The 55097-nt window shown below is 71.6% G+C and carries 53 protein-coding genes and 4 tRNA genes (1 of these 57 running past the window's edge); 32 read left to right on the forward strand and 25 right to left on the reverse strand.

The annotated features are described in order from the left end of the window. A partial coding sequence (locus tag QSJ97_RS17895) for a calcium-binding protein (protein WP_434220932.1) occupies positions 1 to 1840 on the forward strand: 1840 nt, incomplete at its 5' end. A 167-nt stretch (positions 1841 to 2007) separates the two neighbouring features. Here QSJ97_RS17895 and QSJ97_RS17900 read toward each other — a convergent pair. Further along, positions 2008 to 2082 (reverse strand) — tRNA-Gln (locus QSJ97_RS17900). Positions 2083 to 2176: 94 nt separating this feature from the next. Here QSJ97_RS17900 and QSJ97_RS17905 point away from each other — a divergent pair. The 3 genes from QSJ97_RS17905 to QSJ97_RS17915 all read left to right on the forward strand — a co-directional run bounded on the left by QSJ97_RS17905 (position 2177) and on the right by QSJ97_RS17915 (position 3805). Continuing rightward, positions 2177 to 2253, forward strand: a tRNA-Pro gene (locus QSJ97_RS17905). A gap of 76 nt (positions 2254 to 2329) precedes the next feature. Continuing rightward, positions 2330 to 2404 (forward strand) — tRNA-Gly (locus QSJ97_RS17910). A 48-nt stretch (positions 2405 to 2452) separates the two neighbouring features. After that, complete coding sequence (locus QSJ97_RS17915) at positions 2453 to 3805, forward strand: lipopolysaccharide biosynthesis protein (protein ID WP_285673418.1); 1353 nt, start codon at positions 2453 to 2455, stop codon at positions 3803 to 3805. On the opposite strand, the gene QSJ97_RS17920 is transcribed toward QSJ97_RS17915, so the two are convergent. The 7 genes from QSJ97_RS17920 to lipB all read right to left on the reverse strand — a co-directional run bounded on the left by QSJ97_RS17920 (position 3802) and on the right by lipB (position 11084). Continuing rightward, positions 3802 to 5058, reverse strand: a complete 1257-nt coding sequence (locus QSJ97_RS17920; protein WP_285673419.1) for a vWA domain-containing protein — start codon at positions 5056 to 5058, stop codon at positions 3802 to 3804. The genes QSJ97_RS17915 and QSJ97_RS17920 overlap by 4 nt on opposite strands. Continuing rightward, positions 5055 to 5969: an AAA family ATPase gene (locus tag QSJ97_RS17925; RefSeq protein ID WP_285673421.1), complete on the reverse strand. Its 915-nt coding sequence runs from the start codon at positions 5967 to 5969 to the stop codon at positions 5055 to 5057. Before QSJ97_RS17925 ends, QSJ97_RS17920 begins: the two co-directional genes overlap by 4 nt. Positions 5970 to 6044: 75 nt before the next feature. Continuing rightward, a complete protein-coding gene (gene mgtE, locus QSJ97_RS17930) occupies positions 6045 to 7442 on the reverse strand; it encodes a magnesium transporter (protein ID WP_285673422.1) in 1398 nt (465 codons plus the stop codon). Between the two features lie 80 nt (positions 7443 to 7522). Then, positions 7523 to 8074: a DUF2244 domain-containing protein gene (locus tag QSJ97_RS17935; RefSeq protein WP_285673424.1), complete on the reverse strand. Its 552-nt coding sequence runs from the start codon at positions 8072 to 8074 to the stop codon at positions 7523 to 7525. A gap of 11 nt (positions 8075 to 8085) precedes the next feature. Continuing rightward, a complete protein-coding gene (gene ctaD / locus QSJ97_RS17940; protein WP_285673425.1) occupies positions 8086 to 9732 on the reverse strand; it encodes a cytochrome c oxidase subunit I in 1647 nt (548 codons plus the stop codon). 211 nt (positions 9733 to 9943) lie between these two features. Beyond that, on the reverse strand, positions 9944 to 10321 hold the full coding sequence (locus tag QSJ97_RS17945) for a c-type cytochrome (protein ID WP_285673426.1): 378 nt from the start codon (positions 10319 to 10321) through the stop codon (positions 9944 to 9946). Between the two features lie 85 nt (positions 10322 to 10406). Then, positions 10407 to 11084: a lipoyl(octanoyl) transferase LipB gene (gene lipB / locus QSJ97_RS17950; RefSeq protein ID WP_285673427.1), complete on the reverse strand. Its 678-nt coding sequence runs from the start codon at positions 11082 to 11084 to the stop codon at positions 10407 to 10409. A 106-nt stretch (positions 11085 to 11190) separates the two neighbouring features. Between lipB and QSJ97_RS17955 the strand changes: the two genes are divergently transcribed. Together QSJ97_RS17955 and QSJ97_RS17960 are read left to right on the forward strand one after the other, a co-directional pair. Continuing rightward, positions 11191 to 11277: transfer RNA gene (locus QSJ97_RS17955), tRNA-Leu, on the forward strand. Between the two features lie 210 nt (positions 11278 to 11487). Continuing rightward, the gene (locus QSJ97_RS17960; RefSeq protein ID WP_285673429.1) at positions 11488 to 12171 is read left to right on the forward strand and encodes a Crp/Fnr family transcriptional regulator; all 684 of its coding nucleotides are present in this window, start codon (positions 11488 to 11490) and stop codon (positions 12169 to 12171) included. 11 nt (positions 12172 to 12182) lie between these two features. Here QSJ97_RS17960 and QSJ97_RS17965 read toward each other — a convergent pair whose 3' ends face one another. The 7 genes from QSJ97_RS17965 to QSJ97_RS17995 all read right to left on the reverse strand — a co-directional run bounded on the left by QSJ97_RS17965 (position 12183) and on the right by QSJ97_RS17995 (position 18873). Next, a complete protein-coding gene (locus QSJ97_RS17965) occupies positions 12183 to 12455 on the reverse strand; it encodes a nitric oxide reductase F protein (RefSeq protein ID WP_285673430.1) in 273 nt (90 codons plus the stop codon). A gap of 8 nt (positions 12456 to 12463) precedes the next feature. After that, positions 12464 to 13024, reverse strand: coding sequence for a cytochrome c oxidase subunit 3 family protein (locus QSJ97_RS17970; RefSeq protein ID WP_285673432.1), 561 nt, complete (start codon positions 13022 to 13024; stop codon positions 12464 to 12466). Continuing rightward, entirely contained in the window at positions 13021 to 14952 is a 1932-nt protein-coding gene (locus tag QSJ97_RS17975; protein WP_285673433.1) for a nitric oxide reductase activation protein NorD, read from the reverse strand. The genes QSJ97_RS17970 and QSJ97_RS17975 overlap by 4 nt, the downstream gene beginning before the upstream one ends. Before the next feature lie 6 nt (positions 14953 to 14958). Next, positions 14959 to 15762: a CbbQ/NirQ/NorQ/GpvN family protein gene (locus tag QSJ97_RS17980; protein WP_285673434.1), complete on the reverse strand. Its 804-nt coding sequence runs from the start codon at positions 15760 to 15762 to the stop codon at positions 14959 to 14961. Between the two features lie 5 nt (positions 15763 to 15767). Continuing rightward, positions 15768 to 17135, reverse strand: coding sequence for a cbb3-type cytochrome c oxidase subunit I (locus tag QSJ97_RS17985; RefSeq protein WP_285673435.1), 1368 nt, complete (start codon positions 17133 to 17135; stop codon positions 15768 to 15770). A 12-nt stretch (positions 17136 to 17147) separates the two neighbouring features. Beyond that, positions 17148 to 17600 (reverse strand): c-type cytochrome, encoded by a 453-nt coding sequence (locus QSJ97_RS17990; protein ID WP_285673437.1) that lies wholly within the window; start codon positions 17598 to 17600, stop codon positions 17148 to 17150. A gap of 73 nt (positions 17601 to 17673) precedes the next feature. Beyond that, positions 17674 to 18873 carry an NnrS family protein gene (locus tag QSJ97_RS17995; protein WP_285673438.1) on the reverse strand — a complete coding sequence of 400 codons (1200 nt, stop codon included), beginning with the start codon at positions 18871 to 18873 and terminating at the stop codon, positions 17674 to 17676. 182 nt (positions 18874 to 19055) lie between these two features. Here QSJ97_RS17995 and QSJ97_RS18000 point away from each other — a divergent pair, with 182 nt between their 5' ends. The 10 genes from QSJ97_RS18000 to QSJ97_RS18045 all read left to right on the forward strand — a co-directional run bounded on the left by QSJ97_RS18000 (position 19056) and on the right by QSJ97_RS18045 (position 28080). Continuing rightward, entirely contained in the window at positions 19056 to 20804 is a 1749-nt protein-coding gene (locus QSJ97_RS18000) for a nitrite reductase (RefSeq protein WP_285673440.1), read from the forward strand. A gap of 68 nt (positions 20805 to 20872) precedes the next feature. Next, on the forward strand, positions 20873 to 21673 hold the full coding sequence (cobA, locus tag QSJ97_RS18005) for a uroporphyrinogen-III C-methyltransferase (RefSeq protein ID WP_285673441.1): 801 nt from the start codon (positions 20873 to 20875) through the stop codon (positions 21671 to 21673). Continuing rightward, positions 21666 to 21977, forward strand: coding sequence for a c-type cytochrome (locus QSJ97_RS18010; protein WP_285673442.1), 312 nt, complete (start codon positions 21666 to 21668; stop codon positions 21975 to 21977). Before cobA ends, QSJ97_RS18010 begins: the two co-directional genes overlap by 8 nt. Continuing rightward, complete coding sequence (locus QSJ97_RS18015; RefSeq protein WP_285673443.1) at positions 21974 to 23143, forward strand: cytochrome D1 domain-containing protein; 1170 nt, start codon at positions 21974 to 21976, stop codon at positions 23141 to 23143. Before QSJ97_RS18010 ends, QSJ97_RS18015 begins: the two co-directional genes overlap by 4 nt. A gap of 3 nt (positions 23144 to 23146) precedes the next feature. After that, entirely contained in the window at positions 23147 to 24145 is a 999-nt protein-coding gene (gene ahbB, locus QSJ97_RS18020) for a siroheme decarboxylase subunit beta (RefSeq protein ID WP_285673444.1), read from the forward strand. Beyond that, positions 24142 to 24609 (forward strand): Lrp/AsnC family transcriptional regulator, encoded by a 468-nt coding sequence (locus QSJ97_RS18025; protein ID WP_285673445.1) that lies wholly within the window; start codon positions 24142 to 24144, stop codon positions 24607 to 24609. The genes ahbB (QSJ97_RS18020) and QSJ97_RS18025 overlap by 4 nt, the downstream gene beginning before the upstream one ends. After that, positions 24606 to 25109, forward strand: a complete 504-nt coding sequence (ahbB, locus tag QSJ97_RS18030; protein ID WP_285673446.1) for a siroheme decarboxylase subunit beta — start codon at positions 24606 to 24608, stop codon at positions 25107 to 25109. The genes QSJ97_RS18025 and ahbB (QSJ97_RS18030) overlap by 4 nt, the downstream gene beginning before the upstream one ends. Further along, positions 25109 to 26323: a heme d1 biosynthesis radical SAM protein NirJ gene (gene nirJ, locus QSJ97_RS18035; protein WP_285673447.1), complete on the forward strand. Its 1215-nt coding sequence runs from the start codon at positions 25109 to 25111 to the stop codon at positions 26321 to 26323. The genes ahbB (QSJ97_RS18030) and nirJ overlap by 1 nt, the downstream gene beginning before the upstream one ends. Then, complete coding sequence (locus QSJ97_RS18040; RefSeq protein ID WP_285673448.1) at positions 26298 to 27857, forward strand: cytochrome D1 domain-containing protein; 1560 nt, start codon at positions 26298 to 26300, stop codon at positions 27855 to 27857. The genes nirJ and QSJ97_RS18040 overlap by 26 nt, the downstream gene beginning before the upstream one ends. A 1-nt stretch (position 27858) precedes the next feature. Beyond that, positions 27859 to 28080: a hypothetical protein gene (locus tag QSJ97_RS18045; protein ID WP_285673449.1), complete on the forward strand. Its 222-nt coding sequence runs from the start codon at positions 27859 to 27861 to the stop codon at positions 28078 to 28080. Positions 28081 to 28085: 5 nt separating this feature from the next. On the opposite strand, the gene QSJ97_RS18050 is transcribed toward QSJ97_RS18045, so the two are convergent. The 5 genes from QSJ97_RS18050 to QSJ97_RS18070 are packed head-to-tail and all read right to left on the reverse strand — an operon-like array spanning position 28086 to position 33379. Next, a complete protein-coding gene (locus QSJ97_RS18050) occupies positions 28086 to 29432 on the reverse strand; it encodes an NAD(P)/FAD-dependent oxidoreductase (RefSeq protein WP_285673450.1) in 1347 nt (448 codons plus the stop codon). Then, the gene (locus QSJ97_RS18055; protein ID WP_285673451.1) at positions 29429 to 30190 is read right to left on the reverse strand and encodes an NAD(P)-binding domain-containing protein; all 762 of its coding nucleotides are present in this window, start codon (positions 30188 to 30190) and stop codon (positions 29429 to 29431) included. Before QSJ97_RS18055 ends, QSJ97_RS18050 begins: the two co-directional genes overlap by 4 nt. Continuing rightward, positions 30190 to 31695 carry an aldehyde dehydrogenase gene (locus tag QSJ97_RS18060; RefSeq protein ID WP_285673452.1) on the reverse strand — a complete coding sequence of 502 codons (1506 nt, stop codon included), beginning with the start codon at positions 31693 to 31695 and terminating at the stop codon, positions 30190 to 30192. Before QSJ97_RS18060 ends, QSJ97_RS18055 begins: the two co-directional genes overlap by 1 nt. Beyond that, entirely contained in the window at positions 31692 to 32663 is a 972-nt protein-coding gene (locus QSJ97_RS18065) for a dihydrodipicolinate synthase family protein (RefSeq protein ID WP_285673453.1), read from the reverse strand. Before QSJ97_RS18065 ends, QSJ97_RS18060 begins: the two co-directional genes overlap by 4 nt. Further along, on the reverse strand, positions 32660 to 33379 hold the full coding sequence (locus QSJ97_RS18070; RefSeq protein WP_285673454.1) for a GntR family transcriptional regulator: 720 nt from the start codon (positions 33377 to 33379) through the stop codon (positions 32660 to 32662). Before QSJ97_RS18070 ends, QSJ97_RS18065 begins: the two co-directional genes overlap by 4 nt. A 338-nt stretch (positions 33380 to 33717) precedes the next feature. Between QSJ97_RS18070 and QSJ97_RS18075 the strand changes: the two genes are divergently transcribed. The 4 genes from QSJ97_RS18075 to QSJ97_RS18090 all read left to right on the forward strand — a co-directional run bounded on the left by QSJ97_RS18075 (position 33718) and on the right by QSJ97_RS18090 (position 39190). Then, on the forward strand, positions 33718 to 35328 hold the full coding sequence (locus tag QSJ97_RS18075; RefSeq protein WP_285673455.1) for an ABC transporter substrate-binding protein: 1611 nt from the start codon (positions 33718 to 33720) through the stop codon (positions 35326 to 35328). A gap of 170 nt (positions 35329 to 35498) precedes the next feature. After that, on the forward strand, positions 35499 to 36455 hold the full coding sequence (locus tag QSJ97_RS18080) for an ABC transporter permease (protein ID WP_285673456.1): 957 nt from the start codon (positions 35499 to 35501) through the stop codon (positions 36453 to 36455). Between the two features lie 13 nt (positions 36456 to 36468). Next, positions 36469 to 37530, forward strand: a complete 1062-nt coding sequence (locus QSJ97_RS18085) for an ABC transporter permease (RefSeq protein WP_285673457.1) — start codon at positions 36469 to 36471, stop codon at positions 37528 to 37530. A 13-nt stretch (positions 37531 to 37543) separates the two neighbouring features. Then, positions 37544 to 39190: an ABC transporter ATP-binding protein gene (locus tag QSJ97_RS18090; RefSeq protein ID WP_285673458.1), complete on the forward strand. Its 1647-nt coding sequence runs from the start codon at positions 37544 to 37546 to the stop codon at positions 39188 to 39190. A 495-nt stretch (positions 39191 to 39685) separates the two neighbouring features. On the opposite strand, the gene preA is transcribed toward QSJ97_RS18090, so the two are convergent. From preA to QSJ97_RS18110, 4 genes are all read right to left on the reverse strand, one after another. Next, on the reverse strand, positions 39686 to 40987 hold the full coding sequence (gene preA / locus QSJ97_RS18095; RefSeq protein WP_285673459.1) for an NAD-dependent dihydropyrimidine dehydrogenase subunit PreA: 1302 nt from the start codon (positions 40985 to 40987) through the stop codon (positions 39686 to 39688). Positions 40988 to 41067: 80 nt separating this feature from the next. Next, positions 41068 to 41589: a hypothetical protein gene (locus QSJ97_RS18100; RefSeq protein ID WP_285673460.1), complete on the reverse strand. Its 522-nt coding sequence runs from the start codon at positions 41587 to 41589 to the stop codon at positions 41068 to 41070. 12 nt (positions 41590 to 41601) lie between these two features. Then, positions 41602 to 42432 (reverse strand): class I SAM-dependent methyltransferase, encoded by an 831-nt coding sequence (locus QSJ97_RS18105; protein WP_285673461.1) that lies wholly within the window; start codon positions 42430 to 42432, stop codon positions 41602 to 41604. 102 nt (positions 42433 to 42534) lie between these two features. Beyond that, complete coding sequence (locus QSJ97_RS18110) at positions 42535 to 43926, reverse strand: NAD(P)-dependent oxidoreductase (protein ID WP_285673462.1); 1392 nt, start codon at positions 43924 to 43926, stop codon at positions 42535 to 42537. Between the two features lie 184 nt (positions 43927 to 44110). Between QSJ97_RS18110 and QSJ97_RS18115 the strand changes: the two genes are divergently transcribed. From QSJ97_RS18115 to QSJ97_RS18140, 6 genes are all read left to right on the forward strand, one after another. Further along, on the forward strand, positions 44111 to 45358 hold the full coding sequence (locus tag QSJ97_RS18115; protein WP_285673463.1) for a Zn-dependent hydrolase: 1248 nt from the start codon (positions 44111 to 44113) through the stop codon (positions 45356 to 45358). Positions 45359 to 45573: 215 nt separating this feature from the next. Then, the gene (locus QSJ97_RS18120; protein WP_285673464.1) at positions 45574 to 45972 is read left to right on the forward strand and encodes a hypothetical protein; all 399 of its coding nucleotides are present in this window, start codon (positions 45574 to 45576) and stop codon (positions 45970 to 45972) included. 32 nt (positions 45973 to 46004) lie between these two features. After that, entirely contained in the window at positions 46005 to 47465 is a 1461-nt protein-coding gene (gene hydA, locus QSJ97_RS18125) for a dihydropyrimidinase (protein ID WP_285673465.1), read from the forward strand. Positions 47466 to 48694: 1229 nt separating this feature from the next. Further along, positions 48695 to 49780: a nitronate monooxygenase gene (locus QSJ97_RS18130; RefSeq protein WP_285673467.1), complete on the forward strand. Its 1086-nt coding sequence runs from the start codon at positions 48695 to 48697 to the stop codon at positions 49778 to 49780. 3 nt (positions 49781 to 49783) lie between these two features. Beyond that, positions 49784 to 50395: a hypothetical protein gene (locus QSJ97_RS18135; RefSeq protein ID WP_285673468.1), complete on the forward strand. Its 612-nt coding sequence runs from the start codon at positions 49784 to 49786 to the stop codon at positions 50393 to 50395. 47 nt (positions 50396 to 50442) lie between these two features. After that, complete coding sequence (locus tag QSJ97_RS18140) at positions 50443 to 50991, forward strand: hypothetical protein (RefSeq protein ID WP_285673469.1); 549 nt, start codon at positions 50443 to 50445, stop codon at positions 50989 to 50991. Between the two features lie 14 nt (positions 50992 to 51005). Here QSJ97_RS18140 and QSJ97_RS18145 read toward each other — a convergent pair whose 3' ends face one another. Further along, entirely contained in the window at positions 51006 to 51452 is a 447-nt protein-coding gene (locus QSJ97_RS18145) for a cupin domain-containing protein (RefSeq protein ID WP_285673470.1), read from the reverse strand. A gap of 43 nt (positions 51453 to 51495) precedes the next feature. Between QSJ97_RS18145 and QSJ97_RS18150 the strand changes: the two genes are divergently transcribed. From QSJ97_RS18150 to QSJ97_RS18175, 6 genes are all read left to right on the forward strand, one after another. Beyond that, entirely contained in the window at positions 51496 to 52326 is an 831-nt protein-coding gene (locus tag QSJ97_RS18150) for an ABC transporter ATP-binding protein (protein WP_285673472.1), read from the forward strand. Positions 52327 to 52342: 16 nt separating this feature from the next. After that, on the forward strand, positions 52343 to 52627 hold the full coding sequence (locus tag QSJ97_RS18155; RefSeq protein WP_285673473.1) for a hypothetical protein: 285 nt from the start codon (positions 52343 to 52345) through the stop codon (positions 52625 to 52627). Next, positions 52624 to 53103 (forward strand): GNAT family N-acetyltransferase, encoded by a 480-nt coding sequence (locus QSJ97_RS18160; RefSeq protein WP_285673474.1) that lies wholly within the window; start codon positions 52624 to 52626, stop codon positions 53101 to 53103. The genes QSJ97_RS18155 and QSJ97_RS18160 overlap by 4 nt, the downstream gene beginning before the upstream one ends. Next, positions 53100 to 53984, forward strand: coding sequence for an ABC transporter permease (locus QSJ97_RS18165; RefSeq protein ID WP_285673475.1), 885 nt, complete (start codon positions 53100 to 53102; stop codon positions 53982 to 53984). Before QSJ97_RS18160 ends, QSJ97_RS18165 begins: the two co-directional genes overlap by 4 nt. Further along, positions 53972 to 54811 (forward strand): ABC transporter permease, encoded by an 840-nt coding sequence (locus tag QSJ97_RS18170; RefSeq protein WP_285673476.1) that lies wholly within the window; start codon positions 53972 to 53974, stop codon positions 54809 to 54811. Before QSJ97_RS18165 ends, QSJ97_RS18170 begins: the two co-directional genes overlap by 13 nt. A 62-nt stretch (positions 54812 to 54873) precedes the next feature. Continuing rightward, positions 54874 to 55097 carry the 5' portion of a hypothetical protein gene (locus tag QSJ97_RS18175; protein WP_285673477.1) on the forward strand. 64 nt of this gene lie beyond the right edge of the window, so only the first 224 of its 288 coding nucleotides appear in the window; it begins with the start codon at positions 54874 to 54876; its stop codon lies off the right edge, out of view.

Here is a 55097-nt window from a genome sequence, read left to right on the forward strand (position 1 = left end):
CGAGGACGGCGACACCGACATCGACGACGTGATCACCGATGCGGCGGGCGGCTTCGTGCTCAACGTCACCGATCTCGACGATGTTCTCGAAGGCGACGGCGTCACCATCACCTTCCAGGCCGATGGCGACAACGGCGACGAGGAGGACGAGGACGGCGACGACGAGAACGAGGGCTTCGTCTTCGACTTCCTGATCAAGGGCAAGAACGTCACCGAGACCATCATCGTCGGCGACGTTGCCGATGCCACCGATGACATCGAGGTCACCAATGCCGTCGAGGATGCCCTCGAGGCGCGCGGCTACGACGTGGTCCGCATCGACGAGAACTCGATCCGCATCGACGGCATGGACGGCATGGATGTCTGGGTGAACGACATCAACACCGTCGGCACCATCGACGACGACTTCAAGGTGCCGGAGGGCCTGGCGGCCTGGACCGACCAGGGCGAGGATCAGGACCTCGACCTGCGCAACGCGGTCATGCTCGGCGTCACCAAGGTCAACCTCAACGGTGGCAACATCTCCATCTCCAACGGCACCTTCGACTACGACAATCTCATCATCTCCGGCGTGGGCAGCGTGGATATCGACGCCCAGGGCGACGATGGCGAGCTGGTCGAGAACATGCTGAGCCGTGACAACCTCGACGTGTCGGCCTTCGATCTGCTGACCGAAGGCGGCTTCGAGGTCGACATGGACGGCGGCGACGGCGACGACACGCTGATCGGCAACGACGAGTTCGGCGAGGACATCGACGGCGGCGACGGCGACGACCTGATCTTCGGCGGCGGCCAGGACGACGACATCGAGGGTGACGACGGCAACGACACCATCTTCGGTGGCGACGGCGACGACGACACCGACGAGCTGGCCGACGAGGAGTGCGACAGCGACGACGACGAGATCGACGGCCGTGCCGGCGACGACGTCATCGACGGCGAGCTGGGCGACGACACGCTCGAAGGCGACGAGGGTGACGACCTGATCTTCGGCGGCGAGGGCGACGACTCGATCCACGGCGACGATTTCGACAACCCGGCCGACACCGGCAACGACACCGTCTTCGGCGAGGACGGCGACGATCTCATCCGCGGCGGCAGCGGCGAGGATGAGCTCGACGGCGGCGACGGCGACGACGATATCGGCGGCGGCGACGACGACGACACCATCGATGGCGGCGACGGCGATGACCTGATCACCGGCGACGACGGCAACGACGTGATCGACGGCGGCGACGGCGACGACATCATCGAGGGCGGTCTGGGTGCCGATACCATCGACGGCGGCGACGGCGACGACATCTACGTCATCGGCGCCTACGACGAGAGCCGTCCGACCGAGGGCGGCCCGGACACCTATGTCAGCTTCGTCCACGGCGAGGATCTCTTCGATATCCGCGGGCTCGGCAGCGCGTGGCAGGAGTTCCCGGCCATCCAGGGCCTGGCAAACCCGGCCAACGAGCTCGATGTCGAGGCGATCTTCGGCTCGATCTCGCAGAACATCGAGGAGAACTTCGGTCTCACCGGCGGCGACAACCCGAACTGGGATGTGCTGGTGGTCGAGGACGGCGCCGATGCCCTGGTGATCATCGATGTCGGCACCGAGGACGATGTCTTCGATCAGGGTGACATCGCCTTCTTCGTGACCGACGGTTCCGGCATCGGCAACGATGGTGAGTTCACCTTCACCAACGCGTCCGAGGGCGGTGCGGAGTTCCCGCAGTACGAGAACCCGGGCTACGACGAGTACGATGCCGGCGACGGCGACTCGCAGGGCGACAATGTCTGGGACGAGGCCTTCATCTTCACGATCGACGGCTTCGGGGACATCTTCCCCTGATCGCGATCCCGGGCGAGGTGCAGGCCTTGCCCGCCATATCACGGAGAAGGGCGCCCGCCGCGGCGCCCTTTCTCATGTCCGGCCGAGGGACTCGCCTCCGGGCGCGGGAATCGCGCCGGCCGGGCCGGCGCCAGGAACGCGGTCTGCGAGACGGCAGGAATGGGAGATGGCTGGGGCGGCTGGATTCGAACCAGCGCATGGCGGTACCAAAAACCGCTGCCTTACCGCTTGGCTACGCCCCAACGTCGGCGCAGATTAGTCAGGCCATCAGATCGCCGCAAGAGGCGCAGACCCCCTTGCGCAACCGGCCGGCGGAAATTATAGGGGGGCACGGCACGGAGTGTAGCTCAGCTTGGTAGAGCACTGTCTTCGGGAGGCAGGGGCCGGAGGTTCGAATCCTCTCACTCCGACCAAACAGCGCAGGGGCCGCGCAAAATTCTCTCTTGCAAGGCCCCGGGATATCTGCGATATCCCTCCGCGCTGAAGCATGCGGGCGTAGCTCAGGGGTAGAGCGCAACCTTGCCAAGGTTGAAGTCGTGAGTTCGAATCTCATCGCCCGCTCCAGATTTCCAGGATGATCACACAGCGATCCGGATTGCCAGGGCGGCGGTTGTGAACCGCCGCCCTTGGCTTTCGGCCCTGTCGCCGGGCACCGGCACCGGGCGCCATCTGGTGATGGCGGTCGGCGTCAGCGGAATGCTCTATGCCGCGCATCTGGTGCTCCTGCTGGCGGTCGCTGTGGTGCTGGCCCGCGTGCTCGGGCCGGACCAGCTCGGCGTCTATGCCTACACGCTGGCAATCCTCAACATCCTTTCGGTCTTCGTGCGGCTCGGGCTCTCGGTGCTGCTGATGCGCGAGACCGCGCGGGCGCAGAGCCGCGGCGACTGGGCGCTGATGCGCGGGCTCTGGTCCTGGGCGGCCCGGATCGCGCTGGTTGCCGGGCTGCTGCTGACGCTGGCCACCATCGGCGCGGCGGAGCTGGCCGGCGAGGCGCTGTCGGCGGAGCGCCGGCACACGCTCTATGCCGGGCTGGCGATCGCCTCTCTGGTGGCCTTCGGACATCTGCTCAACGGCACGCTGCGCGGCCTGCAGAAGGTGGTGGCGGCGCTGACGCCCGAGCTGGTGGTGCGGCCGGCGCTGCAGCTCGGGCTGCTCCTCGGGGCGCTCTGGCTCGCCGGTTCGGTGCCGCTGGATGCCCCCGGCGCGATGCTGCTCAACACCGCGGCCACGGCGGTGAGCGTGGCGGCCGGCCTGGCGATCCTGTGGCGGCTGGCGCCGGCCGAGGTGAAGGCGCCCGGGCCGATGCGGCGCGAGGTGCCGGTCTGGGTGCGGGCGGCGATGCCGATGGCGGCCTCGATCGCGCTCTTCCAGGTCTATGACCAGACGGCGATGCTGGTGCTCGGCAATCTCGGCACCGACCGCGAGACCGGGCTCTTCCGGGTGGTGCTGCAGGTCGCGCTGCTGGGCAACTATGCCTCGCTGCCCTTCGCGATGGTGGCGACGCCGATGTTCTCCAAGCTCCATGCCGAGGGCGACACCCCGGGCCTGCAGCGGATCGTCACGGCCACCGTGCGCGGGGCGAGCGGGCTGATCCTGGTGCTCTTCATCGGCGCCTGCTTCCTCGGCGAGTGGTTCCTCGGGCGGGTGTTCGGCGCGGCCTATGCCGCGGGTTTCCCGGAGCTTATCGTGCTCGGCATCGGCTATCTGCTCGCCTCGCTCTGCGGGCCGGCGCCGGACCTGATGAACATGACCGGCTTCGAGCGGCTGCACATGCGCTGGATGGCGGTGAGCGCCGCCGCCAACATCACCCTCTGCACGGCGCTGGTGCCGAGCCTCGGCGGCATGGGCGCGGCCATCGGCCTCGCGGTCTCGATGGTGGGCTATCGCGCCGCGATGATGCTGGCGGCGCGGGCGCGGCTCGGCATCGACACCACGCCGCTGGGGCGCCCGCCGAGGCCGGGCTAGGCGCCGGCGGCGCGCAGCAGCCGGGCCTTCTCGCCGCTGTCGTCCGGGCGTGTCAGCGCCTCGGAGAGCGCCTCGAGGCTGGCGATGGAATGCGCGGCGCGGAAGCTGTCGACATGCGGCAGCAGCGCGCGGATGCCCGCCGCCTTGGCCTCGAACCCGTCCCAGCGCAGCAGCGGGTTGAGCCAGATCAGCCGGCGGCAGGAGAGGTGCAGGCGCTCGGCCGCGGCGGCCAGCCGGCCCGGGTCGTCGCGGTCGAGCCCGTCGGTGATCAGCAGCACCACGGCGCCCTGGGCCAGCACGCGGCGAGACCAGTCGCGGTTGAACTCCTCGAGGCAGCCGCCGATCCGCGTGCCGCCCTCCCAGTCCAGCACCTCGGCGCCGCTGCGCGCCAGCGCCTCGTCGACATCGCGGTGCGCCATGTGCCGGGAGATGTTGGTCAGCCGGGTGCCGAAGGTGAAGGCATGGACACGGCTCCAGCCGGCCTGCCTGGCATTGGCGGCGGCATGGAGGAAATGCAGCAGCATCCGGCTGTAGGAGGCCATCGAGCCCGAGATGTCGCAGAGCGCGACGAGCGCCGGCCAGCGCTGGCGCCGGCCGCGGCGGGCCAGGCCGTGCATCTCGCCGCCGCGGCGCATCGCGTCCCGCATCGTCGCGCGCCAGTCGGGCAGGGCGCCATGCGGCTCGGGCCGGGTGCGCCGCGTCGCGATCGGGCGGACGGGCAGCGAGAGGCGGGCGATGGCGCGGCGGGCGGCGGCCTCCTCGGCGGCGGTCATCTGCTCGAAGTCGCGCCCGCGCAGGCGCTCGGCATCGGAGAACGAGAGCGAGGCGTCGAACTCGATCTCCTCGCCCTCGGGCTCGGCCCTGGGCGGCGCGGCGCTGCTGCCGGCGGTGAGGGCCTGCGCGGCGCGCGCCTCGGCCGCCTTCTTCTCGCGCTCGTGGGCCGGCGCCCTGATCTCCGGCAGCAGCAGCCCCATCGCCTGTTCGAGGATCTTCGGGTCGCGCCAGAACATGTGGAAGCACTGGTCGAACAGCGAGCGGTGCTCGCGCCGGCTCAGCAGGCAGGCGGCGAGGGTGTGGTAGAGATCCTCGCGCCGCTCGAGCCCGCCGGCCTCCACCGCGCGGATCGCCTCGACGATGCGGGACGGGCCGACCGGCAGGCCGGCGGCGCGCAGCGCCCGCCCGAAATGCACGATGTTGGTCGCCAGCCGGCCGTGCTCGGGGACGGCGATCGACGCCCCCGGCGCCCGGCTCACGCGGCGCTCCCGATGCCCGCCTGCACCTGCTCGAGCACGCGGCGTGCCTCGGAGCCCTGGAAGCGGGCGATGTCGTCCTGGTATTTCAGCAGCGCGCCCAGCGTGTTGGTGATGGTCTCGGGATCGAGCTGCACGGCGTCGAGGGCGACGAGGCAGCGCGCCCAGTCGATGGTCTCGGCGACGCCCGGGCGCTTGAACAGATCCTCGGTGCGCAGGCGCTGCACGAAGGCCACCACCTGCTCCGACAGCGTCCTGGAGACCTCCGGCGCGCGGGTCCGGAGGATCGCCAACTCGCGCTCCATGTCGGGATAGTCGACCCAGTGGTAGAGGCAGCGGCGCTTCAGCGCGTCATGCACCTCGCGGGTCCGGTTCGAGGTGAGGATGACGATCGGCGGCTCGGCGGCGCGAATCGTGCCGAGCTCGGGGATGGTGACCTGGAAATCCGAGAGCGCCTCGAGCAGGAAGGCCTCGAAGGGCTCATCGGTGCGGTCGAGCTCGTCGATCAGCAGCACCGGCGCGCCGCCGGGCTGCGGGCTCATCGCCTCGAGCAGCGGCCGGCGGGTGAGGAAGCGCTCCGAGAAGAGATCCCCGGTCAGCTTCTCGCGGTCGCGGTCGCCGGAGATCTCGGCGAGGCGGATCTCGATCATCTGCGCCGGGTAGTTCCACTCGTAGACCGCAGAGGCGGCGTCGAGCCCCTCGTAGCATTGCAGGCGGATGACCCGCCTGCCGAGCGCCTGCGCCAGCGCCTTAGCGATCTCGGTCTTGCCGACGCCTGCCTCGCCCTCGAGAAACAGCGGCCGGCCGAGCTTCAGGCCGAGGAAGGTCACCGTCGCCAGCCCGCGGCCGCAGATATAGCCGGTGCGGGCAAGGAGCTCCTGGGTCTCGTCGATGCTCTGGGGGATCGCGTGCATGGGGCCTCCTGTTGCTTCGCCGTGCTATGGAAGGCGCCTGGCGCCTCGGTCAAGTCCGCGGGTCGGGGGAGAGGGTCAGAGCAGCAGGAGCGCCGCCAGCCCGAGGAAGGTGAAGAAGCCGACGACATCCGTCACCGTGGTGACGAAGGTGCCCGAGGCGAGCGCCGGATCGGCGCCGATCCGCTCCAGCCCGATGGGAATCAGGATCCCCGCCAGCCCGGCCACCAGCATGTTGACCACCATCGCCGCCGCGATCACCGCGCCGAGCATCGGGTTGCCATAGAGCGCCCATGTCGCCGCGCCGATCACGAGCGCGAAGAGCAGCCCGTTGAGCAGGCCCACCAGCGTCTCGCGGCCGACGGTGCGCATCATGTTGGAGGGCGTGAGGTCGCGCGTGGCGAGCGCGCGCACGGCAACCGTGAGGGTCTGGGTGCCGGCATTGCCGCCCATCGAGGCGACGATCGGCATCAGGATCGCGAGGGCGACCAGCTTGCCGATCACGTCGTCGAAGATCGCGATCACCGCCGAGGCGAGGATCGCCGTGGCGAGGTTCGCGGCGAGCCAGGGAAAGCGGCGGCGGGTGATCGCCCAGACCCGGTCGGTGATCTCCTCGTCGCCGACGCCGCCGAGGCGCTTGATGTCCTCCTCCGCCTCGTCCTCCAGGACCTCCATGGCGTCGTCGATGGTGATCACGCCGACCACGCGGCCGTCGTCGTCGACCACCGGGCAGGACACCAGGTGATACTGGTTGAAGGCATAGGCCACGTCTTCCTGGGCATCCTCCACGTGCAGCGTGCGGATGTGCTCGTCCATCAGGCTCTCGAGGATCACCGGGCGCGGCGAGCCGAGGATGCGCGCCAGCGAGATCTTGCCGAGCGGCCGCATCGCCGGATCGACCAGCACGACATCGTAGAACTGCTCGGGCAGGTGCTCGGAGTTGCGCATCTCGTCGATCATCTGGCCGACCGTCCAGAACGGCGGGGCCTTGACGAATTCCGACTGCATCAGCCGGCCGGCGGAGTAGTCGGGATAGGTCAGCGACTTGGAGATCATCGCCCGGTCGGAGGGCTCGAGCGCCTCGACCACGGCTTCCTGCGCCTCGTCCTCGAGGCCCTCGAGCACATAGACCGCGTCGTCGGTGTCGAGCTCGCGCAGCGCCTCGGCGACGAGGGTCGGGTCGAGCTCCGGCAGCAGCTCGTCGCGGACATTCTCCTGCAGCTCGGCGAGGACGTCCTTGTCGATCACCGGCCAGGTCAGCGTCAGGAAGGCGATGCGCTGGTCGAACTTGAGCTGCTCGACGAGGTCGGCGAGATCGGCGACGTGCAGATCGGCGATCAGCGTGGCAAGCGCGCCCGCATCCTGCGCCTCGACCGCCTCGACCACGGCCTCGAAGAGCTCGCTGTCGAGCAGGTATTCGTCTTCAGCCCGCTCGGGAACGCGCTCGGTGCCGGGGTCGCCCTGCTCGTCGGTCATGCTTGCCTCGCCTGTCCTGTCGGCACCTGACTAGCCGGGATCGCAGGCTGCGGAAACCGGTCGGTTCAAGAATGACAGGCCTAGCGGAGCGCGGCCAGCGCCGCATCGATCTCGGCCTTCAGCGCGATGCGCTCGGGCGCCGTGAGGGCGCGCCCGAGCTCGATCTCGCGGCCGCCGCCGGTCAGGGTGAGATAGGGTTTCACCGGCCCCCGGGGGTGCAGATGGGCATGGACGAAGCCGGGAAAGGCGCGCCAGCGCAGCACCCGGCCGGTGGGCTCGCGGCGCTCGACGCGGATCTCGTCGCGCCAGAGGGTGAGCTCCTCGACGAGGCGTCCCTCGCGGGCCGAGCGGGCCAGCCCGAGCCAGAGCATCCCGAGGCCGGCGAGGCAGAACGGCAGCAGCCCCCAGAAGGCGCGGGTGCCCGCGGCGGCCAGGAGCGGCATCGAGAAGCCGGCGGCGGCGATCAGCATGATCCGGCGGCGCCCGCCCGGAATGCGCGACCTGTGGGGCCAGATCGTGGCGCGGTAGAGGGGCGGATCGTTCCGTTCCTCCCAGTCGGCCGCCGCGCCGGGGCCGGAAGCGGCAACGGCCGGAGCTTCCGCCCCGGCCGTCGTTTCGTCGTGCGGCGCCATGTGTGGCGGCCTCAGTGATGCGCCGGCTGCTTGTCCCACATCTCCTTGGTGGGAAGCTGCTCGAAGGTATGCTCCGGCGGCGGGTTCGGCAGCGTCCACTCGAGGGTGGCGTAGCGGTCGTTCCAGTAGTTCGCCTCGGTCACCTTCTCGCCCTTCGTCACCGTGTAGTAGACGATGTAGAGGAAGAAGACGAAGCTCGCGCCCGAGATCATCGCGCCATAGGTCGAGATCTCGTTCCAGAAGGCGAAGGCCTCCGGATAGTCGATATAGCGGCGCGGCATGCCCTGGCGGCCGAGGAAGTGCTGCGGGAAGAAGGTGATGTTGGCACCGATGAACATGGTCCAGAAATGGATCTTGCCCCAGAGCTCGGGATACTGGCGGCCGGACATCTTGCCGATCCAGTAGTAGAAGCCGGCGAAGATCGCGAAGACGGCACCGAGCGACATCACGTAGTGGAAGTGCGCCACGACATAGTAGGTGTCGTGATAGGCGCGGTCGATGCCGGCCTGGGAGAGCACGACGCCGGTCACGCCGCCCACGGTGAACAGGAACAGGAAGCCGAGGGCCCAGAGCATCGGGGTCTTGAGATCGATCGAGCCGCCCCACATGGTGGCGATCCAGGAGAAGATCTTGATGCCCGTCGGCACCGCGATCACCATGGTCGCGAGCATGAAATAGGCCTGCGCGTTGTGGCTCATGCCCACGGTGTACATGTGGTGCGCCCAGACCACGAAGCCGAGCACGCCGATGCCCACCATCGCGAAGACCATGCCGGTGTAGCCGAAGATCGGCTTCTTCGAGAAGGTCGAGATCACGTGGCTGATGATGCCGAAGCCCGGGACCACGAGGATGTAGACCTCGGGATGGCCGAAGAACCAGAGGATGTGCTGGTAGAGCACCGGGTCGCCGCCGCCGGCCGGGTCGAAGAAGGTGGTGCCGAAGTTGCGGTCGGTCAGCAGCATGGTGATCGCGCCGGCCAGCACCGGCAGCGCCAGCAGGATCAGGAAGGCGGTGATGAAGATCGACCAGGCGAACAGCGGCACCTTCATCAGCGACATGCCCGGGGCGCGCATGTTGAGGAAGGTGGTGATCATGTTGATCGCGCCGAGGATCGACGAGGCGCCCGAGAGGTGCACCGCGAAGATCGCGAAATCGGTCGACATGCCGGCCTCGCGGGTCGAGAGCGGCGCATACAGCACCCAGCCGACGCCCGATCCGAGCTGCGCATTGCCGCCCGGCACCACCAGCGACAGGATCAGCATGGTGCAGCCCGAGGCGTAGAGCCAGAATGAGAGGTTGTTCATCCGCGGGAAGGCCATGTCCGGCGCACCGATGTGCAGCGGCATGAAATAGTTGCCGAAGCCGCCGAACAATGCCGGGATCACCACGAAGAACATCATGGTCAGCCCGTGGCCGGTGATGAGCACGTTCCACAGGTGGCCGTTCGGCGATCCGTCGCTCATCGTCATGTACTGCACGCCCGGCTCCATGAGCTCGAGGCGCATGTACCAGGTGAAGGCTACCGAGATCAGCCCGACGAAGCCCGCCGTGATGATGTAGAGGATCCCGATATCCTTGTGGTTCGTGGAACAAAACCAGCGGGTGAAGAACCCGCGGCCGTGTCCATGGTCATGCGCGTGCACTGCAGCGTCAGCCATCGAACATCTCCCATTTCGCGTCGCAGCAGAGCGAGTCCGCCGTTTTTCACATATCTCGCTTGGTCATAGCGCGAGCCCCATGGCCGGACAAGCGCCGCAGCCGGTCTCGGGCAGGCAGGGGCAAGGGCCTACTGTCGCACGCGGCGCGGGAACGCCCGAGACCGGCCCGATTCGTGGGAGGGCCGGCCGCAGTCCGGAAGCGGGACGCCGGTCACTCGCTCTTGATGAAGGCGATGAGGTCGGCGATCTGGTCGTCCTTCTTCAGGCCGGCGAAGGCCATCTTGGTGCCGGGCACGACCTTCTTGGGATTCCCGAGATACTCCGCGAGGGTCGCGTCGTCCCAGGTCTTGCCCTCGCCCCAGGCCATCATCGCGTCGGAATACTTGAAGTCCTCCACCGCGCCGACCGGCCGGCCGATGATGCCGACGAGATGCGGCCCGACCCGGTTCTGCTCCTTGTCGAGCACGTGGCAGGCCTTGCACTTGTTGAAGACCCGCTTGCCCTTCTTGGCGTCGCCGTCGGCCTGGGCAACACCGGCGAGGCCGACGAGGGCCAGGGCGAGGGCGCCCTTCATCACGGACTTGATCATTCCTGTCTCCCTTCCTTTGCTGCGGCCGTCTCCGGGCCGACCGGTCGAAACTAGCGCCCGTGAGAGGACTCAGAAATCGCTAAAGTCAAGGATCACGGGCGTCGAGGCGTGGCAAAATGGCATCCACGCTGGTCTCGAATGTCTGCCTGAGCGCGAGATCGAGATCCGCCATCTCCGCCGGCAGGCCGAGATCCACGAGGCTGGTCACGCCGTGGCCGCGGATGCCGCAGGGGACGATGCCGCCGAAATGCTCGAGATCGGGTTCGACATTGATCGCGAGGCCGTGGAAGCTGACCCAGCGCCGGAGCCGCACGCCGATCGCCGCGATCTTGTCCTCGGCCGGGCTGCCATCCGGCTGCGGCGGCTTCTCGGGCCGCGTCACCCAGACCCCGACGCGCCCCGGCCGGACCAGCCCGGTCACCTGGAAGCTGGCCAGCGCCGCGATCACCCAGGTCTCGAGCGCGTGGACGAATCGCCTGACATCGCGGCGCCGCGCCGTCAGGTCGAGCATCACATAGACCACCCGCTGCCCCGGCCCGTGATAGGTGTATTGCCCGCCCCGCCGCACCGCATGCACGGGAAAGCGCGGGTCCAGCAGGTCCTCGGGCCGGGCGCTGGTGCCGGCGGTGTAGAGGGGGGGGTGCTCGAGCAGCCAGAGGCATTCCGGCGCCTCGCCCGCGGCGATCGCCCCGGCACGGGCCTCCATCCAGGCCTCTGCCTCCGCATAGGGGGTCAGTCCGTCGCTGACGCGCCATTCCACCATGCCCCGGTGCTACGGCTTCCACGGCCGCCCGGCAAGATGCGGAGATTCTGCACCGGGGCTCTTGCGTGGGGTGAACGGCGCTGCTATCTCCGCCCCGTTCCCCGGTGCGGTCGTGGCGGAACTGGTAGACGCGCAGCGTTGAGGTCGCTGTCCCAGCAATGGGGTGGAAGTTCGAGTCTTCTCGACCGCACCAATTTCCTCTCAGCGTCGATCCGAGTGCCCGATCCGGGGCGCGCGGAGACCTGCGGCGGCGACCGGCCGCCGCCGCCCTGCTCCAATCAAATCGCGAGGCCGCGAGGCCAACGGTGCTAGCATGCGATTCGCGTCCGCGCTGCGGACCGATTGGGGCATGAAACGCGATTACAGGGCAGGCAGACGCATGATTTCACCCGGCGAGACCGCAGTGGTCCGGCAATCCGCGCTCCTCGGCGGGCTGTCGGAAGAGCTGACGGCCGAATTGCTGCAGCATTCCTCGATCCGGAACTACGACCGCGGCGAGACCGTCTTCCTGCAGGGCGAGCCGGCCCACCGCGCCTTCATCGTGCTCGAGGGCTGGGTCAAGCTGTTCAGGATCACCCATGGCGGCTCCGAGGCCGTGGTCGCGGTCTTCACCAGGGGGCAGAGCTTCGCCGAGGCGGTCGCCTTCCAGAACGTGACCTATCCGGTCAATGCCGAGGCGGTGACCGACTGCCGGCTGCTGCGCCTCGACGCGCCGACCATGCTCGACCGGATGCGCACCAATCCCGAGATCGCCACCGCCATCCTCTCGGCGACCTATCGGCACCTGCACGAGCTGGTGGCGCAGGTCGAGCAGCTCAAGGCGCAGACCGGCGCGCAGCGCGTCGCCGAGTTCCTGCTCAACCTCTGCGGCTCCGAAAGCGGCGCCTGCACCGTCACCATGCCCTATGACAAGGTGCTGATCGCCGGGCGCCTCGGCATGAAGCCGGAGAGCCTCAGCCGGGCCTTCACGCGGCTGCGCGAGGCGGGCGTGGAGGTTCGCAGCAACCACGCGGCGATCGCCGATGCCGCGGAGCTGCGCGCCTTCGTGAACCGCGACCGCTCGGAATTCTGGCGCAAGGCGGAGTAGCGCCCGGCGGCTCAGAGCTCCGGGATCAGGAACAGCGCATAGATCAGCACCGCGGCCGCCCCCAGCGCGACGTCGAAGCCGCGCGCGATGGCCGGCACGGCGGCGAGGCCGAGATAGCCGCGCATGATGATCCGCATCTTCGCCCAGGCGAAGCCGAGCAGGAGCGCGCCGGCCAGCGCCGCGGGCAGCCGGTCCCGGGTTATCGCGATGGCGGTGGTGCAGAGGCTGAGCCCCAGCAGCAGCAGCCAGGCGCGTGTCAGCGGGTCGCGGAGATGGATGCGCATCGCCTCTCTCACAGCAGGTAGATCACCGGGAACAGCACCACCCAGACCAGGTCGACCATGTGCCAGAAGGCGGCCCCCGTCTCGAGATTGTCGTGGCTGTCGCGCCAGGCGACGAGGCCGAGGATCGCGATGCCCGCCACCACATGGGCGGCGTGAAAGCCGGTCAGCAGGTAGTAGAAGGTGTAGAACGCATGCGTCTCGGTGCCGATGCCGGCGGCGATCTTGTGCGCGTATTCGATCGCCTTGACCCCGAGGAACACCATCCCGAGGAGAGCGGCGCCGCCGATCGCCAGCCGGGCATCGCGGCGCCTGCCGGAGGCGCGGAACCGGACCGCCAGCGCCATCAGCCAGCCGCTGGTGACGAGCACCGCGGTGTTGATCGCGCCGAGCCTGCCGTCGAGGCCCTGCTGCGCCAGGGCGAAGCCCTCGGGATCCGTCGCGCGGACGGCCGCGAAGGCGACCAGACCGGCGCCGAAGACCAGAAGCTCCGAGACGATCAGCACCCAGATCATCAGGTCGCCCGGCAGCGCGTCGAGCTCGCTGGCGGGCGCGCCGGCGCGGTCCTTCATGCCGCCACCAGGTGCCGGTAGATCTCCGGCAGCGCGCGGGTCAGCCGGTCGGGATGCGCGATCACCGCGAAGCCGCCGCGGCCGAAGATCCGCGGGAACCAGGCCTTGCCCTCGGCGTCCACGGCGATGCCGAAGACCGCATGGCCGGCCCGGCGCGCCTCGCGGATCGCCATGCGGCTGTCCTCGATGCCGTGGCGGCCCTCGTAGTGATCGAGATCGTTCGGCTTGCCGTCGGTGATCACCAGCAGCAGCCGGCGCGATCGGCCCTCGCGCGCGAGCCCGGCCGAGACATGGCGCAGCGCCGCGCCGAGGCGGGTGTAGAAGCCCGGCCGGAGCCCGGCGATCCGGGCCTCCACCACCGGCCCCATCGGCTCGGAGAAGCCCTTGCAGCGCTGCACGAAGACCCGGTTCCGGCGCAGCGAGGAGAAGGCATGGATCGCGACGCCGTCGCCGGCGGCCTCGATGCCCCAGGCCAGGGCGGTGAGCGCCTCGCGCTCGATCTCGATGACCGCCCGCCCGGTGACCGCGCTCTCGGTGGAGCGCGAGACGTCGAGCAGGATCGAGACCGAGAGGTCGCGCGCCTCCGGGCGGCTGGCGAGCCAGACCCGCTCGCTGCCCCGGCCGGCGGCGCGCAGCTCGGCCTCGGCGCGGACCGCCGCGTCGAGATCGAGCTCGGCGCCGTCCGGCTGGCGCGGCAGCAGCACCCGCCGCGGACGCAGCGCCTCGAACTGGCGCCTGACCCGGCGGATGCGCCGCCCGGCGGCCGGATCGGCGGCGGCGGGCCCGGCGGCGGCCTCGGCGGTGCTCGACAGCACGCGGGCATGGTCGGGCAGATAGGCACCGCTGCGCGCGTCCCATTCGGGATAGAGATGCTCGCCGGAGAGCCGCTCGCGCTCGGCCTCAGCCGGCGAGAGGTCGAGATGCAGCTTCAGCCGGGTGGCGGGGGCCTTCTCGGAGCGCGCGAGGGCGATCTCGTCGGCGTCCTCGGCGGCCTTCTGCGCGGTCTCGGGGTCGTCGTCGTCGACCCGGCGGTTGAGGTTGAGGAACTCGGCGAAGGAGAGGATGGCCTCGAACTTGTGCAGGATCAGGCTGTCGCTGCGCGCCGGCTGGTCGGCCTTGCGGCGGCGGGCGCGGCGGATCTCGCTCTCGGTCTGCTCGCGCGGGCTCTCGGGCCGGGGCGCGTCGGGCTCGGCCCCGGCGCCGGCCTCGGCGGCGCGGAACGCCGGCCAGAGCGGCACGGGCATCGGCGGGCGGTAGCCACGCGGCGCCTGCCAGCGCGCGTCGGCGCCGGAGCGGATGGCGGCATGGATGCGCGCGGCGAGGCCATCCCGCGGGGGCTCTCCGCCGAGCATCGCGAGGATGGCGGCCTCGAGCGCGGCCTCGGCGGCGGGCAGGGCGCGCCGGGGTCGCAGCGAACGGGCGGCGGTGCAGAGCTCGCGATGCAGCGCGCGCAGGCCCGGACAGGCGCCGAGCGTCGCGGCAACGGTCGCCTCCGCGGCCGCGAGCTGCGCGACATCCGCGGCCAGCGGGTCGGCCTCCGGGCGCGGCGGAACGGCATGGGCCGCGCAGGCGGCCAGCCAGAGATAGAGCGCGGCATTGGCCTCGCGCCAGGGAAAGGCCGCCAGCCGCGGCGGCAGGCGCAGGGTCTCGCCGTCGAAGGCGGCGCGGGCGATGCGCTCGGCCGCGACCCCGAGCCGGCGGCGGCGGGAGAGCCGGTGCCGGCTCTCCTCCGGCGCGGCGGCGCGGATCTCCACGCCGGCGCCGCCGCCGAGGCCCCGGAAGAACACCGCGAGCCGGCCCGCGACCTCGTCCAGCCCGACCGCGGCATCCGCATGGCTGGCCGGTGCATCGAGCCTGCTGGCGAAGGCGTGCCAGAGCTTGCCGACCGTCTCCTCCGGCTCCCAGGGCTCGAACTCGATCCGGGTCATCGCCCGCTACCCGAACACCGCGGCGACCAGGTCGAGCAAGCCGCGCCGGACGTCCTCGTCGTCGGTCAGCGGCTCGATCATCGCGGCCAGCACCGCGCGCTCGAGCGGCATCCCCCGGGCGATCAGCGTCGCGGCATAGACCACGAGCCGGGTCGAGACGCCCTCCTCGAGATCCTGGCCGCGGAGCGCCCGCAGCTTGCCGGCGAGCCGCACCAGCGCCGCCGCCCGCGCCGGGTCGAGCCCGCTCTCGGCGACGACGATCTCGGTTTCCTGCCCGGGCTTCGGGAAATCGATCTCGATCGACAGGAAGCGCTGGCGGGTGGAGGGCTTCAGCGTCTTCAGGATGTTCTGGTAGCCGGGGTTGTAGGAGGCCACCAGCATGAAGCCGGGCGCCGCGGCGAGCTCCTCGCCGGTGCGGTCGATCGGCAGGATGCGCCGGTCGTCGGTGAGCGGGTGCAGCACCACGGTGACGTCCTTGCGCGCCTCCACCACCTCGTCGAGATAGCAGATCGCGCCCTCGCGCACCGCGCGGGTCAGCGGCCCGTCGGCCCAGACCGTCTCGCCGCCCTTCAGCAGATAGCGCCCGATCAGGTCGGCGGCGGAGAGATCGTCATGGCAGGCGACCGTGTAGAGCGGCCGGCCGAGCCGCGCCGCCATATGCGCCACCAGCCGGGTCTTGCCGCAGCCGGTCGGGCCCTTGAGCAGCAGCGGCAGGGCATTGGCATGGGCGGCGGCGAAGAGCGTGCATTCGTCGCCCTGGGGGAGGTAGAAGGGGGCCTCCGCCCCCTCCCTGACCGGTGTCCCGTCCATCGCGCTCACTCCGCCGCGACCGTGGCGTCGGACGAGATGATCTCCTGCCGCTTCGGCACCAGGATCGCGTAGATGAACAGGAACGCGCCGATCACCACCGCGACGCCGGCGCCGAAGCGCATCCAGTAGAACAGCGCCAGCCCGTCCTGCACGCTCATGTAGTCCTCGCCGAGCACCCGCTGCATGTGGGTCTGCACCGTGCCGGCGAAGGTCAGCACGAAGGTCATGAAGCACATGCCGCCGGCCATCAGCCAGAAGCTGCCCATGTTGAGCACCTGGTTGTAGGGGTCGCGGTTCTTCAGGATCGGGAAGGCATAGGTGAAGATCGCGAGGTTGAGCGAGACATAGGCGCCGAAGAAGGCGAGGTGCCCGTGCGCCGCGGTGATCTGCGTGCCGTGGGTGTAGTAGTTCACCCCGTGCAGCGTGTGCAGGAAGCCCCAGACCCCGGCGCCGAAGAAGGCGAGCGTGGCGCAGCCGAGGCTCCACAGCAGCGCCGCCTTGTTCGGATGGTCGCGCCGGCCCTTCCAGACCATGATGAAGGCGAAGGACATCATCGCGAAGAACGGGATCACCTCGAGCGAGGAGAAGATCGAGCCGATCCACTGCCAGTAGGCCGGGCCGCCGATCCAGTAGTAGTGGTGCCCGGTGCCGAGGATGCCCGAGAACAGCGCGGTGCCGACGATGACATAGAGCCATTTCTCGACGATCTCGCGATCGACCCCGGTGAGCTTGAGCATCAGGAAGGCGAGGATCGAGGCCATGATCAGCTCCCAGACCCCCTCGACCCAGAGATGGATCACGTACCACCAGTACTGCTTGTCGAGGCCGAGATTGTCCGGGTTGTAGAAGGCGAAGAGGAACAGCACCACGAGGCCCCAGAGGCCGAGCAGCAGCACGTTGGTGATCGCGGTCTTCTTGCCCGCCAGCACCGTCATGGTGACGTTGTAGAGGAAGATCACGGCGGCCACGGCGATGCCGAGCTTGACCCAGAGCGGCTGCTCGAGGAACTCGCGGCCCTCCTTGCCGAGCAGCCAGTGCCCGTGGAACAGGTCGAAGATGTAGGTCACCACGACGCCGGCGGTGCCGAGCAGCAGGATCGCGAGCTGGACATAGGCCAGCATCGGCGAGTGGATCTCGCGCTCGCTCTCCTCGGGGATCAGGAAATAGGCGGCGCCGAAGAAGCCGAGCAGCAGCCACACCACCAGGCTGTTGGTGTGCAGCATCCGCACGGTGTTGAAGGGCAGGATCTCCGACAGCGTGTTGGGCGCGACATAGATCCAGCCGGCCAGCAGTCCGCCGAGCACCTGCACCGCGAAGAGCGCCATGGCCGCGACGAAATAGGCCTTGGCGACGGATTGGCTCTGATATTTCATCTTTCTGTCTCCTCAGCCGGCTTCGTTGGGCGGCCAGTCCTGGGTGTCCATGCGGTCGGCCCAGCGGAGGAACTCGGCCAGGTCGCGGATCTGCTCGTCGGTGAAGGCGTAGCCGGGCATCTGGCGGCGGCCCTCGATGCCGCTGGGCTGCGCCTCGATCCAGCCCTTGAGGCTCTCGAAGGCGCCCTCGGGGTCGTCGATCACGCCCCAGCGGGTCATCACGTTGCCGACCTCGGGGGCGAAATAGGCGCCCTCGCCATGCAGGCTGTGGCAGTTGACGCAGGCATTGTGCTCCCAGACCCGCTTGCCGCGCGCCACGCTCTCTGTCAGCCCCGCCGTGTCGGTCGATGTCTCCACGATGTAGATGTGGCTGTGCACCGTCAGACCGACGAAGATGACGATGAAGAACAGTGACCCGCCATAAAAGATGTTGCGGGCCATGGATTTCGTCATGACTTCGCGCATTGCGACGTTCCTTCCCGGATTGGTTGCCGCTCGGGAGCCTAGGCAGGCCCCGGCGGAGCGGCCTTAACGAAAGTCAACCGCCGGCCCGATCCGGCCGCGCGGTGGTCAGCGGCTCCCAGAGCGCGGTCAGGAAGAGCGCGAAGGCCGTGATCCAGAGCGCGCCGGCGCCCAGCGTCGCCGGGTAATAGGCGGCGAGGCTGCCGAAGGAGGCCAGCGCCCGCAGCCCGGTTGCGCCGAGCAGGCAGAGGAACCCCGCGACCACCGCCGGCGGCGCCGCGAGCGGGCGCCCGGAATGCCCGAGGCCGGCCCGGGTCATCACCGTCAGCGTCATCCCGCCGATGCCGCCGATCGCCAGCAGATGCAGCGCGCCGACCTCCGAGGCCAGCCCGAGCTGCGCCGCCGCCAGCGCCAGGTAGCCGAGCCCGAGCAGCAGGTAGGCGAGGTGCATGGTCCAGAGGATCGGCGCATGGCGCGTCCACCAGCCGCGCCAGCCGGCGAGGCGGAGGAGCGCCAGCAGGCCGGTCGCGCCCGCCGCGCCGGCGAGCGCCGGCTCCGGCGCACCGGCAAGCAGCAGGAGCGGCAGCAGGATGGCGGCGGCGACGGCCGGTGCGTCGAGCCGCCGGCCGGTGCGCGGCAGCCCGGTCTCGCGCCCCGCCTTGCGCATCGCGTTGGTGGTGAAGGCCGGGATGATTCGCCCGCCGATGACAGCGATCAGCGCGGTGAGCGTCAGCAGCCCGGCGCGCAGCCCGGCCTCGGCGGCGCCGGGCCAGACCCCGGTCCAGTCGAGATGCACCGCGAGATTGCCGCTCCAGAAGATCGCCAGCAGCGCCAGCACCATCAGGTTCTGCGGCTTCGGCCGGCGCGCCAGCATCAGCGCGAGGCGCAGGCCCAGCGCCGGGGCGAAGGCGAGATCGGCGATCGCCACCAGCCAGGGCGCCAGCCCGCCCGAGGCCCAGACCGCGGCGCGCCCGAGCAGCCAGAGCCCTGCCACGGCGGCGAGGAAGGGCAGCGGCGCGGTGCGCCCGCCGGTCCAGTTCGGCACCGCGGTGAGGAAGAACCCCCCGAGCACCGCCGCGCCATAGCCATAGATCATCTCGTGCGCGTGCCAGTGATGCGGCGGCGGCGCGAAGGCGGTGCGCGTGACCATGCCGCCCGCCGCATGCACGCCGAGCCAGACCTCCCAGTAGACCATGGCCGCGACGGCGAAGAGCGCGGCGGCAAGGAAGAAGACCCGGAAGGCCTCCCCGAAGACGATGCGCAGCGGTCCCATCATGTCGGATCTCCCCGGGCAGCCGGTGCCGGAGCCGCCGGCACGGATGGCCGGCCGGGCGATCGGAATGCCCGCCCCATGGGTGGCGCGGCGGAAAACCGCCGGCCTTAACAAGAGTCAAGGCGATCCGTTCCGCGACGGCAGAGGCTCTGCATGCCTCACCCGTGGAATGGAGAGACCAGGCAATGTCACGACTCACGTCCCTGCGGAAGCTCGCGCTGCTCGGCAGCGTCGCGTTCCCGCTGATCGCCGCCGGTGCCGCTGCGCAGGACGAGCCCGAGGGCCATGGCGACTCGCCCGCGACGAAATACATCTTCAGCGCCACCACGCTCGGCCAGATCGAGGTCGAGATCCCTGGCCTCAAGCCCGACGATCCGGTGATGACGCAGGCGGAGTTCAGCCGCGCCGCGACGATCTATTTCGAGCGCTGCGCCGGCTGCCACGGCGTGCTGCGCAAGGGCGCCACCGGCAAGGCCCTGACCACCGACATCACCCGCGCCAACGGCTATGAATACCTGCGCGACTTCATCACCTACGGCTCGCCTGCCGGCATGCCCAACTGGGGCACCTCGGGCGAGATGGACGAGGCCACCATCGACCTGATGGCGCGCTACCTGCTGATCGAGCCGCCGCAGCCGCCGGAGTTCGGCATGGCGGAGATGAAGGCGACCTGGAAGGTGCTGGTGAAGCCCGAGGACCGGCCGACCGAGAAGCTGAACGACATCGACCTCGACAACCTGTTCTCGGTGACGCTGCGCGATTCGGGCCAGGTGGCGCTGATCGACGGCGCCAGCTACGAGATCCATGCGATCATCGAGACCGGCTATGCCGTGCACATCTCGCGGATCTCCGCCTCGGGGCGCTATCTCTTCGTGATCGGCCGCGATGCGCTGATCAACATGATCGACCTCTGGATGGAGACCCCGGCCACGGTGGCGCAGATCAAGGTCGGCGCCGAGGCGCGCTCGGTCGAGACCTCGAAGTTCAAGGGCTACGAGGACAAGTATGCCATCGCCGGCTCCTACTGGCCGCCGCAATACGTCATCATGGACGGCGACACGCTGGAGCCGCTCAAGATCGTCTCGACCCGCGGCATGATCTTCGACACCCAGGAGTTCCACCCGGAGCCGCGCGTCGCCGCCATCGTCGCCTCGCACTACAAGCCGGAGTTCATCGTCAACGTGAAGGAGACCGGCAAGATCCTGCTGGTCGACTATTCCGACATCCGCAACCTCAAGGTGACCTCGATCGAGGCCGAGCGCTTCCTGCACGATGGCGGGTTCGATTCGAGCAAGCGCTATTTCCTCACCGCGGCCAACGCCCGCAACAAGGTGGCGGTGATCGACACCAAGGAGGGCTCGCTCGCCGCGCTGATCGACACCGGCGGGCAGACCCCGCATCCGGGGCGCGGCGCCAACCTGATGCATCCGGTGCACGGGCCGGTCTGGGCGACCTCGCATCTCGGCGACGAGACCGTGGCGCTGATCGGCACCGACCCGGAGGGGCATCCGGAGCAGGCCTGGACGGTGGTGCAGCAGCTCTACGCCCTCGGCGGCGGCTCGCTCTTCGTCAAGTCGCACCCGACCTCGAACCATCTCTATGTCGATGCGCCGCTCAACCCGGATGCCGAGACCTCGGCCTCGGTGGCGGTGTTCCGGGTCGACGAGCTCGACCAGGAGGAGCCGGAATACACCGTGCTGCCGATCGGCGAATGGGCCGGCATCGAGGATGGCCAGCCGCGCGTGGTGCAGGGCGAGTTCAACCGCGAGGGCACCGAGATCTGGTTCTCGGTGTGGAACGCGGCCGACAAGGAATCCGCCATCGTGGTGGTCGATGACCGGACGCTCGAGCTAGCGCGCGTGATCAAGGACCAGCGCCTGATCACGCCCACCGGCAAGTTCAACGTCTACAACACCCGGGCCGACGTCTACTGACGCGGGCCCGCGCCAGACCCGGCGGGGGCCATGGCTCCCGCCGATCCGGCCAGCGGCGGAGGATCACCATGACGCGGTTCGGGCGTGTCCATCTCGTCGGCGCGGGGCCGGGCGATCCGGAGCTTCTCACGCTGAAGGCGCATCGCCTGATCTCGCGGGCCGCGGTGATCGTGCACGACCGGCTGGTCTCCGCCGAGATCCTCGACCTGGCGCCGGAGGGCGCCGAGCTGATCCCCGTCGGCAAGGCGCCGAAGCGCCACCCGGTGCCGCAGGAGGCGATCAACCGGCTGCTGGTGGAGCTCGCCACCTCGGGCCGCTCCGTGGTGCGGCTGAAGGGGGGCGACCCGTTCATCTTCGGGCGCGGCGCGGAGGAGGCGGCGGCGCTGCACGCGGCCGGGGTGCCGGTGGAGATCGTCCCCGGCATCACCGCGGCGCAGGGCGCGGCGGCGGCCAGCGGCGTGCCGCTCACCCATCGCGGGCTGGCGACCGGGCTGCGCCTCGTCACCGGCCATTGCCGGGCCGATGCGCCGCTCGATCTCGACTGGGCCGGGCTGGCGGATCCGGAGACGACGCTGGTGGTCTACATGGGCGCGGCCAGCATCGGCGAGATCGCCGGCCGGCTGATCGCCCACGGCCTGGCGCCGGAGACCCCGGTGCTCGCCGTCGCCAGCGCCACCACGGCGCAGGAGCGGCGCCTCACCTCCGATCTCGCCGGGATCGCCGGGGCCGCCGGGGCGGCCGGGCTGTCCGGTCCGGTGCTGTTCATCATCGGCCGCGTGGTGGGGCTGCGTGGCTGCGGCGCGGGCGCGCTGATCGCCCGGCTCGCCGCCGGGGGCGCGGGCGCCGCGGCCGGGGCGCTCCGTGTCTAGGCTTGCCCTCTGTGCCCTGCTGCTGGCCGCGCCCGCCACGGCCGGCGAGCCGGTGCCGGAGCGCGCCGCCGCGCTGGAGCGGCTGGTGCGGCAGGACTGCGGCTCCTGCCACGGCATGCGGCTCTCCGGCGGGCTCGGGCCCGACATCCGGGCCGCCGCGCTCGCCGGGCTGCTGCCGGAGGGCATCGCCCAGATCATTCTCGACGGGGTGCCGGGCACGCCGATGCCGCCCTGGCGGCCGCTGATTTCCGAGGAGGACGCGCTGTGGATCGCCGCCTATCTGCTCGAGGCCGGGCCGGAATGACCCGCATTCTCGCCCTCTGCCTGCTGGTCGCCACGCTGGCCGCCACGGTCATGGTCAACCGCGCCGGCGCCGGGGAGCTCCGCGGCACCGGCGATCTCGGCGTGGTGGTGGAGCGCGCCACCGGCTCGCTGCTGATCGTCGATCGCTCGGAGCGCGCCGCGATCGGCCGGGTCGAGGGGCTCGGCGATCTCTCCCATGCCTCGGTGGTGTTCTCGCCGGACGAGCGCTTCGCCTATGTCTTCGGCCGCGACGGCGGGCTGACCCGGGTCGACATCCTCGAGCGCCGGATCGCCGCGCGGGTGGTGCAGGCGGGCAATGCGATCGGCGGCGCGATCTCCGACGATGGCCGGCTGGTGGCGGTGTCGAACTACGAGCCCGGCGGGGTGCGGGTGTTCGATGCCGAGACGCTGGCGCCGGTCGCCGACATCCCGACCGGCTCCAAGACCGTCGGGCTGGTCGACGCGCCGGGCCGGCGCTTCGTGTTCTCGCTCTGGGAGGCGGGGGAGACCTGGATCGCCGATTTCGCCGGCGGCGCCGAGCCGGCGGTGACGCGCATCCGCGGCATCGGCCGCAACCCCTATGACGCGCTGGTCACGCCCGACGGCCGCACCTATATCGCCGGGCTCTTCGGCGAGGACGGGCTGACCCGGCTCGATCTCTGGGAGGCGGTGCCGCGGCCGCACCGGGTGCTGGCCGGCTATGGCCGCGGCGAGGCGCCGCTGCCGGTCTACAAGATGCCCCATCTCGAGGGCTGGGCGCTGGCGGCCGGGCGCTTCGCGCTGCCCGCGGTCGGCCGGCACGAGATCCTCTGGGTCGATGCCCGGAGCTTCGCGGAGGCCGGGCGCACCGCGGTCCACGGCCAGCCGGTCTTTGCCGTGGCGCGGCCCGGCGGGCGGCAGGTCTGGGTCAACTTCGCGCATCCCGACAACGACACCGTGCAGGTGATCGACACGCTCTCGGGCGAGATCCTCCGCACCCTCACCCCCGGCCCGGCGGTGCTGCACATGGAGTTCGCGCCGCGCGGCGCCGAGGTCTGGGTCTCGGTGCGCGATGCCGGGAAGGTCGTGATCTACGACGCCGCGAGCTTCGAGGCGCTGGGCGAGATCGCCGCCGAGAGCCCGTCGGGCATCTTCTTCACCGCGCGCGCGCACCGGACGGGGCTCTGAGCCATGATCGCGACGCTCGACGCCACCGACCGCGCGCTGCTCGACCGCTGGCAGCGCGGCTTCCCGCTGGTGCCGCATCCGTTCCGCGAGATCGCCGCGGCGCACGGCATCGGCGAGGGCGAGGCGGTCGACCGGCTGGCCAGTCTGGCGGCGCGCGGTGCGATCAGCCGGCTCGGCGCGACGCTGCGGCCGAACACCGCCGGGGCCAGCACGCTGGCCGCGGTCGCCGCGCCCGAGGACCGGATCGCCGAGGTCGCCGGCGCGATCGGCGCCGAGCCGGGGGTCAACCACTCCTATCTGCGCGAGAACGCCTGGAACATCTGGTTCGTCGCCACCGGCCCCGATCGCGCGCATGTCGACGCGACGCTGGCGCGCATCGCCGAGGCGACCGGGCTCGCGGTGCTCGACCTGCCGCTGCTGCGGCCCTTCAACATCGATCTCGGCTTCCCGCTGGCGGGCCATGCGCCGATGCCGCCGCCGCTGCCGGTGGGCCAGCTCGGCGGCATCGCCGAGGACGACCGCGCGCTGATGCAGGCGCTGACCGACGGGCTGGAGATCGCCGCCCGCCCCTTCGCGGTGCTCGGCGCCGCGCTCGGCATGGGCGAGGCGGTGGCGATCGCGCGGATCCGGCGGCTGCTGGAGCTCAGGGTGATCTCGCGGCTCGGGCTGATCCTGCGCCACCGCGCGCTGGGCTGGACCTCCAACGCCATGGTGGTCTGGCAGGTGCCGGAGGCCGGGATCGACGGGATCGGCCCGAGGCTCGCGGCGCAGCCCGGCGTCACGCTCTGCTACCAGCGCCGCCCGGTGCCCGGGGTCTGGCCCTACACGCTCTACGCGATGATCCATGCGCGCTCCCGCCCCGAGGCGCTGGAGGTGCTGGAGCGGGCGCGCGCCGCCGCCGGCCTCGGGGGCGTGCCGGAGGCGGTGCTCTTCAGCCTGCGGTGCTTCAAGCAGCGCGGCGCGCTGGTGGCGCACCGGCCGGGCGGGGAGGCCGCGGCATGAAGGACAGCGATGCCGCCCCGCTCGACGCCACCGACCGCGCGATCCTGAACGCGCTGCAGGGCGGCTTCCCGGTCTCGCCGCGGCCCTATGCCGAGGCGGCGGCGGGGCTCGGCCTCAGCGAGGCCGTGCTGATCGAGCGGCTGGCGCGGCTGCGGGCGGAGCGGGTCATCACCCGGTTCGGCCCGTTCTACGATGCCGCGGCGCTCGGCGGCGCCTTCTGCCTCTGCGCCATGGCGGTGCCGGCGGAGCGCTTCGAGGCGGTGCTGACCGAGGTCAATGCGCATCCCGAGGTGGCGCACAACTATGCGCGCACGCACCGGCTCAACATGTGGTTCGTGCTGGCCACCGAGACGCCGGAGGGCATCGCGGCGGCGGCGGAAAGCATCGAGGCGGCGACGGGGCTCCGGGTGCTGCGCTTTCCCAAGCTCGTCGAGTTCTTCATCGGCTTCAGGGTGCAGGCATGACCGACGGGATCACCATCGAGGCGACCGACCGCCGGATCATCGAGGCGACGCAGGGCGGGCTGCCCTTCGTGCCGGCGCCCTATGCCGAGATCGCCGCCGGCCTCGGGCTCGCCGAGGCCGAGGTGATGGCGCGGCTCGAGGCGATGCTGGCACGCGGCGTGATCCGGCGCATCGGCGCGGCGCCCAACCATTACGCGCTCGGCCTCGGCGCCAACGGCATGACGGTCTGGGACCTGCCGGACGAGACCGCCGAGCGCCTCGGCGCCGCGGTCGGCGCGCTGGCATTCGTCACCCACTGCTATCTCCGGCCGCGCGCGCTGCCGGACTGGCCCTACAACCTCTTCGCCATGGTGCATGGCCATGACCGGCCCGAGGTCGAGGCCAAGGCCGCCGAGATCGCGGCGCTGCTCGGCCCCGCCTGCCGGGCGCGCGACATCCTCTATTCGACCCGCATCCTCAAGAAGACGGGGCTCCGTCTCAAGCGCCAGGGAGAGACCTGATGTTCCGCCTCTCGCAATACATGCACCAGCTCGTGGAGCCGACGCCGCTGCGCGCCCGGCGCGGTTCCGGCGCGGTCAAGCCCGTGGTGATCTGGAACCTCACCCGGCGCTGCAACCTGCTGTGCCGGCACTGCTACACCGTCTCGGCCGACCGGCACTTTCCCGGCGAGCTCTCCACCGCGGAGGCGATGGCGGTGCTCGACGATCTCGAGGGTTTCGGCATCCCCTGCCTGATCCTCTCCGGCGGCGAGCCGCTCTCGCGGCGGGACTTCTTCGAGATCGCCGAGCGCGCCCGCCGGATCGGCTGCTATCTCGCGCTCTCGACCAACGGCACCGCGATCGCCGGCGAGACCGCCGACCGGGTGGCGGCGGTCGGCTTCGACTATGTCGGCATCTCGATCGACGGGATCGGCGCCACCAACGACTGGTTCCGCGGCCGCGAGGGCGCCTATGCCCAGGCGCTGGCCGGGGTGCGGGCCTGCAAGGCGCGCGGCATCAAGGTGGGGCTGCGCTTCACCATGACCGCCGACAACGCCGCCGAGCTGCCGAAGCTGCTCGATCTCTGCGAGGCGGAGGGGGTCGACAAGTTCTACCTCTCGCATCTCGTCTATGCCGGGCGCGGCAACAAGAACCGCGGCGAGGATGCCGGCCATGCCCGCGCCCGCGCCGCCATCGACCTGCTGATCGAGCGCGCCTGGGCCGCCGCCGCCGGGGGCCGCGCGCTGGAGATCGTGACCGGCAACAACGATGCCGACGCGGTCTATTTCCTGCGCTGGGCGGAGCGCAACTTCCCCGGGGAGACGGTGGCGCATCTGCGCGCCCATCTCGAGGCCTGGGGCGGCAACGGCGCCGGCGTCGGCGTCGCCAACATCGACCCGCAGGGCGAGGTGCACCCGGACACCTACTGGTCGAGCTACGCCATCGGCAACGTGCGCGAGCGGCCGTTCTCGGAGCACTGGACCGGGGCGGACCCGATGCTGGCCGAGCTGCGCATGCGCCCGCGCCCGCTCAAGGGCCGCTGTGGCGCCTGCGCCTACAAGGCGGTCTGCGGCGGCAACACCCGCATCCGGGCGCTGCAGCTCACCGGCGATCCCTGGGCCGAGGACCCGGCCTGCCACATGCGCGACGAGGAGATCGGCGTCACCGCGGAGGCGCGCCTCGAGGTCACGCCGTTCAGGGGGGTCCGCCATGAGCCGGCGCATCAGTACCGCTAGCCGCGCGCTGGCGCTCTCGCTGCTGCTGGCGGGGTCGGCGGCGGCCGATCCGGCGGCGCTCTATGCCGCGCATTGCGCCGCCTGCCACGGCGCCGGGCGGCTCGGCGCGGATGGCCCGGCGCTGATCCCCGAGACGCTGGGCCGGATGCGCGGCCCGGATGTCGCGGCGGTGATCGCCGGGGGCCGGGAGGCCACCCAGATGCCCGGCTTCGCGGACACGCTGGGCGCGGCGGAGATCGCCGCCCTCGCCGCCCATGTCACGGCGCCGCTCGCCGCGGTGCCGGCCTGGGGCGCGCCGGAGATCGCCGCGAGCCGTATCGCCAGCCCCGGCTACACCGCGCCGGAGGCGCCGCTGCACGGCGCCGACCCGCTGAACCTCTTCCTCGTGGTCGAGAAGGGTGACCATCATCTCAGCATCCTCGACGGCGACCGCTTCGAGCGGCTGGCCCGGCTGCCGACGCCCTTCGCGGTGCATGGCGGGCCGAAATTCTCGCCCGACGGGCGCTTCGCCTTCGTGATGTCGCGCGACGGCTGGGTGCAGAAGCTCGACCTGCACGCGCTCGCCGAGGTCGCCCGCATCCGCGCCGGCATCAACAGCCGCAACATCGCCATCTCGCGCGACGGGAAATGGCTCGCCGTGGCCAACTACCTGCCGCGCACGCTGACCATCCTCGACGCGGCCGACCTGACGCCGGTGCGGATCATCGACATCGTGGCGCGCGACGGCAGCCGCTCGCGCGTCTCGGCGGTCTACCAGGCCCGCCCGCGCGACAGCTTCATCCTCGCGCTGAAGGACGCGCCGGAGATCTGGGAGATCGCCACCGACCCGGCGGCCGGCCCGTTCCACGAGGGGTTCGTGCACAGCCACGAGACCGGCATGGAGGAGGCGCTGGCCGCCGAGCGCGGCCTCTTCGCGCGGCGCCGCATCATGGTCTCCGAGCCGGTCGACGACTTCTTCTTCACGCCGGACTACCGCAACCTGATCGGCGCCACGCGCGACGGCGCCCGCGCCAAGGTGGTCAACCTCACCGTGGGGCGCGAGATCGCCGCGCTGCCGCTGCCGGGGATGCCGCATCTCGGCTCCGGCATCTCCTGGATGCGCGGCGGCCGGCGGGTGCTCGCCACGCCGCATCTCGGCGAGCCGCGGATCTCGGTGATCGACCTCGAGAGCTGGGCGGTCGTCGCCACCATCGAGACGCTGGGCCCCGGCTTCTTCCTGCGCAGCCACGAGACCAGCCGGCATGTCTGGGCGGACGTGTTCTTCGGCCCGCACCGCGACGCGATCCACGTGATCGACAAGGAGACGCTGGAGATCGTCGCCACGCTGCGGCCCGAGCCGGGGCAGACCCTGGCCCATGTCGAGTTCGACCGCAGCGGCGCCCATGCGCTGGCCAGCCTCTGGGAGGAGGACGGCGCGGTGATCGTCTACGACGCCGAAACGCTGGCGGAGATCCGCCGCCTGCCGATGCGCCGGCCCTCGGGGAAATACAATGTCTGGAACAAGATCACCTTCTCCGACGGCACCAGCCACTGACATGGCCGGGCGCTGGTCGGTGGGCGCGCTGGCGCTGCTGCTCTATCCCTTCGTGGCGCTGGCCGCGGCGATCAACCTGTTCCTGCTGGCGCTGATGGGGCAGGTGCTGGGCCTGCCGGTGCTGGCGCCGCTCGACGCCCTGCTCGCCGGGCTGGCGCTGGGCGTGCCGCTCGCGCCGCTGGCCGGGCGCTGGCTGCGCCGGCTGATGGACCGGGCCGGCTGAGGCGCTCACTCGCGCCCCGCGCGCCACTCCTTGTAGCGCAGATAGGCATTCGCCCCGATGCTGGCGACCGGCTCGGGCGGCAGCCGGGCAGGGGCCTCGGCGCCGGCGAGCGCGCGGGTGCGCCCGGTCTCGCGGCCCAGCGTCGCCTCCGCCGCGGCCATGCCGGCGAGGGTGCCGCGCACGGTGCCGAGCCCGTTCTGGCAGCAGGCGGCGACGATGCCCGGCTCGACCTCCCCGAAGGCCGGCACGCCGTTGCGGCTGAGGCAGAGATGCCCGGCCCAGCGATGCGCCATGCCGACCCCCGCCAGCATCGGGAAGCGCTCGGCGAAGCGGCGGTCGTGCAGCCGCCCGGCGCGGGCGACCTGCGCATCGGAGACCGTCATCGAGGGCTCGAAGGTGAAGCGCGAGCGCACCACGATCCGGTCGCCGCCGGTGCCGGAGATGCGCCGCACCGTGGTGCCCATCGGGTCGGCCGGGGTGACGCCCCAGCGCGCCTGCCCGCCGAGCCGCGCGGCCTCCTCCGCGGTCAGCGCCCGGGTCATCGAGGCATAGGTGAAGACATGCATCAGCCGCCGCGCGAAGAAGCCGAAGCTCTCGGCATGGCCGTTGACCGCGAGGATCACCCGCGGCGCCGTCAGCGTGCCGGCGCCGGCCTGCAGCGCCCAGGCGTCGCCGGCCCGCGCGATCTCCCTGACCGGGCTGTCCTCGTGCAGCGTCACCCGGCCGGCCCGCGCCGCCAGCCCGTCGGCCAGCCCGCGGATGTAGCGCGCCGGCTGGATCATCGCGGCGCCCGGCGTGAACAGCCCGGCGCGGTAGAAGCCGGTGCCGGTGATCTCGCGCATGGCGGCGGCGTCGAGCATCTCGTGCGCCTCGCCGAGCTGCCCGAGATGCGCCGAATAGCCCCGGTTGGCGCGCTCGCCGGCCTCGGTGGCGGCGGCGTTGATCTTGCCGGCGGGGGCGAAGGTCTCGGCGTCGAGGCCAAGCTCCTCGACCGCCTCCGCGGCGAAGCCGATGGCCTGGCGGTTGAGCGCGATCTGCGCCCGGTCGTCGCCGCTGCCGGCATAGTCGTCGGAGGCGAGGTCGTGCGGCAGGTCGATCATGAAGCCGGTGTTGCGCCCGGCCGCGCCCTCCGCCACCCGCCCGGCCTCGAGCACCGCGATGCGCAGCGCCGGGTCGAGCTGCGCCAGCCGCCGCGCCGCCGAGAGCCCGGCGAAGCCGGCGCCGATGATCGCGACATCCGCGGTCTGCCGGCCCGCCAGCGCCGGGCAGGGCGCCCGCGCCGGCAGGATCGCCGCCCAGCCCGAGACGCCGGGCTGGCGCGGCAGCCGCAGCGCGCGGCGCGGCGCGCTCACCCCGGCCCCGCGAGGCGGCGCTCGATCGCATCCATGGCGCCGGTCAGCGCCGCGGTGGCGCCGCCGGTCTCCAGCGCCTCGACCATCATCAGGCTGAGCGAGCCCGGGGTGGCCAGCGCCTGCTTCTCCGCCGCGAGCCGGCCGGCGCCCGGCGCCATCGCCGCGAGGAACCCGGCCATCAGCTGCGCGGTGTAGCGCTCGGCGCCGTCCGCATCGCCGGTGCGCTCGGCGAGCCAGCCGCTGCCGGCCTCCAGCATCGCCAGCAGCCCCGGGATCATGGCGCAGACCGCGAAATGGCTGTTGAGCGCCGCCTCGCTGGCCACCGGGATCACCGGGTTGGCCGGGGCGAAGAGCGGCGCCAGCGTCGCGCCATGCGGATAGACCGCGAGCGGGCAGCCCCCGGCCTCGAGATAGCCGAGCGGGATGGTGATCGAGATGTCGCGCGCCGGCGCGCACCAGGCCGCCAGCGCCGCCGCCGGCACCCCGGCCATCACCGAGACGATGCGCTGCTCCGGGCGGAAGGCGAGCGGCGCCACCGCCGCCTCGGCATGCTGCGGGCGGAGGCAGAGGAACACCGTCTCCGCCCCGTCCACCACCGCCTGGTTCTCCGCCGCCGCGATCCGCGGCGAGCCGGCGACCAGCGCCGCCGAGACCGCGGCGCTGCGGCGCGAGACCAGCACCTCGTGGCCCTCGCCGGCGAGGCGCCGCGCCATCGGCGCCGCGATGTGCCCGGTGCCGATGAAGCCGATCCGCGCCATCAGTCCACCGCCTCCGGCGCGTCGTCGGAGAGGTCGAGCCAGATCGTCTTGAGCTGGGTGTACTGGTCGTGCGCGTGCAGGCCGTTGTCGCGCCCGCCGAAGCCGGACTGGCGGAACCCGCCGAACGGGGTGGTGATGTCGCCCTCGCCGAAGCAGTTGACCGTGACCGTGCCGGCCCGGATCGCCCGCGCGGTGCGCAGCGCCCGCCTGCCATTGGCCGAGAACACCGAGGCGGCGAGGCCGTAGACGGTGTCGTTGGCCACCGCCACCGCCTCCTCGGCGCTCTCCACCGTGATCACCGCGAGCACCGGGCCGAAGATCTCCTCGCGCGCCGCCGCGGCGCCGGCCGGCAGCGCCACCACCGTGGGCTCGATATAGGTGCCGCATTCGCGCCGGCCGCCGAGCAGCACCGCCTCCGGCGCGATCGCGTCGAGATAGGCCGAGACCTTGGCGAAATGCGCCTTCGAGACCAGCGCGCCGACCCGGTTCGCCGGGTCGAGCGGGTCGCCCATGCGCCATTCCCTCAGATGCGCGCCGATCCGTGCCACCAGCCGGTCGCGCACCCCGGACTGCACGATCAGCCGCGAGGCGGCGGAGCAGTTCTCGCCCATGTTCCAGAACGCGCCGTTGACCACATGGGCGGCGACCACGTCGAGCGCCTCGGCATCCTCGAGCACGATGCAGGGGTTCTTGCCGCCCATCTCCAGCACCACCTCCTTGAGGTTGGAGGCGGCGGCATAGGCGAGGAAGCGCCGCCCGGTCTCGGTCGATCCGGTGAAGGAGACCATGTCGACATCCATGTGCCGGCCGAGCGGCTCGCCGGCCTCCGGGCCGGTGCCGGTGACCACGTTGAACACGCCGCGGGGGATGCCCGCCTCATGCGCCAGCTCGGCGACCCGCAGCGCGGTCAGCGAGGTCTCCTCCGCGGGCTTGACGATCACCGAGCAGCCGGCGGCCAGCGCCGGGCCGATCTTCCAGGCCAGCATCAGCAGCGGGAAGTTCCAGGGCAGCACGAGGCCGACCACGCCCACCGGCTCGCGCACCACCAGGGCGATGTGGTCGTCCGAGGCCGGGGCGACCTGGTCGTAGATCTTGTCGATCGCCTCGGCATGCCATTTCAGGCAGTGCACGGTCTCCGGCAGGTCCACCGTGGCGCAGTCGTGGATCGTCTTGCCGCTGTCGAGGCTCTCCATCACCGCGAGCTCGGGGGCGTTGCGCGCGATCAGCCTGGCGAGCCGGAGCAGCGCCGCCTTGCGCGCGCCGGGCGGAAGCTTCGACCAGCGCCCGTCCTCGAAGGCATCGCGCGCCTTCGAGACGGCGAAATCCACGTCCTCGGCGCCGCAGGCCGCGACATCGGCGAGGGTGGCGCCGGTGGCCGGGTTCACCGTGGGGAAGGTCTTGCCGGAGATGGCGGGGCGGAAGGCGCCGTCGATGAAGGCGGCCTCCGGCAGCGCCAGCCCGGCGGCGATGGCGCGGTATTCCTCGGCGGTCAGCAGCGCGCTCATGCCACGGCTCCCTCGGCAACGGGCCTCGGCGCGGCGGGGGCGGCGCCCTGCCGGTCGGCCTCGATCTCGGCGATGGTGCGCCTGAGCACCCGCACCACCTGCGCCAGCGCGCGCTTGTCGTCCTTGCCGAGCGGGCGCAGCGGCGGGCGCGGCGGCCCGGCCCGGCGGCCGGCGAGCTCGACCCCGTGCTTGACGCACTGGATGAACTTGCCGCCCTGCTCGAGCACCCGCATCAGCGGCATCAGCGCCGACATGATGCGCCGGCCGCGGGCGAAATCGCCCTCCACCGCGCAGGCCCGCCACAGCGCCAGATGCTCCTCGGGCAGGAAGTTGGAGCCGGCGCAGACCCAGCTCCGCGCGCCCCAGGCGAAGAACTCCAGCGCCTGGTCGTCCATGCCGCAGGAGAGCTGGACATGCGGATAGTCCCGCGCCAGCAGATGCACCCGGTTGATGTCGCCCGAGCTCTCCTTGATGGCGCAGAAGTTGCGGCTGCGCCCGACCCGGTCGAGGAACTCCTCGCCCATGTTGACGCCCATCCGGCCGGGATAGTTGTAGAGCATCACCGGCAGGTCGGCGGCGCGCTCGATGGCGAGGGCGTTGAGCGCGTTCTCCCGCTCGGTCGGCACGGCATAGGGCGGCGAGCCGATCAGCAGCCCGTCGGCGCCGATCTCGCGGGCGGCGCGCGCCATCGCCACGCTGTCGTCGAGGCGGATCGCCCCGGTGCCGACGACGAGCGCCGCGCGCCCCTCGGTCAGCTCGCGGGTCAGCCGGGCCAGCGCGATGCGCTCCTCGATCGACTGGGCGTAGTATTCCCCGGTCGAGCCGCCCGAGATGATGCCGTGCACGCCGGCGCCGATCAGGTGCTCGACCTGCGCCGCCAGCGCCGCGCGGTCGATCTCGCCATCCGCCGCGAAGGGCGTGATGACCGGTGTGTAGATGCCGTCGAAGACGAGCGGGAAGGTCGTCATTGGGGCTCCCCTGCCTGGCGTTGCGGGCTGTCGCCGAGCGGGGCGTCGAGCCCCTCCGGCGTCACGAAGGTCTCGATCATGTCGCGCGACAGCGCCCAGTGATCGAGCGTCACGGCGGCGGCGGTCTCCTCGTCGCCGGCCTCGATGGCGGCGATCAGCGCATCGTGCTGGTCGGCGGCGCGGGCCAGCCGGCTGTCCGGCCCGGCGCGGCGCGGGCGGTAGAAGGTCATGCCGATTCGCGCATGGTCGATCAGCAGCCGGCGCAGGCTCGGCAGCAGGTAGACATTGTCGGCGATCTCGCCGATCGCGGCGTGGAAGCGGTCGTTCCAGGTGACCCGCTGCTCGGCCTCGCCGCCGGTCACCGCGGCGCGGAACTGCCGCTGGATCTCCTTCAGCCCGGCGACCTGCGCGGCGCTGGCGTTCTGCGCCGCGAGCCGCGAGATCGCGGCATAGATCATCGGCGCCGCGAGGAAGAAGTTGCGCAGCGTGGTGTGGGTCATCGGCGCCACCGCGGCGCCCCGATTGCGCCGCAGCTCGAGATAGCCCTCGCCGGCCATCTGCCGCAGCACCTCGCGCAGCGGCGGGCGCGACAGCCCGTATTGCAGCGCCAGCGCGGCCTCGTCGAGCGCCGTGCCGGGGGCCAGGCGCAGGGTCAGGATATCGCGCCGCAGCGCGGCGTGAAACGCGTCCTTCCGGTCGAGCGCATCGTCCCTCATGCCGGCCTCCAGCATCGCGGCCACCCTCAGCCGCATGATTGTCTTACGATATAATTATCATTGCAGACAATCGGAATCCGAGTGCAGACTGTGGCTGCCGCCGGGGTGCCCGCCACCGGTCCCCGGGCCGGGACGGGCGCCGCTGGCGGCGATGCGAGCAAGGCAGACGTGATGTAATCGGCGAATGTTTCCGCGATCCCCGAATAACGGCAAAGTCAAATGGGGAGTTGCAATTACGTCTATCACGTGAGGAGATGGGTCGGCACGCCGGCCAGCGCTCGCTTTGCCAAGCGTAGGCGGTCCGCGAGAGACCGTCCCGAACCGAAATGGGAGATGTCATGTCCAATATTCACGATAAAGAGCTGATCCGGAGGATGGCCGAAGAGGCCAAGCGCGGCCGTCTTTCGCGGCGGGAATTCATGCACTACGCAGTGGCGGCCGGTCTCACCGCCAGCGCAGCGACGGGGATGTGGAGCGGCGTGGCCCGCGCCGAGCCGAAGCGCGGCGGCGTCTTCCGCTGGGGCATCCATGACGGCAACACCTCCGACACCCACGATCCGGGCACCTATGTCACCCGGCAGATGATCTATCTGGCGCACCAGATCCGCAGCTACCTGACGATGATCAACCCGGACAATTCGCTCGGGCCGGATCTCGCCACCGAGTGGAGCGCCAACCCGGATGCCACGGTGTGGACCTTCAAGCTCAACGAGCGCGCGGTGTTCCACAGCGGCCGGAAGGTGACCTCGGCCGACGTGATCGCCTCGCTCAACCATCACCGCGGCGACGACTCGACCTCCGCCGCCAAGGCGCTGCTGACCGATGTGGTCGACCTGCAGGCCGACGGCGATCATGCGGTGGTGATCACCATGGCGCGCGGCAATGCCGACCTGCCCTGGCTGATGACCGACTATCACCTGGCGATCTGCCCGGCGATGGACAACGGCAAGATCGACTGGAAATCCGCCGACGGCTGCGGCCCCTACAAGATCGAGCAGGGCGAGATCGGGCTGCGCTGGTATCTCTCGCGGCACGACGGGTGGCATGGCGAGGGCGCCTATTTCGACAATGTCGAGATGCTGATCCTCAACGATCCGAACGCGCGCCAGACCGCGCTCGTCACCGGCGACGTGGACTGCGTCTCGCTGGTCGAGCTGAAGACCCTGGCGCTGCTCAAGCGCTCGCGCGACATCGAGATCGACAACGTCGCCTCGGGCGGCGCGATCACCATGCCGATGCATTGCAACGTGGCGCCCTTCGACAATGTCGACGTGCGCAACGCGCTCAAGCTCTGCATCGACCGCCAGGAGATCATCGACAAGATCGCCTTCGGCGCCGCCACCATGGGCAACGACTTCCATCTCGCCCCGGTGCAGCCCTACTGGCCCGAGGACATCCCGCAGCGCGCCTACGACCCGGACCAGGCGAAGTCGCTGCTCAAGAAGGCCGGCATGGAGGGCCTCTCGGTCAGCATCTCCACCGCCGACAGCCTGTTCTCCGGCGCCGTGGACATGTGCGTGCTCTATGCCGAGCAGGCCAAGAAGGCGGGCATCAACATCAACGTGGTGCGCGAGCCGAACGACGGGTACTACTCCGATGTCTGGCTCAAGAAGCCGTTCTGCGCGGTGTCCTGGGGCTCGCGGCCGACGCCGGACGTGATGTTCACGCTGGCCTACAAGTCCGACGCCGCCTGGAACGAGAGCTACTGGCAGAACGAGCGGTTCAACGAGCTGCTGCTGCAGGCCAAGGCCGAGCTCGACCAGGAGCGCCGCGCCGACATGTATCGCGAGATGTGCCTGCTGATGCGCGACGACGGCGGCACCATCATCCCGTTCTTCAACAACTTCGTCTACGGCCGGCGGAGCAACGTGAAGCACAGCGGCTCGCTCGCCGCGAGCTGGGAATGCGACGGCGCCCGCGCCCCGAGCCGCTGGTGGTTCGAGAGCTGATCCGGCACTGACGGAGCCCGGCGCCCGCGCGGCGCCGGGCTCCGGGCCGCGGCGGATCGCGGCGGCGCCGGACCCAGGAGCGGCGGATCCCCGCCCTTTCGAGCCCGATGCGCCCCCGCTCCGGCCGCCGGCCAGACGATCCGCATGGATGACGGAACCGGAGGGGAGATATGAAGGACGTTCTCATCATCGTGCTGAAGAGACTCGGGCTCGGCCTGATCACGCTGTTCGTGATCTCGATCCTGATCTTCGGCGCGGTGGAGCTTCTGCCCGGCGACATCGCCGAGGCGGTGCTCGGCCAGGGCGCGACGGAGGAAAACGTCGCCGCGATGCGCAAGCAGCTCGGCCTCGACCGGCCGGCGCCGGTGCGCTACCTCGACTGGCTGTCGGGCGCGGTGGTCGGCGATTTCGGCAATTCGCTGGTCTCGGGCTCGAATGTGAGCGAGGTGATCGCGCCGCGCTTTGCCAACACGCTGTTCCTGGCGGCCTATGCCGCGGTGATCGCGGTGCCGCTGGCGATCATTCTCGGGGTGATCGTGGCGCTGCTGCGCAACTCGGTCTTCGACCGGGTGGCCAACGTGCTGACATTGACGTCGATCTCGTCGCCGGAATTCTTCCTGGGCTACATCCTGATCCTCTATCTGTCGGTGAAGACAGGCTATTTCCCGGCGATCGCGAAGCTCAGCTCGGACATGAGCCTGCTCGAGGTGCTGCACCGGACCTTCCTGCCGGCGCTGACCATGGTGCTGGTGGTGATGGCGCACATGATGCGCATGACCCGGGCGGCGATCATCAACCTGCTGGCCTCGCCCTATATCGAGATGGCCCGGCTCAAGGGCACGCCGGCCTGGAAGGTCATCGTCAAGCACGCGCTGCCCAATGCCTGGGCGCCGATCATCAACGTGGTCGCGCTGAACCTCGCCTATCTGATCACCGGCGTGGTGCTGGTCGAGGTGGTGTTCGTCTACCCGGGCATCGGACAGCTCCTGGTCGACGCCGTGACCAAGCGCGACTTCCCGGTGGTGCAGGCCTGCTGCCTGGTCTTCGCGGCCACCTTCATCCTGTTGAACCTCGCGGCGGATGTCGGCTCGATCCTGACCAATCCGCGGCTGCGGCATCCGAAGTAAGAGGGGGGGAGACATGGATTATTTCGTTCTCGGCTACTACACGCTGCTGATCGGGGCCTCCTGCCTCGCCGCCTACTACCAGCAGCGGCCGATCTTCATGCTGCTGTTCTCGATCACGCTGGTCAGCTTCGTGATGGGGATCATCGGCGGCAAGGAAGCGCTCTGGACGACCACGGTGGTCGCCGCCTCGATCGGCCTCGCGGCCGGCACCTCCTATGGCTTCCGCGAGTTCCTGATCAACATCTCGGGCCGCGAGACCCAGAAGATGCTGCGCACCGCGCCGCTGACCGCGAGCTTCGGCATGTTCATCATCTTCACCTATGCGATCATGGGGATCTTCGCGCCGGTGATCGCGCCCTATGGCGAGGCCGAGGTGATCGGCGGCGCCTTCGACCCGCCGGACGAGAACATGCTGCTCGGCGCCGACCAGCTCGGCCGCGACATGTTCAGCCGCATCGTCTACGGCGCGCGCAACACGGTGGGCCTCGCGCTGATGGCCACCGGCGCCGCCTTCGTGATGGGCGCGATGGCGGGGATGCTGGCCGCGGTCAAGGGCGGCTGGTTCGACCAGCTGATGGGCCGGACGGCGGATGTCATCATGTCGGTCCCGTCGCTGATCTTCGCGCTGCTGCTGCTCTCGATCTTCGGCACCAACCTCACCGTGCTGGTGGTGATCGTCGCGGTGATCTATGCGCCGCGAGTGTTCCGCCTGACCCGGGCGGTGGCCGGCAACGTCGTGGTGATGGACTATATCGAGGCGGCCAAGCTGCGCGGCGAGGGCACCTGGTACCTGATCCGCAAGGAGATCCTGCCGAACTCCACGGCGCCGCTGATCGCCGAGTTCGGGCTGGAATTCTGCTTCGTGTTCCTGCTGCTGGCGGGCCTCTCCTTCCTCGGCCTCGGGATCCAGCCGCCGACCGCCGACTGGGGCTCGATGGTGCGCGAGAACGCGACGCTGATCTCCTTCGGCGAGATCACGCCGCTGATCCCGGCGGCGGCCATCGCGCTGCTGACCGTGGCGGTGAACTTCGTGGTGGACTGGATGCTCTACCGCTCGTCCGGCCTGAAGACCTGAAGGAGTGATTGCGATGACGGAGAAGAAGGAAATCCTGCTCAAGATCCGCGACCTCAGGATCGAGGGCTATTCCGACGAGAAGTGGATCGAGATCGTCCACGGCGTCGATCTCACGCTCCGCCGCGGCGAGGTGATGGGGCTGATCGGCGAGAGCGGCGCCGGCAAGTCGACCATCGGGCTCGCCGCCATGGGCTTCGCGCGGGATGGCTGCCGGATCTCCGGCGGCTCGGTGGAGTTCGACGGGCTCGAGCTCACCACCACCGCGGAGGAGGACCTGCGGGCGCTGCGCGGCAACCGCATCGCCTATGTGGCGCAGTCGGCCGCCGCCTCGTTCAACCCGGCGCACAAGCTGATCGACCAGCACACCGAGGCGCCGGTGTATTACCGCATCAGGAAGCGGATGGAGGCGCAGGAAGACGCGATGGAGCTCTATGAGCGCCTGCGCCTTCCCAACCCGCGCGAGATCGGCTTCCGCTATCCGCACCAGGTCTCGGGCGGGCAGCTGCAGCGCGCGATGACGGCGATGGCGATGGCCTGCCGGCCGGATCTCATCATCTTCGACGAGCCGACCACGGCGCTCGACGTCACCACCCAGATCGAGGTGCTGGCGGCGATCCGCGACATCGTCGACCAGTTCAACACGGCGGCGATCTACATCACCCACGACCTCGCGGTGGTGGCGCAGATGGCCGACACCATCAAGGTGCTGCTCAAGGGCAACGAGGTGGAGGAGGCGCCCACCGCCGAGATGCTGGAGAACCCCAAGGAGGAGTACACCAAGAGCCTCTGGGCGGTGCGCAGCTTCAAGCGGCCGCAGAAGCCGCGCCCGACCAGCGAGGAGCCGGTGGTCTCGGTGCAGAACGTCGATGCCGCCTATGGCCCGGTGAAGGTGCTCGACGACGTCTCCTTCGACGTCTATTCCGGCATGACCGTGGCGGTGGTGGGCGAGTCCGGCTCCGGCAAGTCGACCACGGCGCGGGTCATCACCGGGCTGCTGCCGCCGACCACGGGCCGCGTGCTGTTCAAGGGCGAGGAGCTGCCGCCGAACTATCGCAGCCGCACCAAGGACCAGCTCCGCCAGGCCCAGATGATCTACCAGATGGCCGACACGGCGCTGAACCCCAAGGTGCAGATCCACGAGATCATCGGCCGCCCGGCGCAGTTCTACGGCGGGCTGAAGGGCGCCGCGCTGAAGAGCCGGATCGACGAGCTGCTCGACCTGATCGAGCTCGAGCCGGCGAAGTATTTCCACCGCTATCCGCCGGAGCTCTCGGGCGGGCAGAAGCAGCGCATCGGCATCGCCCGGGCGCTGGCGGCGGAGCCGACCTTCATCATCTGCGACGAGGTGACCAGCGCCCTCGACCAGCTGGTGGCGGAGGGCATCCTCAAGCTGCTCGACCGGCTGCAGAAGGAGCTCAACCTCGCCTACATGTTCATCACCCACGATCTCGCCACGGTGCGCTCGATCGCCGACGAGGTGGTGGTGATGAAGCAGGGCAAGGTGGTGGAGCAGGGGCCGAAGGACGTGATGTTCACCCCGCCGCACCACCCCTATACCGACCTGCTGCTCTCCTCGGTGCCGGAGATGGACCCGAACTGGCTCACCACGCTGCTCGAGGAGCGGGGGGTGGACAATATCGGCGAGGCGGCCGATAAGTAGCGCCCGCCGCGCGGCGGGACCTCCCGCCGCGCCCTCCGCTGCCCCGGCACCGGCGCCCAGGCGCCCCCGCATGGCGGCGGCAGGTTGAGAATTCCCTGCGCGCGTCATGCGTTTTTCGCCCGGGTGGTATGCACCGGGCGCAGGGCGATTCATGCGCCTTTTGCTTGATCGCGGGCGCCCAGCTGCTACATGCGGACCATCGACATCAACCCCGGGCCGGCGCCTCCGTGCCGGCATGACAAGGGCGAGATCGGCCACCGCAGGAGGCGACTGGAGAGTCGCAGCATAGGAGCGTGCCATGAACCGCGACCAGTGGATCCGGGAACACCGCCTGCAGGCTTCGACCTGGCACGGGCTGGCTCTTGTCTATGGGTTGATCGTGCTCACCATGCTCGGGGCCTACTCGATGATGTGAGCCGGGCCGCGCCGCGCGCGACCCAGCCCCTCTCCATCGCCGCAATGGAACGGCGCGGCGTCCGCCGCCGCGCCCCGCCCTCATTCCGCCGCCACCCGGCCGGGATTGTTGGGATGCGTGGTCCAGTCGCCATGCTCCGCCGGCACCGTGCGCCCGGTGCGCGGATCGGTGGCGCCGGGGGCCAGCCGCTCCATGGTGATGCAGTTCTCCACCGGGCAGACATTGACGCAGAGATTGCAGGCGACGCATTCCTCGTCGATCACCTCGAACACCCGGCCCGGCTTGATCGCGATCGCCTGGTGGCTGGTGTCCTCGCAGGCGGCAAAGCAGCGCCCGCACTTGATGCAGGCCTCCTGGTCGATGCGCGCCTTGGTCACGAAGTTGAGGTTGAGGTGCTGCCAGTCGGTCACGTTGGGCACCGCGCGGCCGGTGATCGCGGCGAGATCGGCATGGCCCTTCTCCGCCATCCAGGCCTCGAGCCCGGCGGCCATCTCCTGCACCACCCGGAAGCCATAGGTCATCGCCGCGGTGCAGACCTGCACGTTGCCGGCGCCGAGCGCCATGAACTCGGCCGCGTCGCGCCAGGTTGTGATGCCGCCGATGCCGGAGATCGGCAGCCCGGCGCAGTCCGGGTCGCGGGCGATCTCGGCCACCATGTTGAGCGCGATCGGCTTCACCGCCGGGCCGCAATAGCCGCCATGCGAGCCCTTGCCGTCGATGCTCGGCTCCGGGCTGAAGCTGTCGAGATCGACGCTGGTGATCGAGGAGACGGTGTTGATCAGGCTCACCGCATCGGCGCCGCCCTTCTTCGCCGCCCGCGCCGGGTAGCGGATATCGGTGATGTTCGGGGTCAGCTTGACGATCACCGGCATCCGGGTGTTCGCCTTGCACCAGCGCGTGACCATCTCGATATAGTCCGGCACCTGGCCGACGGCGGAGCCCATGCCGCGCTCGCTCATCCCGTGCGGGCAGCCGAAGTTGAGCTCGACCCCGTCGGCGCCGGTGTCCTCGACCTCGGCGAGGATGCCGCGCCAGCTCTCCTCGTCGCAGGGCACCATCAGCGATACCACCATGGCGCGGTCCGGCCAGTCGCGCTTGACCTGCTTGATCTCGGCGAGGTTCACCGCCAGCGGCCGGTCGGTGATCAGCTCGATGTTGTTCATCCCGAGCACGCGGCGGTCGGCGCCATAGACGACGCCGTAGCGCGGGCCGTTGACGTTGACGATATGCGGGTCGAGCCCGAGGGTCTTCCAGACCACCCCGCCCCAGCCGGCGCGGAAGGCGCGCTCCACGTTGTAGGCCTTGTCGGTGGGCGGGGCGGAGGCGAGCCAGAACGGGTTGGGGCTGCGGATCCCGATGAAGTCGCTGCGGATATCGGCCATCTCTCGGCTCCTTCGCATGAACGCTGCGGTCAGGTCCGGCCGGGCGGGGGCCCGGCGCGGGGCGGTCGGGTCGGGCGGGCTCAGCCCGGCGGCTTCAGCCAGCGCCCGCCGCCGCCGGCGGTTCCGGGGCTCTCTCCGGCGCGTTGCCCGGTGCTCTGGCCGGCGCTCTGGCCGGCGCTGCTGCCGGGCGGGCGCAGGCGCCGGCCCGGGCTGTCGAGCGCCGGCGCCGGGGGCAGCGCCTCGGGCGCCGGCAGGCCGCCCGCCCCGGCCCCGGCATCGGGGTTCATCGCGGCGAGCTGGCGCACCATGTCGGTGAGCTGCGCGCAGGGGGTGCTCTCGGGCATCCGGCGGCAGATCGTGCGGGTGCGGTCGATCGCGTCCATCAGGCAGCTGTTGTCGCGGTGGCAGGGGGCGCTCTCCGGCACGCTGCGGGCCATCTCCTCGCAGACCCCCGGCTGCCCGGCGCAGAGCCGCGCCAGCGCCGCCTTGGCCCGCGTCACCTCGCCGGCGCTCGGGCCGGCGGCGGCGGCGGCGCCGGCGACCAGCGCCGCGGCAAGCGCCCCTCCGAGCCTCCATCCGGCAGTCGCGGCGATCGGTGCCATCTCTCCCTCTCCTCAGGGCTTGCGGAACAGCATCTCGACCGGCGCGATCCGCCCGGCCTCGATATTGGCGATCATGTTGGCGATCTTCTGCCCGGCGGTCTCGCCCATCAGCAGATGGATGCCGAGCGGCGGCGGCCCGGTCTCGGCGATCCGGGTGCGCAGCCGGGCGAAGAAGTCGAGCGCGTCGTCGCGCCGGTCGTGCTCGGCCTCGAGGGCGAGCCCGGCGGCGGCGGCGGCGGCGCGGTAGGCCTCCGGCGCCGCGATGAAGCTGCTCTCGGCCGCGGCGGCCCAGGGCACCGGATAGGCGATCTGCCCGGCGCCGACGGCCATCACGTCATAGACCGCGAAGCGCCCGCCCGGGCGCAGCACCCGCGCCGCCTCGGCGAAGAGCCCGGGCTTGTCCGGCACGTTCATGCCGACATGGAACAGCAGCGCGAGATCATGGCTGGCATCCGCCGCCGGCAGGGCGCGCGCGCTGCCGACCGCGAAGCGGCAGGCCGCGTCGAGCCCGACCCGCCGGGTCAGCGCCGCCGCGGTGGCGACGAATTCCGGCGTCAGGTCGACCCCCAGCACCCGGCAGCCGTGCCGGCCGGCCAGATGGCGCGCGGTGCCGCCGATGCCGCAGCCGATGTCGAGCGCCTCCGCGCCGGCGGCGATGTCGAGCCCGCCGAGCACCGCGCGCGTCGCCTCGGCGCCGCCGATGTGGAACTCGTCGACCGGCTTCAGGTCCTCCGGCGTCGGCGCCGCGGGGTCGGCCCCGGCGGCGGCCAGCCCGGCCTCGATCCGCGCCAGCAGGCCGGAGGCGCCGTAATGGCGGGCGACGGTCTCCTCGATCTCGGTCATCGGCGATCCTCCCTGGATCCCCCGGTGCGGCCCCGGTGCGGCCCGGGCACGGCCCCGGCGGGCGCCCCGGTTCGGCCCCGGTGCGGCCGCATCGGGCGCCGGTCAGTCCCCCGTCAGGCTGCGATGGATCGACATCGCGGCGTCGCGCCCCTCGGCGACCGCGGTGACGGTGAGGTCGTCGCCCCCCGCCGCGCAGTCGCCCGCCGCCCAGACGCCGGGGCGCGAGCTCCGGCCCTCGGCATCCACCGCGATCTTGCCGCGCTCCAGCGCGATGCCCTCGGGCGCGCCCTCGAGCACCTGGCCGATCGCGGTGAAGAGCTGGTCGGCGGGCAGCCGGAAGGTCTCCCCGGTGCCCTCGAGCCCGGCGTCGCCGGCGCGGGTGTACTCGAACTCGACCTCGCGCAGCGCGCCCTCGCCGAGCGCCGCCACCGGCCGCGCCCAGAAGCGGAAGGCGACGCCGGCCGCCGCCGCATGGTCCTGCTCGACCCGCGAGGCCGGCATCGAGCCGCGCCCGCGGCGGTAGACGATGGTCACGGTCTCCGCGCCGAGCAGCTTCGACTGCACCGCGGCGTCGATCGCGGTCATGCCGCCGCCGACCACCACCACGTTGCGCCCCACCGGCAGCGCCGAGAGATCGGCCGCCTGGCGCAGCTCGGCGATGAACGCGGTGGCGGGGCGCGCGCCGGGCAGCTCCTCGCCGGCGGCGCCGAGCGCGTTGACCCCGGCGAGCCCCATCGCCAGCAGCACCGCGTCATGCCCGGCCGCCAGCGCGTCCAGCGTCAGCTCCGCCCCGAGCCGGCCGTGCCGGATCGTGATGCCGCCGATGCCGAGCAGCCAGTCGACCTCGCGGCCGGCGAAGCCGCCCACCGCCTTGTAGGCGGCGATGCCGTACTCGTTGAGCCCGCCGGGCTTCTCGCGGGCGTCGTAGACGGTCACGCCATGCCCGAGCATCGCCAGCCGGTGCGCCGCGGCGAGCCCCGCCGGCCCGGCGCCGACCACCGCGATGCGCCGGCCGGTCTCGGCGGCGCGGGCGAAGGGATGCGCCCCGGTGGCCATCTGCGCATCGGTGGCGAAGCGCTGCAGGCGGCCGATCTCCACCGGCTTGCCCTCGGCGGTCTCGCGCACGCAGGCCTCCTCGCAGAGCGTCTCGGTGGGGCAGACCCGGGCGCAGATGCCGCCGAGGATGTTGGCCTCGAAGATCGTCCGCGCCGCCTCCACCGGGCGCTCGGCGGCGATCTGGCGGATGAACATCGGGATGTCGATGCCGGTCGGGCAGGCGGTGACGCAGGGCGCGTCGTGGCAGAAATAGCAGCGGTCGGCGGCGACCAGCGCCTCATGCGCCGAGAGCGGCGGGTGCAGGTCGGCGAAGTTGCCGGCCAGGCGCTCCGGCGGCAGGCGCCCCGGCGCGATCCCGGGGGTGCGGGCGGCGCCCGAGCTGTCGGGATGGCTGGCGGCGGCGGTTTCGGCGGGCTTGGCTGTCTGGCTGGCGGTCATCGGCGCGACATGGTCCCTGGCACGAGTGGCTCGGAGCCTGTCAGCCTGCCCAATGCGCCGCGCCAGATCAAAGGGAAAATGCCCGCGGCCGGGGCCGCGCCGGCGCCGGCGATTAGTCCTTGACCGCGAGGCCGCGGCGGCTAGCGTCGGGAAGACCCCACCCCCCGGAGCGCAGGAGACAGCCATGGCCACAGGCGACAATCTGAAGATCAATGGCGAACGGCTGTGGGACAGCCTGATGCAGATGGCCAGGATCGGCCCGGGAATCGCCGGCGGCAACAACCGCCAGACCCTCACCGACGCCGATGCCGAAGGCCGCGCGCTGTTCAGAAAATGGTGCGAATCCGAGGGGTTGGAGATCGGGGTCGATCGCATGGGCACGATGTTTGCGGCCCGGCCCGGCACCGATCCGGCGGCGCTTCCGGTCTATGTCGGCAGCCATCTCGACACCCAGCCGACGGGCGGCAAATACGACGGCGTGCTCGGCGTGCTCGGCGGGCTGGAGATCATCCGCACGCTGAACGAGGCCGGGGTGAAGACCCGCCATCCGATCGTCGTGACCAACTGGACCAACGAGGAGGGCACCCGCTTCGCGCCGCCGATGCTGGCCTCCGGCGTCTTCGCCGGGGTGCACGAGCTCGACTGGGCCTATGCCCTCGAGGATGCCGAGGGCAAGCGCTTCGGCGACGAGCTGGCCCGGATCGGCTGGCAGGGCGAGGAGGAGGTCGGCGCCCGCAGGATGCACGCCTTCTTCGAGCTGCATATCGAGCAGGGCCCGATCCTCGAGGCCGAGGGTGTGGATATCGGCGTGGTCACCCATGGCCAGGGCCTGCGCTGGATCGAGGTGACCGTCACCGGCAAGGAGAGCCATACCGGCTCGACGCCGATGCCGATGCGCCTCAATGCCGGCCGCGGCCTCGCGCAGATCACTGAACTTGTTCACGAAATCGCCATGAGCCGGCAGCCCGACGCGGTCGGCGCGATCGGCCATGTCGACGTCTATCCCAACTCGCGCAACATCATCCCGGGCCGCGTGGTGTTCACGGTGGATTTCCGCAGCCACCTGATCGACGTGCTCGAGGGCATGGTGGCGCGCTTCGCCGACGAGGCGCCGAAGCTGGCCGCGGGCCTCGGGCTCGGCTTCGAGAGCCGCGTGGTCGGCAGCTTCGATCCGCCGGCCTTCGACGAGGGCTGCGTCGGCGCGGTGCGCCGGGCGGCCGAGGCGATGGGCTATTCGCACCGCGACATCGTCAGCGGCGCCGGCCACGACGCCTGCTGGATCAACCGCGTCGCGCCGACCGCCATGGTGATGTGCCCCTGCGTCGACGGGCTGAGCCACAACGAGGCCGAGGAGATCACCCCGGACTGGGCCGAGAAGGGCGCCAACGTGCTGTTCCGCGCGGTGCTGGAAACCGCCGGGATCGCCGCGTGAGCGGTTCGCTTTCGGCGGAACCGGGGTTCGCGCGAACCGGCCGGAACAAGGTTCGCGCCGCCCCGCCGCGCCGGCCGGAAATGTACGGAAGGACGGGGTTCGGCCGGGAGGTTCGCGGGAACACCGCATGAGGGCGGAGCGCGATGCGACCGGGCGCCGCCCGTGATCCGCGGCCGCGCCCGGGAGCGGGCCGAGACCGGCCCAGGGAGGAGAGCATGAAGCGGCGCCTGGCCATCGCAAGCCTGACCTGTCTCGCGGCGTGCTCGCCGCCGCCCCCCGGCGCGAGCAGCGTCACCGGCGTGAGCAGCGTCGCCGGGCCGGGCGGCGCACCGCCGAACAGGGTGAGGCGCAGCCGCGCGCCCGATGCCTGCTGCGCGGCGGCGTCCCGGACCTGCGGCGGCGGCAGCCATCAGGTGCCCGGAAGCGCCAGCCATGCCGGCGGGCTCCTCGCCGATGTCCTGCCCGGCCCGGTGACCTGGTACGGGATGACGTTTGCCTGCGGCCCCTCCGACGGCCGGCCGGCCGGTTTTCCACCACGTGGCGCCGCTCAGAGAGCGCCGGGCTTCGCCACCTGCAACACGATCGGGAACTCAACGAATTGCGTTCAGTTCTAGGGCTTTAGGGCGCTGAGCAAGGAGCCAGAGCAATGACCAAGGTGATCAAGGGCGGGACCATCGTGACCGCCGACCGGAGCTGGAAGGCCGATGTCCTGATCGAGGGCGAGACCATCAGGGCGATCGGCGAGAACCTCTCGGGCGACGAGGTGATCGACGCCTCCGAGGCCTATGTCATCCCCGGCGGCATCGACCCGCATACCCATCTCGAGATGCCCTTCATGGGCACCCGCGCGGCGGAGACCTTCACCTCCGGCACCTTCGCCGCCGCCGCCGGCGGCACCACCATGCTGGTGGATTTCGTGCTGCCGGGGCCGGATGGCAGCCTGCTCAACGCCATCGAGGACTGGAACGGCCGCGCGCTGCCGCAGATCTCGGTCGATCTCGGCTACCACATGGCGATCACCGGCTGGTCCGAGCAGATCCATGCCGAGATGCCCGAGGTGGTGAAGCGCGGGGTCAACACCTTCAAGCATTTCATGGCCTACAAGGGCGCGCTGATGGTGGAGGACGACGAGATGTTCGCCTCCTTCCAGCGCTGCGCCGAGCTCGGCGCGCTGCCGCTGGTGCATGCCGAGAACGGCGACCTGGTGGCGGCGCTGCAGGAGAAGTACATGGCCGCCGGCACCACCGGGCCGGAGGGGCATGCCTATTCGCGCCCGCCGGAGGTCGAGGGCGAGGCCGCCAACCGCGCGATCATGATCGCCGATGCCGCCGGCGTGCCGCTCTACATCGTGCATGTCTCCTGCGAGCAGGCGCATGAGGCGATCCGGCGCGCCCGGCAGAAGGGCATGCGGGTCTATGGCGAGCCGCTGATCCAGCACCTGGTGCTCGACGAGCGCGAGTATTTCCACGCCGACTGGGAGCACGCGGCGCGCCGGGTGATGTCGCCGCCGTTCCGCGACCGCGGCCACCAGGACAGCCTCTGGGCCGGGCTCGCGGCGGGCTCGCTGCAGGTGGTGGCGACCGACCATGCCGCCTTCACCACCGAGCAGAAGCGGATGGGGCTGAAGGGCTTCCCGAGCATCCCCAACGGCACCGGCGGGCTCGAGGACCGGCTCGCCGTGCTCTGGTCGAAGGGGGTGGAGAGCGGGCGGCTGACCCCGGAGGAGTTCGTCGCCGTCACCTCGACCAACATCGCCAAGATCCTCAACGTCTATCCGCGCAAGGGCGCCATCGTCGAGGGCGCCGATGCCGATCTCGTGGTCTGGGACCCGAAGCTCTCCAAGACCATCACCGCGGCGACGCAGAAGAGCATCATCGACTACAACGTGTTCGAGGGCATCGAGGTCAGCGCGCAGCCGCGCTACACCCTCTCGCGCGGCGACGTGGTCTGGGCGCATGGCCAGAACAGCCAGCCGCAGCCGGGGCGCGGCCGCTTCATCCCGCGGCCGGCCTTCCCCTCGGCGCACAAGGCGCTCTCGGCCTGGAAGTCGCTCAACAGCCCGCGCAGGATCGAGCGCGACCCGCAGAACATCCCCTCGGGGGTGTGAGCGCGCGCCCTGGCCGGCATCGGCGGGCGCAGGGCCTGCCTCGGGTTGCCCGCCGCGGCGCCGGGCCGCGCGACCCGCAGAACATCCCCTGGGGGGTGTGAGCGCCTGCCCTGGCCGGCATCGACGGGCGCGGGGCATGCCCCGGGTTGCCCGGCGAGGCGTCGGTCCGCGCGACCCGAAGAACATCCCTCGGGGGTGTGAGGGCGCGCCCTGGCCGGCATCGGCGGGCGCAGGGCCTGCCTCGGGCTGCCCGGCGAGGCCCGCGGCCCGGCATCGCCGGCTGCCCGCCGCGGCGCCGGGCCGCGCGACCCGCAGAACATCCCCTGGGGGGTGTGAGCGCCTGCCCTGGCCGGCATCGACGGGCGCGGGGCATGCCCCGGGTTGCCCGGCGAGGCCCGCGGCCCGGCATAGCCGGCCGGCCGCCGCGGCGCCGGGCCGCGCGACCCGCAGAACATCCCCTCGGCGGTGTGAGGGCCTGCCCTGGCCGGCATCGCCGGGCGCAGGCCCTGCCTCGGGCTGCCCGGCGAGGCCCGCGGCCCGGCATCGCCAGCTGCCCGCCGCGGCGCCGGGCCGCGCGACCCGCAGAACATCCCCTCGGGGGTGTGAGGGCGCGCCCTGGCCGGCATCGGCGGGCGCGGGGCCTGCTTCGGGCTGCCCGGCGAGGCCCGCGGCCCGGCATCGCCGGCCGCCCGCCGCGGCGCCGGGCCGCGCGACCCGCAGAACATCCCCTCGGGGGTGTGAGGGCGCGCCCTGGCCGGCATCGGCGGGCGCGGGGCCTGCCTCGGGCTGCCCGGTAAGGCACGCGGCCCGGCATCGCCGGCTGCCCGCCGCGGCGCCGGGCCGGGGCGGGCGCGGAGGCGGGGCGGCGCGCGCACCGGGTGGCCCCCGGGCCGCGTGCGGATCGCGGCGTCCGGGATGAGGCCCGGGGCGGCGCGCCGGTGCGATCCGGGCGATCCGGGCGGCGCAACCGGCGCGACCCGCGAGACCGCGGGCCGGGCCGCTTCAGGGCCCGGCGCCTCGCGGGGGCCGGCTGCCGGCGACGGGGCGGGCCACGGGGCGGGCCTCCGCGCCGTGCGTCTGGCGCAGGGCGGCAAAGCGGGCCGCGTTCCCGCCGCCGGGAGCAGCGCGGCGACGGGCTTCCGCGGGCTCGACATCCGGGCGGGCGGCGGCGAAGATCGGGCCGGGTCCGCACGCGCGGTGCGGCGCGGCATCATCTGAGGGAGCGCCCCATGGGCTGGCCGGACCGGCGCTTTGCGGATCTCGTCGGTGTCGAGCACCCGATCGTGCAGGCGCCGATGACGCATTCCTGTTCGCCGGCGCTGGCGGCGGCGGTCTCCGACGCCGGCGCCCTGGGCTCGATGGGCATGGCCTTCAAGTCGGCGGAGCGGCGCGCCGGGGACATCGCCGCCGCCGCGCGGCTCACCAACCGGGCGGTCAATCTCAACTTCTTCGCCAACCGGGCGGCGGTGGAGGGGCCGGGCCGCCCCGATGCGGCGCGGGCGGCGGCGGCGCCGGCCTATGCCGCGCTCGGGCTCGGCGCGCCGCCGGAGGCGCTCCCGGCAGAGGGGCTCGCCGCCACCGGCGACGGTTTCGGCGCGGCCGAGCTCGCGCTGCTGCTCGCGGTGCGGCCGCGGGTGGCGAGCTTCCATTTCGGCCTGCCGGACCGGGACGCGGTCGCGGCGCTGAAGGCGGCCGGCATCCGGCTCGGTGCCACCGCCACCACCACGGCGGAGGCCCGCGCGGTGGAGGAGGCGGGCTGCGATTTCGTCGTCGCCCAGGGCTTCGAGGCCGGCGGGCATCGCGGCGCCCATGCGCCCACGGCGGCGGATGGCGGGGTCGGCACCCTCGCGCTGGTGCCGCAGATCGCCGATGCGGTGACGCTGCCGGTGGTGGCGGCGGGCGGCATCGCCGACGGGCGCGGCATCGCCGCGGCCTTCGCGCTGGGCGCGGCGGGGGTGCAGCTCGGCACCGCCTTCCTGCGCTGCCCGGAGGCGGCGACCGATGCGCCCCGCCGCGCCCGGCTGGCGGCGGCGACCGACAGCGACACCATCGTCACCGCCGCGGTCTCGGGCCGGTCCAACCGGATCGCCGCCGGGCCGGGGCTGCGCGCGCTGGCGGCCGGGGCGCCGGCCTGCCTGCCGTTCCCCACGCAATACGCGCTCTCCGGCCCGCTGCGCGCCGCCGGCGGCGCGGATTACGCGGCGCACCAGTATGGCCAGGCGGCGGCGCTGGCGCGGGAGCTGCCGGCGCGCGAGCTGGTCGCGGCGCTGGCCGCCGAGGCGCTCGACCGCTTGGCCTGGCTCGGCAGGGCCTGAGCGATGGAGCCGCTGATCCCTCTCCTCGCGCTCGGCATCGTCGCGCTCGGCGTGCTGGTCACGCTCCGGCGGCGGCGCAGCCGGCAGCGGCGGCTCGACCCGGAGGGCTGGCGGCTGATCCGCAGGCGCCGGCACTGGCGCGCCGACCGGCAGCACCGCAGCCCCGGCAGCCTGAGCTACGAGGTCGCGCTCGACCGGCTCGGTGCCGAGCGCAACGCCCGGCTCAACGAGCTGATCGCGGCGCGCGACGTTGCCGCCGCGGCGGCGCTGCTGGAGGCGGCGGGCTTTCCGGCGGCGGAGGCGATCGACCGGGCCGAGCGCTATACCCTGCGCCCGCATCCGGAGGCCGACACCCGCGGCCTCGGCGCCGGGCGCCGGCGCGGCGCGGTGGAGCTGCCGCCGGCCGCCGCGATGGCCGAGGCGCGGGCCCGGGCCGGGCTCGCCGCGGCGCCGGGCGGCTCCGCCGGCGCGGTCGAGGCCGAGATCGCGGCGCTGATGGCTGCCGGGCGCAAGATCCATGCGGTCAAGCTCTACCGCAGCCATTACGGCACCGACCTGCGCACCGCGAAGCTGGCCGTCGAAGCGATGGACAGGGACCGCCGCGCCGGGGGATAGATGGGCAGGCGCGCCGCGAGGCGCCGCGCAAAAGGGGGAGAGCCGGAATGCAGGCGAGCCAGGCCAAGGACTTCTTCGTCAGCGAGTTCAAGCACATGCTGCCGCCGACGATCTTCTTCATCATCTGCTTCAACGTGATCGCGCTCACCGTGGCGCTGCTCGCCGAGGGCCGCGAGGCCAGCCTCGGCGCCCATGCCGGCGCCACCCTGGCGGGCATGGTCTGCGGCAAGGCGGTGCTGGTGGCCGACCGGCTGCCCTTCTTCAACCGCTATCCGCAGTATCCGCTGATCTGGAACGCGCTCTGGAAGACGCTGCTCTATGTCGCCGTCACCTTCGCCTTCCGGCTGCTCGAGAAGCTGCTCTCGGCGGCCACCGGGGAATACGGCTTCTCCGCCGGCGTGGCCGAGCATGTCGCGCATTTCGAGTGGTCGCGGTTCTTCGCGATCCAGCTCTGGCTGCTGATCCTGTTCTTCCTCTACACCGCCTTCGGCGAGCTGGTCGGGCAGGTCGGGCGGGCGCGCATCATGCAGATGTTCTTCGGCCCGGTGGCGCCCGGGGCGGCGGAGCCCGGCGGCCGGCCGGCCGGCCCTTCGTGAGCGCCGCGGCGGCCTCAGCCGGCCTCGATGCCCGCGAGCTCCGGCACCAGCCCCTCGAGATCGGGGCGCAGCACGACGCTCTCCTGCTCGTGCGGGTCGGTGCGCGCGATCACCGCGACCGCCTCGGCGCCGGAGAGGTTGGCCGGCAGGTGCGGCATCCCGGCGGGGATGTAGACCAGGTCGCCGGCGCGGGTGTCCATGCGGTGCTCGAGCCGCTCGCCCCACCACATGACGACCTCGCCGGAGATGGTGTAGACCGCGGTCTCGTGGCTCTCGTGCAGATGCGCGCGGGCACGCCTGCCGGGCGGGATGGTCAGCAGATGCATGCAGATCGCTGCCGCGCCGGTGGTCTCGCGGGCGATGCCCTCGAAATAGTCGAAGCCCTGCTTGCCGGAATAGGTGTTGGCGGGGCGTATCCTGTGGCAGACAGGTTTGCCTGAGGGGGTGTCCGATGCGCTCATGTCCGATCCTTTCGCGAGGCCGCGCCGCCGCGGCGGGTGCCCGATGAGCGGCGCCGGTCCCGTCTCCGGCCAGTTGGCCCCCGGCGCCGCGGCGCTGTCAACCGCGGTCGAGGCGCGCGGGCTCTCGCTGACCTTCGAGACCGGCGACGGCCCGGTCGAGGCGCTGAAGGGCGTCGACCTCTCGATCGCGCGCGGCGATTTCGTCAGCTTCATCGGCCCCTCGGGCTGCGGCAAGACCACCTTCCTGCGCTGCATCGCCGGGCTCGAGCACCCGACCGGCGGCAGCCTCGAGGTCAACGGGCTGACGCCGGACGCGGCGCGCCGGGCGCGCGCCTACGGCTATGTCTTCCAGGCCCCGGCGCTGCTGCCCTGGCGCACCATCGGCGGCAACATCCGGCTGCCGCTGGAGATCATGGGGGTGCCGAAGCCCGAGCGCATGGCGCGCACCGGCGAGGTGCTGGCGCTGGTCGGGCTCGACGGCTTCGCCCGGAAATATCCCTGGCAGCTCTCGGGCGGCATGCAGTCGCGCGCCTCGATCGCCCGGGCGCTCTCCTTCGATGCCGATCTGCTGCTGATGGACGAGCCCTTCGGCGCGCTCGACGAGATCGTCCGCGACCATCTCAACGAGGCGCTGCTGGAGCTCTGGGCGCGCACCGGCAAGACGGTGTGCTTCGTCACCCACTCGATCCCGGAGGCGGTGTTCCTCTCGACCCGGATCGTGGTGATGTCGCCGCGGCCCGGCCGCATCGCCGACGTGATCGAGAGCCCGCTCGGCCGCGAGCGCCCGCTGGAGATCCGCGAGACGCCGGAATTCCTCGAGGTGGCGCGGCGGGTGCGCGAGGGGCTGCGCGCGGGGCACAGCTATGACGACTGAGCCGGAGAACCGCCGCGTGGCCGCCAGGGCGGCCCGGCAGGAGCACGCGCGCCCGGGCCGCGCCCCCCTTGGCCGCCCGGCCCGCCGCCTCGCCGGGGCGCTGGAGACCTGCCTGCGGCTCTGGCTCTGGGCGCTCGGCATCGGCTTCGCGCTGGCGCTGGTCGGCATCGCGCCGACGGCGATCGGCGTGGCGGCGCTCACCGGGCCGGTCTGGCTGGTGATCGCCGCGCTGGTGTTCTGGGGCCGGATGCTCGACGAGACCATGCAGCCGCGCTCCGACCTCGAGGAGGGCCCGCGATGACCGCCGCCCTCGCCGCAGCCCGGATCCGTGCCGCCCGCCCCGGCGACGCCGCGGCCTGCGCCGCGATCCTCAATGCCTGGATCGACGCCACCCCCTGGATGGTGCGGGTGCATCCCGCGGAGGCGGTGCTGCGCCACTACCGCGAGCGCGTGCTGACGCAGCAGAGCGTCTTCGTCGCCGAAGTGGCGGGGGCGGTCGCCGGCTTCCTCGCGCTCGACCTGGCGGAGGCCAAGGTCACCGCGCTCTATGTCGCCGCGGCGCATCGCGGCCGCGGCATCGGCGCGGCGCTGCTGGGCCGGGCCAAGGCGGCGCGGCCGGACCGGCTGCGGCTCTGGGCCTTCGCGGCCAATGCCGGGGCCCGCCGCTTCTATGCCCGCGAGGGGTTCCGCGAGGCCTGGCGCACCGAGGGCGAGAACGAGGAGGGGCTGCCGGACGTGCTGTTCCTCTGGGGCAGCCATCCGGGGGCGCCGTCATGAGCTGGCTGAGCCGCACGGCGCTGCCGGTGCTCGCGGTGCTCGCCGCGGTGGTGGCGCTCTGGTATGCCGGGGCGGTGCTGCTGAACGCGCCCTGGGAGCGCGACCAGGCGGCCCGCGCCGGCACCGAGATCGGCCTCGCCGAGCTGGTCGCCAACACCATGCACCAGGACCGCCCGGTGCTGCCGGCGCCGCATCAGGTGGCGGCGGAGATCTGGGAGACCACGGCGGAAAAGCGCATCACCTCGAAGCGCAGCCTGGTCTACCATGCCTCGATCACCCTCTCGGCGACGCTGGTCGGTTTCGCGCTCGGGGTCGGGCTCGGCATGCTGCTGGCGATCGGCATCGTGCACAACCGGGCGATGGGGCTCTCGGTGATGCCCTGGGTGATCGCCAGCCAGACCGTGCCGATCCTCGCGGTGGCGCCGATGATCATCGTGGTGCTGTACAATCTCGGGGTGCAGGGGCTGCTCGCCAAGGCGGCGATCTCGGCCTATCTCTCGTTCTTCCCGGTGGTGGTGGCGATGGCCAAGGGGCTGCGCGCGCCGGACCGCATGGCGCTCGACCTGATGGCGACATGGAACGCCAGCCCGGCGCAGGTGTTCTGGAAGCTGCGGCTGCCGGCGGCGCTGCCCTACCTGTTCCCGGCGCTGAAGGTGGCGATCTCGATCGCCCTGGTCGGCGCGATCATCGGCGAGCTGCCGACCGGCTCGCAGGGCGGCTTCGGCGCGCGCATGCTGAACGGCAGCTATTACGGGCAGGTGCTGATCATCTGGTCGGCGCTGATCGGCGCCGCCTGCTGCGCGGCGGTGCTGGTCGGGCTGATCGGGCTGATCGAGCGGCTGGTGCTGAAGGCGATGGGAGGCCGGGCATGGGCGGGCTGATCGCGGGCGGCGCCGTCGGGCTCTGGCTCGGGCTCTGGTGGCTCAACATCCGGCTCTCGCGGCGGCACGGGCGCTGGGTGCGGGTGCTGGTGCCGGGGCTGTTCGGGCTGGCGCTGCTGCTGCTCTGGGAGGGGCTGGTGCGCGGGCTCGGGGTGCCGGCGGTGATCCTGCCGGCGCCCTCGGCGATCGCCGCGGCGATCGCGGCGCGGCCGGAGATGCTCTGGGCGGATTTCGTGCAGACGGTGATCCGCTCGGTGCTGCCGGGCTATGCCATGGGCTGCGGCGCCGCCTTCCTGGTGGCGCTGGCGGTCGACCGCTCGCCGTTCCTGCAGCGCGGGCTGCTGCCGCTCGGCACCCTCGCCGCGGCGCTGCCGATCGTCGGCATCGCGCCGATCATGGTGATGTGGTTCGGCTTCGACTGGCAGTCGAAGGCGGCGGTGGTGGTGGCGATGGTGTTCTTCCCGGTGCTGGTCAACACCATGCAGGGGCTGAAGGCGGCCGACCGGCTGCATCTCGACCTGATGGCGACCTATGGCGCGAGCTACTGGCAGACGCTCTTCCGCCTGCGGCTGCCGGCGGCGGCGCCCTTCGTCTTCGGCGGGCTCAAGCTCTGCACCACGCTGGCGCTGATCGGGGCGATCGTGGCGGAGTTCTTCGGCACCCCGACCCAGGGCATCGGCTTCCGCATCTCGACCGAGATCGGCCGGCTGGCGCTCGACACCGTCTGGGCCGAGATCGCGGTGGCGGCGGTGGCCGGCTCGGTGTTCTTCGGGCTGGTCGCGGCGATCGAGCGGGCGGTGACGTTCTGGCATCCGAGCCAGCGCTGATCCGGCTTTTCCGCCGCGGGCGGCGGCGCTATGATCCGCCATCCCTGTCAGCGAGTCGTCCGATGGGCAGTTCCGACACAGTTCCCAGGACCGTCCTGGATCTCCTCAAGGCGGCGCGGAAGCGGCAGTCGCGGCTCGATGCCGCGGCCCGGAGCAACCGCGCCCTGGTCAGGCGCCTCGGCGCCGCGCTGGCCGAGCGCGATGCGCAGAAGCAGGCGCGGCAGTTCGACGAGATCATGCGCGTGCTGGCCGAGATCCAGACCACCATGAAGCTGAGCACCGAGAT

The sequence above is a fragment of the Paralimibaculum aggregatum genome (assembly GCF_030270585.1).
In the GTDB taxonomy this organism is placed as follows: Bacteria; Pseudomonadota; Alphaproteobacteria; order Rhodobacterales; family Rhodobacteraceae; genus Thermohalobaculum; species Thermohalobaculum aggregatum.

Bases quoted from the DNA above. Each gene is read 5' to 3' on its own strand.
- QSJ97_RS18135 (WP_285673468.1), top strand. From the start codon at position 49,784: ATGGAGCCGCTGATCCCTCTCCTCGCGCTCGGCATCGTCGCGCTCGGC.
- QSJ97_RS18090 (WP_285673458.1), top strand. From the start codon at position 37,544: ATGACGGAGAAGAAGGAAATCCTGCTCAAGATCCGCGACCTCAGGATC.
- ctaD (WP_285673425.1), bottom strand. From the start codon at position 9,732: ATGGCTGACGCTGCAGTGCACGCGCATGACCATGGACACGGCCGCGGG.
- QSJ97_RS17995 (WP_285673438.1), bottom strand. From the start codon at position 18,873: ATGATGGGACCGCTGCGCATCGTCTTCGGGGAGGCCTTCCGGGTCTTC.
- QSJ97_RS18105 (WP_285673461.1), bottom strand. From the start codon at position 42,432: ATGACCGAGATCGAGGAGACCGTCGCCCGCCATTACGGCGCCTCCGGC.
- QSJ97_RS18130 (WP_285673467.1), top strand. From the start codon at position 48,695: ATGGGCTGGCCGGACCGGCGCTTTGCGGATCTCGTCGGTGTCGAGCAC.
- QSJ97_RS18055 (WP_285673451.1), bottom strand. From the start codon at position 30,190: ATGGCGCGGATCGGCTTCATCGGCACCGGGCACATCGCGGCGCCGATG.
- QSJ97_RS17980 (WP_285673434.1), bottom strand. From the start codon at position 15,762: ATGGACGGGACACCGGTCAGGGAGGGGGCGGAGGCCCCCTTCTACCTC.
- QSJ97_RS18100 (WP_285673460.1), bottom strand. From the start codon at position 41,589: ATGGCACCGATCGCCGCGACTGCCGGATGGAGGCTCGGAGGGGCGCTT.
- QSJ97_RS18115 (WP_285673463.1), top strand. From the start codon at position 44,111: ATGGCCACAGGCGACAATCTGAAGATCAATGGCGAACGGCTGTGGGAC.
- QSJ97_RS18060 (WP_285673452.1), bottom strand. From the start codon at position 31,695: ATGAGCGCGCTGCTGACCGCCGAGGAATACCGCGCCATCGCCGCCGGG.
- QSJ97_RS18025 (WP_285673445.1), top strand. From the start codon at position 24,142: ATGAAGGACAGCGATGCCGCCCCGCTCGACGCCACCGACCGCGCGATC.
- QSJ97_RS18070 (WP_285673454.1), bottom strand. From the start codon at position 33,379: ATGAGGGACGATGCGCTCGACCGGAAGGACGCGTTTCACGCCGCGCTG.
- QSJ97_RS18165 (WP_285673475.1), top strand. From the start codon at position 53,100: ATGAGCTGGCTGAGCCGCACGGCGCTGCCGGTGCTCGCGGTGCTCGCC.
- QSJ97_RS18040 (WP_285673448.1), top strand. From the start codon at position 26,298: ATGAGCCGGCGCATCAGTACCGCTAGCCGCGCGCTGGCGCTCTCGCTG.
- QSJ97_RS18045 (WP_285673449.1), top strand. From the start codon at position 27,859: ATGGCCGGGCGCTGGTCGGTGGGCGCGCTGGCGCTGCTGCTCTATCCC.
- QSJ97_RS18120 (WP_285673464.1), top strand. From the start codon at position 45,574: ATGAAGCGGCGCCTGGCCATCGCAAGCCTGACCTGTCTCGCGGCGTGC.
- QSJ97_RS18075 (WP_285673455.1), top strand. From the start codon at position 33,718: ATGTCCAATATTCACGATAAAGAGCTGATCCGGAGGATGGCCGAAGAG.
- preA (WP_285673459.1), bottom strand. From the start codon at position 40,987: ATGGCCGATATCCGCAGCGACTTCATCGGGATCCGCAGCCCCAACCCG.
- QSJ97_RS18000 (WP_285673440.1), top strand. From the start codon at position 19,056: ATGTCACGACTCACGTCCCTGCGGAAGCTCGCGCTGCTCGGCAGCGTC.
- ahbB (WP_285673444.1), top strand. From the start codon at position 23,147: ATGATCGCGACGCTCGACGCCACCGACCGCGCGCTGCTCGACCGCTGG.
- QSJ97_RS17925 (WP_285673421.1), bottom strand. From the start codon at position 5,969: ATGCACGCGATCCCCCAGAGCATCGACGAGACCCAGGAGCTCCTTGCC.
- mgtE (WP_285673422.1), bottom strand. From the start codon at position 7,442: ATGACCGACGAGCAGGGCGACCCCGGCACCGAGCGCGTTCCCGAGCGG.
- QSJ97_RS18080 (WP_285673456.1), top strand. From the start codon at position 35,499: ATGAAGGACGTTCTCATCATCGTGCTGAAGAGACTCGGGCTCGGCCTG.
- QSJ97_RS17970 (WP_285673432.1), bottom strand. From the start codon at position 13,024: ATGAAGGACCGCGCCGGCGCGCCCGCCAGCGAGCTCGACGCGCTGCCG.
- QSJ97_RS18170 (WP_285673476.1), top strand. From the start codon at position 53,972: ATGGGCGGGCTGATCGCGGGCGGCGCCGTCGGGCTCTGGCTCGGGCTC.
- QSJ97_RS17985 (WP_285673435.1), bottom strand. From the start codon at position 17,135: ATGAAATATCAGAGCCAATCCGTCGCCAAGGCCTATTTCGTCGCGGCC.
- QSJ97_RS17935 (WP_285673424.1), bottom strand. From the start codon at position 8,074: ATGGCGCCGCACGACGAAACGACGGCCGGGGCGGAAGCTCCGGCCGTT.
- QSJ97_RS18085 (WP_285673457.1), top strand. From the start codon at position 36,469: ATGGATTATTTCGTTCTCGGCTACTACACGCTGCTGATCGGGGCCTCC.
- lipB (WP_285673427.1), bottom strand. From the start codon at position 11,084: ATGGTGGAATGGCGCGTCAGCGACGGACTGACCCCCTATGCGGAGGCA.
- QSJ97_RS18160 (WP_285673474.1), top strand. From the start codon at position 52,624: ATGACCGCCGCCCTCGCCGCAGCCCGGATCCGTGCCGCCCGCCCCGGC.
- nirJ (WP_285673447.1), top strand. From the start codon at position 25,109: ATGTTCCGCCTCTCGCAATACATGCACCAGCTCGTGGAGCCGACGCCG.
- QSJ97_RS17965 (WP_285673430.1), bottom strand. From the start codon at position 12,455: ATGCGCATCCATCTCCGCGACCCGCTGACACGCGCCTGGCTGCTGCTG.
- QSJ97_RS18140 (WP_285673469.1), top strand. From the start codon at position 50,443: ATGCAGGCGAGCCAGGCCAAGGACTTCTTCGTCAGCGAGTTCAAGCAC.
- QSJ97_RS17945 (WP_285673426.1), bottom strand. From the start codon at position 10,321: ATGATCAAGTCCGTGATGAAGGGCGCCCTCGCCCTGGCCCTCGTCGGC.
- ahbB (WP_285673446.1), top strand. From the start codon at position 24,606: ATGACCGACGGGATCACCATCGAGGCGACCGACCGCCGGATCATCGAG.
- QSJ97_RS18110 (WP_285673462.1), bottom strand. From the start codon at position 43,926: ATGACCGCCAGCCAGACAGCCAAGCCCGCCGAAACCGCCGCCGCCAGC.
- QSJ97_RS18065 (WP_285673453.1), bottom strand. From the start codon at position 32,663: ATGACGACCTTCCCGCTCGTCTTCGACGGCATCTACACACCGGTCATC.
- QSJ97_RS17975 (WP_285673433.1), bottom strand. From the start codon at position 14,952: ATGACCCGGATCGAGTTCGAGCCCTGGGAGCCGGAGGAGACGGTCGGC.
- cobA (WP_285673441.1), top strand. From the start codon at position 20,873: ATGACGCGGTTCGGGCGTGTCCATCTCGTCGGCGCGGGGCCGGGCGAT.
- QSJ97_RS18150 (WP_285673472.1), top strand. From the start codon at position 51,496: ATGAGCGGCGCCGGTCCCGTCTCCGGCCAGTTGGCCCCCGGCGCCGCG.
- QSJ97_RS17990 (WP_285673437.1), bottom strand. From the start codon at position 17,600: ATGCGCGAAGTCATGACGAAATCCATGGCCCGCAACATCTTTTATGGC.
- QSJ97_RS18015 (WP_285673443.1), top strand. From the start codon at position 21,974: ATGACCCGCATTCTCGCCCTCTGCCTGCTGGTCGCCACGCTGGCCGCC.
- QSJ97_RS18145 (WP_285673470.1), bottom strand. From the start codon at position 51,452: ATGAGCGCATCGGACACCCCCTCAGGCAAACCTGTCTGCCACAGGATA.
- hydA (WP_285673465.1), top strand. From the start codon at position 46,005: ATGACCAAGGTGATCAAGGGCGGGACCATCGTGACCGCCGACCGGAGC.